This window comes from Bradyrhizobium sp. Kon56 (genome assembly GCF_055807635.1).
Genome location: NZ_JBVVOU010000009.1, coordinates 1 through 56372, shown reverse-complemented (window position 1 = coordinate 56372; position 56372 = coordinate 1). Strand labels below are relative to the sequence as shown.

At 63.2% G+C, this 56372-nt stretch carries 52 protein-coding genes (1 of these 52 running past the window's edge); 13 read left to right on the top strand and 39 right to left on the bottom strand.

The features are described from left to right. The 4 genes from AC0L3B_RS16585 to AC0L3B_RS16570 all read right to left on the bottom strand — a co-directional run. Positions 1-188, bottom strand: the 5' end (the start) of a protein-coding gene (locus AC0L3B_RS16585) for a VOC family protein (RefSeq protein WP_377791981.1). The gene continues 226 nt to the left of window position 1, outside the view; the window shows 188 of its 414 coding nt (coding positions 1-188); it begins with the start codon at positions 186-188; its stop codon lies beyond the left edge, outside the window. A 38-nt stretch (positions 189-226) separates the two neighbouring features. Then, a complete protein-coding gene (locus AC0L3B_RS16580) occupies positions 227-763 on the bottom strand; it encodes an SRPBCC family protein (protein WP_473380739.1) in 537 nt (178 codons plus the stop codon). Positions 764-862: 99 nt separating this feature from the next. Then, a complete protein-coding gene (locus AC0L3B_RS16575) occupies positions 863-2173 on the bottom strand; it encodes an RNA polymerase sigma factor (protein ID WP_473380738.1) in 1311 nt (436 codons plus the stop codon). Next, a complete protein-coding gene (locus AC0L3B_RS16570) occupies positions 2170-2538 on the bottom strand; it encodes a YciI family protein (protein WP_473380737.1) in 369 nt (122 codons plus the stop codon). The genes AC0L3B_RS16575 and AC0L3B_RS16570 overlap by 4 nt, the downstream gene beginning before the upstream one ends. Positions 2539-2682: 144 nt before the next feature. Here AC0L3B_RS16570 and AC0L3B_RS16565 point away from each other — a divergent pair, with 144 nt between their 5' ends. Further along, entirely contained in the window at positions 2683-3648 is a 966-nt protein-coding gene (locus AC0L3B_RS16565; protein WP_473380736.1) for a 2-hydroxyacid dehydrogenase, read from the top strand. 118 nt (positions 3649-3766) lie between these two features. Further along, on the top strand, positions 3767-5734 hold the full coding sequence (locus AC0L3B_RS16560) for a methyl-accepting chemotaxis protein (RefSeq protein ID WP_018453771.1): 1968 nt from the start codon (positions 3767-3769) through the stop codon (positions 5732-5734). Between the two features lie 121 nt (positions 5735-5855). On the opposite strand, the gene AC0L3B_RS16555 is transcribed toward AC0L3B_RS16560, so the two are convergent. Then, positions 5856-6500, bottom strand: a complete 645-nt coding sequence (locus tag AC0L3B_RS16555) for a TetR/AcrR family transcriptional regulator (RefSeq protein WP_473380735.1) — start codon at positions 6498-6500, stop codon at positions 5856-5858. A gap of 116 nt (positions 6501-6616) precedes the next feature. Between AC0L3B_RS16555 and AC0L3B_RS16550 the strand changes: the two genes are divergently transcribed. Continuing rightward, a complete protein-coding gene (locus AC0L3B_RS16550; protein ID WP_018453769.1) occupies positions 6617-7261 on the top strand; it encodes a glutathione binding-like protein in 645 nt (214 codons plus the stop codon). A 52-nt stretch (positions 7262-7313) separates the two neighbouring features. On the opposite strand, the gene AC0L3B_RS16545 is transcribed toward AC0L3B_RS16550, so the two are convergent. From AC0L3B_RS16545 to AC0L3B_RS16510, 8 genes are all read right to left on the bottom strand, one after another. Beyond that, positions 7314-8618, bottom strand: a complete 1305-nt coding sequence (locus AC0L3B_RS16545; RefSeq protein ID WP_018453768.1) for a TRAP transporter large permease — start codon at positions 8616-8618, stop codon at positions 7314-7316. Positions 8619-8652: 34 nt separating this feature from the next. Further along, positions 8653-9246, bottom strand: coding sequence for a TRAP transporter small permease subunit (locus AC0L3B_RS16540; RefSeq protein WP_018453767.1), 594 nt, complete (start codon positions 9244-9246; stop codon positions 8653-8655). Positions 9247-9255: 9 nt separating this feature from the next. Further along, the gene (locus AC0L3B_RS16535; protein WP_018453766.1) at positions 9256-10254 is read right to left on the bottom strand and encodes a TRAP transporter substrate-binding protein; all 999 of its coding nucleotides are present in this window, start codon (positions 10252-10254) and stop codon (positions 9256-9258) included. Between the two features lie 39 nt (positions 10255-10293). Next, positions 10294-11952: a hydantoinase B/oxoprolinase family protein gene (locus AC0L3B_RS16530; RefSeq protein WP_018453765.1), complete on the bottom strand. Its 1659-nt coding sequence runs from the start codon at positions 11950-11952 to the stop codon at positions 10294-10296. Between the two features lie 2 nt (positions 11953-11954). After that, a complete protein-coding gene (locus AC0L3B_RS16525) occupies positions 11955-14039 on the bottom strand; it encodes a hydantoinase/oxoprolinase family protein (RefSeq protein ID WP_018453764.1) in 2085 nt (694 codons plus the stop codon). Between the two features lie 141 nt (positions 14040-14180). Continuing rightward, positions 14181-14987, bottom strand: a complete 807-nt coding sequence (locus AC0L3B_RS16520; protein WP_085348919.1) for an NAD-dependent protein deacetylase — start codon at positions 14985-14987, stop codon at positions 14181-14183. A gap of 52 nt (positions 14988-15039) precedes the next feature. Continuing rightward, positions 15040-15876, bottom strand: coding sequence for an SDR family oxidoreductase (locus AC0L3B_RS16515; protein ID WP_085359482.1), 837 nt, complete (start codon positions 15874-15876; stop codon positions 15040-15042). A gap of 79 nt (positions 15877-15955) precedes the next feature. Continuing rightward, positions 15956-17269, bottom strand: a complete 1314-nt coding sequence (locus AC0L3B_RS16510; RefSeq protein WP_085359484.1) for a solute carrier family 23 protein — start codon at positions 17267-17269, stop codon at positions 15956-15958. A gap of 124 nt (positions 17270-17393) precedes the next feature. Here AC0L3B_RS16510 and AC0L3B_RS16505 point away from each other — a divergent pair, with 124 nt between their 5' ends. Continuing rightward, complete coding sequence (locus AC0L3B_RS16505; protein ID WP_085359486.1) at positions 17394-18728, top strand: dicarboxylate/amino acid:cation symporter; 1335 nt, start codon at positions 17394-17396, stop codon at positions 18726-18728. Positions 18729-18913: 185 nt separating this feature from the next. Here the strand turns inward: AC0L3B_RS16505 and AC0L3B_RS16500 are convergent, their stop codons facing one another. The 10 genes from AC0L3B_RS16500 to AC0L3B_RS16455 all read right to left on the bottom strand — a co-directional run bounded on the left by AC0L3B_RS16500 (position 18914) and on the right by AC0L3B_RS16455 (position 28822). Further along, positions 18914-20527 carry an ABC-F family ATP-binding cassette domain-containing protein gene (locus AC0L3B_RS16500; protein ID WP_377791974.1) on the bottom strand — a complete coding sequence of 538 codons (1614 nt, stop codon included), beginning with the start codon at positions 20525-20527 and terminating at the stop codon, positions 18914-18916. 171 nt (positions 20528-20698) lie between these two features. Beyond that, a complete protein-coding gene (locus AC0L3B_RS16495; RefSeq protein WP_085359489.1) occupies positions 20699-21046 on the bottom strand; it encodes a RidA family protein in 348 nt (115 codons plus the stop codon). A gap of 14 nt (positions 21047-21060) precedes the next feature. Then, positions 21061-22182, bottom strand: coding sequence for an NAD(P)/FAD-dependent oxidoreductase (locus tag AC0L3B_RS16490; protein ID WP_018453758.1), 1122 nt, complete (start codon positions 22180-22182; stop codon positions 21061-21063). Beyond that, positions 22179-23597, bottom strand: a complete 1419-nt coding sequence (locus tag AC0L3B_RS16485; RefSeq protein WP_085359491.1) for an FAD/NAD(P)-dependent oxidoreductase — start codon at positions 23595-23597, stop codon at positions 22179-22181. Before AC0L3B_RS16485 ends, AC0L3B_RS16490 begins: the two co-directional genes overlap by 4 nt. Further along, the gene (locus AC0L3B_RS16480) at positions 23594-23890 is read right to left on the bottom strand and encodes a (2Fe-2S)-binding protein (RefSeq protein WP_018453756.1); all 297 of its coding nucleotides are present in this window, start codon (positions 23888-23890) and stop codon (positions 23594-23596) included. The genes AC0L3B_RS16485 and AC0L3B_RS16480 overlap by 4 nt, the downstream gene beginning before the upstream one ends. A 19-nt stretch (positions 23891-23909) precedes the next feature. Next, positions 23910-25046 (bottom strand): NAD(P)/FAD-dependent oxidoreductase, encoded by a 1137-nt coding sequence (locus AC0L3B_RS16475; protein ID WP_085359493.1) that lies wholly within the window; start codon positions 25044-25046, stop codon positions 23910-23912. 8 nt (positions 25047-25054) lie between these two features. Next, a complete protein-coding gene (locus tag AC0L3B_RS16470) occupies positions 25055-25861 on the bottom strand; it encodes an ABC transporter permease (RefSeq protein ID WP_204512231.1) in 807 nt (268 codons plus the stop codon). Then, entirely contained in the window at positions 25858-26733 is an 876-nt protein-coding gene (locus tag AC0L3B_RS16465; protein ID WP_018453753.1) for an ABC transporter permease, read from the bottom strand. Before AC0L3B_RS16465 ends, AC0L3B_RS16470 begins: the two co-directional genes overlap by 4 nt. Then, entirely contained in the window at positions 26730-27764 is a 1035-nt protein-coding gene (locus tag AC0L3B_RS16460; protein WP_473380734.1) for an ABC transporter ATP-binding protein, read from the bottom strand. The genes AC0L3B_RS16465 and AC0L3B_RS16460 overlap by 4 nt, the downstream gene beginning before the upstream one ends. A gap of 23 nt (positions 27765-27787) precedes the next feature. Beyond that, a complete protein-coding gene (locus tag AC0L3B_RS16455) occupies positions 27788-28822 on the bottom strand; it encodes an ABC transporter substrate-binding protein (protein ID WP_085348930.1) in 1035 nt (344 codons plus the stop codon). 272 nt (positions 28823-29094) lie between these two features. Between AC0L3B_RS16455 and AC0L3B_RS16450 the strand changes: the two genes are divergently transcribed. Beyond that, on the top strand, positions 29095-30009 hold the full coding sequence (locus AC0L3B_RS16450; protein ID WP_085348931.1) for a LysR substrate-binding domain-containing protein: 915 nt from the start codon (positions 29095-29097) through the stop codon (positions 30007-30009). Here the strand turns inward: AC0L3B_RS16450 and AC0L3B_RS16445 are convergent. The 9 genes from AC0L3B_RS16445 to AC0L3B_RS16405 are packed head-to-tail and all read right to left on the bottom strand — an operon-like array spanning position 29999 to position 38766. Next, entirely contained in the window at positions 29999-31372 is a 1374-nt protein-coding gene (locus AC0L3B_RS16445; RefSeq protein ID WP_085348932.1) for an amidohydrolase family protein, read from the bottom strand. The two genes, AC0L3B_RS16450 and AC0L3B_RS16445, sit on opposite strands and share 11 nt — an antisense overlap. Beyond that, the gene (locus tag AC0L3B_RS16440) at positions 31369-32952 is read right to left on the bottom strand and encodes an ABC transporter substrate-binding protein (protein WP_377829334.1); all 1584 of its coding nucleotides are present in this window, start codon (positions 32950-32952) and stop codon (positions 31369-31371) included. Before AC0L3B_RS16440 ends, AC0L3B_RS16445 begins: the two co-directional genes overlap by 4 nt. 22 nt (positions 32953-32974) lie before the next feature. Next, positions 32975-33625 carry an aspartate/glutamate racemase family protein gene (locus tag AC0L3B_RS16435; protein WP_456653432.1) on the bottom strand — a complete coding sequence of 217 codons (651 nt, stop codon included), beginning with the start codon at positions 33623-33625 and terminating at the stop codon, positions 32975-32977. An 8-nt stretch (positions 33626-33633) separates the two neighbouring features. After that, complete coding sequence (locus tag AC0L3B_RS16430) at positions 33634-34518, bottom strand: polysaccharide deacetylase family protein (RefSeq protein ID WP_456653431.1); 885 nt, start codon at positions 34516-34518, stop codon at positions 33634-33636. Further along, entirely contained in the window at positions 34505-35320 is an 816-nt protein-coding gene (locus AC0L3B_RS16425; RefSeq protein ID WP_204512237.1) for an ABC transporter substrate-binding protein, read from the bottom strand. The genes AC0L3B_RS16430 and AC0L3B_RS16425 overlap by 14 nt, the downstream gene beginning before the upstream one ends. A gap of 14 nt (positions 35321-35334) precedes the next feature. Continuing rightward, a complete protein-coding gene (locus tag AC0L3B_RS16420) occupies positions 35335-36099 on the bottom strand; it encodes an amino acid ABC transporter ATP-binding protein (protein WP_473380733.1) in 765 nt (254 codons plus the stop codon). After that, on the bottom strand, positions 36096-36953 hold the full coding sequence (locus tag AC0L3B_RS16415; RefSeq protein WP_473380732.1) for an amino acid ABC transporter permease: 858 nt from the start codon (positions 36951-36953) through the stop codon (positions 36096-36098). Before AC0L3B_RS16415 ends, AC0L3B_RS16420 begins: the two co-directional genes overlap by 4 nt. Continuing rightward, positions 36950-37774 (bottom strand): ABC transporter substrate-binding protein, encoded by an 825-nt coding sequence (locus AC0L3B_RS16410; protein ID WP_456653429.1) that lies wholly within the window; start codon positions 37772-37774, stop codon positions 36950-36952. The genes AC0L3B_RS16415 and AC0L3B_RS16410 overlap by 4 nt, the downstream gene beginning before the upstream one ends. Positions 37775-37809: 35 nt before the next feature. Then, the gene (locus AC0L3B_RS16405) at positions 37810-38766 is read right to left on the bottom strand and encodes an N-carbamoyl-D-amino-acid hydrolase (protein ID WP_473380731.1); all 957 of its coding nucleotides are present in this window, start codon (positions 38764-38766) and stop codon (positions 37810-37812) included. 151 nt (positions 38767-38917) lie between these two features. Between AC0L3B_RS16405 and AC0L3B_RS16400 the strand changes: the two genes are divergently transcribed. Together AC0L3B_RS16400 and AC0L3B_RS16395 are read left to right on the top strand one after the other, a co-directional pair. Then, entirely contained in the window at positions 38918-39844 is a 927-nt protein-coding gene (locus tag AC0L3B_RS16400) for a LysR family transcriptional regulator (RefSeq protein ID WP_085394704.1), read from the top strand. Between the two features lie 23 nt (positions 39845-39867). Further along, positions 39868-40587, top strand: coding sequence for a type 1 glutamine amidotransferase (locus AC0L3B_RS16395; RefSeq protein WP_473380730.1), 720 nt, complete (start codon positions 39868-39870; stop codon positions 40585-40587). A 120-nt stretch (positions 40588-40707) separates the two neighbouring features. Here AC0L3B_RS16395 and AC0L3B_RS16390 read toward each other — a convergent pair whose 3' ends face one another. Continuing rightward, positions 40708-41175: a nuclear transport factor 2 family protein gene (locus tag AC0L3B_RS16390; RefSeq protein WP_085348942.1), complete on the bottom strand. Its 468-nt coding sequence runs from the start codon at positions 41173-41175 to the stop codon at positions 40708-40710. A 78-nt stretch (positions 41176-41253) separates the two neighbouring features. Continuing rightward, the gene (locus tag AC0L3B_RS16385) at positions 41254-41658 is read right to left on the bottom strand and encodes a YbgC/FadM family acyl-CoA thioesterase (RefSeq protein ID WP_210350912.1); all 405 of its coding nucleotides are present in this window, start codon (positions 41656-41658) and stop codon (positions 41254-41256) included. A 1190-nt stretch (positions 41659-42848) separates the two neighbouring features. Between AC0L3B_RS16385 and AC0L3B_RS16380 the strand changes: the two genes are divergently transcribed. Together AC0L3B_RS16380 and AC0L3B_RS16375 are read left to right on the top strand one after the other, a co-directional pair. Further along, positions 42849-43583, top strand: coding sequence for an outer membrane protein (locus AC0L3B_RS16380; protein ID WP_085348947.1), 735 nt, complete (start codon positions 42849-42851; stop codon positions 43581-43583). Positions 43584-43874: 291 nt separating this feature from the next. Continuing rightward, entirely contained in the window at positions 43875-43976 is a 102-nt protein-coding gene (locus tag AC0L3B_RS16375) for a hypothetical protein (protein WP_369126693.1), read from the top strand. A gap of 2162 nt (positions 43977-46138) precedes the next feature. Here AC0L3B_RS16375 and sbmA read toward each other — a convergent pair. The 3 genes from sbmA to AC0L3B_RS16360 all read right to left on the bottom strand — a co-directional run bounded on the left by sbmA (position 46139) and on the right by AC0L3B_RS16360 (position 49292). Next, the gene (sbmA, locus tag AC0L3B_RS16370) at positions 46139-47350 is read right to left on the bottom strand and encodes a peptide antibiotic transporter SbmA (RefSeq protein ID WP_473380729.1); all 1212 of its coding nucleotides are present in this window, start codon (positions 47348-47350) and stop codon (positions 46139-46141) included. A gap of 164 nt (positions 47351-47514) precedes the next feature. Beyond that, complete coding sequence (locus AC0L3B_RS16365; protein WP_204512246.1) at positions 47515-48258, bottom strand: outer membrane protein; 744 nt, start codon at positions 48256-48258, stop codon at positions 47515-47517. Positions 48259-48944: 686 nt separating this feature from the next. Beyond that, positions 48945-49292 carry a hypothetical protein gene (locus AC0L3B_RS16360; protein WP_204512248.1) on the bottom strand — a complete coding sequence of 116 codons (348 nt, stop codon included), beginning with the start codon at positions 49290-49292 and terminating at the stop codon, positions 48945-48947. On the opposite strand from AC0L3B_RS16360, the gene AC0L3B_RS16355 reads away from it, so the two are divergent. Next, on the top strand, positions 49273-49491 hold the full coding sequence (locus AC0L3B_RS16355) for a hypothetical protein (RefSeq protein WP_204512249.1): 219 nt from the start codon (positions 49273-49275) through the stop codon (positions 49489-49491). The two genes, AC0L3B_RS16360 and AC0L3B_RS16355, sit on opposite strands and share 20 nt — an antisense overlap. 241 nt (positions 49492-49732) lie before the next feature. Here AC0L3B_RS16355 and ybgC read toward each other — a convergent pair whose 3' ends face one another. Beyond that, a complete protein-coding gene (gene ybgC / locus AC0L3B_RS16350) occupies positions 49733-50176 on the bottom strand; it encodes a tol-pal system-associated acyl-CoA thioesterase (protein WP_007596415.1) in 444 nt (147 codons plus the stop codon). Positions 50177-50554: 378 nt separating this feature from the next. Between ybgC and AC0L3B_RS16345 the strand changes: the two genes are divergently transcribed. Beyond that, complete coding sequence (locus tag AC0L3B_RS16345) at positions 50555-51838, top strand: NAD(P)/FAD-dependent oxidoreductase (protein ID WP_204512250.1); 1284 nt, start codon at positions 50555-50557, stop codon at positions 51836-51838. 1143 nt (positions 51839-52981) lie between these two features. On the opposite strand, the gene AC0L3B_RS16340 is transcribed toward AC0L3B_RS16345, so the two are convergent. Further along, a complete protein-coding gene (locus AC0L3B_RS16340) occupies positions 52982-53167 on the bottom strand; it encodes a hypothetical protein (RefSeq protein WP_473380728.1) in 186 nt (61 codons plus the stop codon). Positions 53168-53375: 208 nt separating this feature from the next. On the opposite strand from AC0L3B_RS16340, the gene AC0L3B_RS16335 reads away from it, so the two are divergent. Together AC0L3B_RS16335 and AC0L3B_RS16330 are read left to right on the top strand one after the other, a co-directional pair. Next, positions 53376-53606 carry a hypothetical protein gene (locus AC0L3B_RS16335; protein ID WP_204512252.1) on the top strand — a complete coding sequence of 77 codons (231 nt, stop codon included), beginning with the start codon at positions 53376-53378 and terminating at the stop codon, positions 53604-53606. Positions 53607-54794: 1188 nt separating this feature from the next. Continuing rightward, a complete protein-coding gene (locus AC0L3B_RS16330; protein ID WP_007596419.1) occupies positions 54795-55481 on the top strand; it encodes an HAD family hydrolase in 687 nt (228 codons plus the stop codon). The last annotated feature ends 891 nt before the right edge of the window (positions 55482-56372 follow it).

The following is a 56372-nucleotide window of genomic DNA, read 5'->3' as shown; positions in this document are numbered from 1 at the left end:
AGCACGCTGCCGTCGGGCAGCGACATCCGTGCATGCATGATCGTCTTCTCGCGGCCGGGCGCCGCGGCCATGTCCGGCGGTGCGTCCGACGAACGCATCATGGCGTCGATCTTGCCGCCGAGAACCTTGGCGTAATAATTGAACGCCGCTTCGCAGGTGTCCTGATAGAACAGATAGGCATTGAGCATCGTTTCTCTCCTTTTTGCTTTCGTTCGGGGTGACGGCGCTACTTCTCGGTGAGCTTCTTCAGGCTGGCCAAGCCCGCCTCGAAATCCTTGCCGATCATGCTGTCCATGTTGATGAACACCTGCATGACCTTGGACAGGAACGGAGCCGGACCGGACATCGCCCACGTGACCAGTGTGGCATCGCCTTGCGGCACAAAGGTGAACTCGGCGGTGTTGTGGCCTTCGAAAGGCCGCTCGAAATCGAGCTTGATGCGGAGTTTTGACGACGCACTCGCCTCGAGGATCTCCATATGGCCGGCGCCGACATTGTTGTTTCCGTCCCAGGCATAGGTCGCACCCCTTCCTTCCGCAGTTCCGCCGAAGGTGCGCTTCATGGCGGGATCGCGGCCCTCGTAGGGGGACCAGGCTGTCCAGCGATGGAAATCGGCAACCAAGGGATAGACCGCATGGGCCGGCGCTTTCACAGCGAGGCTGCGCTCGACGCGGAATGTGTCGGGCTTCGTCAGCGCAAAGACGAGCACGCCCATGATTCCGACCGCGAACAGGATGGCGATGATGGCGACGGCTCTCAGCATGAATGGCTCCCTGGATACGGTCCTAGGACGAAGGGAGGGGGCCGGGTCCGACAAGGCGAAGCGGAAATTTTGCTCCGCCCGAAGCAGGCGCTCCCTACATCACCTTGGCGCCTTGACCTTGGCGTCTTGCCTGGCGCCGCCATCGGCGCCCTTGGGCTGGCTGTCCCGGATCAGGCGATCGAGATGCATGCGGATGTGAGCGGCTTCTGCGGACGTGTTGGCGAGGGCGATGGCGCGGTCGAAGGCGATGCGGGCTTCGTCGTTGCGGCCGAGCTGCATCAGGAAGGCGCCGCGCACGCCATAGAAATGGAAGTAGTTGGCAAGCTTTGGCGCCAGCGGCTCGATCAGGTCGAGCGCGGCTTGCGGTCCGCGCACCTTGGAAACCGCGACCGCGCGGTTGAGCGTCACCACCGGCGAGGGCTGCACCACCTCCAGCGCACCATAGAGCAGGTCGATCTGCGCCCAGTCGGTCTCCTCAGGCGTGGAGGCGCGGGCATGCAGCGCGGCAATCGCGGCCTGGATCTGGTAGGGCCCGCTGCGGCGATGGCGTATCGCCTTGTCGATCAGCGCGAGGCCTTCCGCGATCATCGTGCCGTTCCACAGCGAACGATCCTGGTCGTCCAGCAGGATCAGCGAGCCATCCGCGGCAAAGCGCGAGGCACTGCGCGCATGCTGCAACAAGATGAGCGCCGTGAGCCCCATGATCTCCGGCTCGCTCTGGAACAGCCGCAGCAGCAGCCGCGCCAGCCGGATCGCTTCCTCGCACAGCGGCTTTCTGATTTCGGCGGTGTCGCCGCTCGCCGAATAGCCCTCGTTGAAGATCAAATAGATCATCGCCGCGACAACGGCGAGCCGCTCCGAACGCTCGACCGCGCCCGGCGTTTCAAACGGCGTCCCGGCCTCCGCGACCTTGGCCTTGGCACGCGTGATGCGCTGCTCCATCGCCGCTTCCGACACCAGGAAGGCGCGCGCGATCTGCTTCACCGTCAGGCCGCAGACGATGCGGAGCGCCAGCGCGATCTGCTGCGTCGCCGGCAGCCCTGGATGGCAGCAGATGAACATCAGCCGCAAAATGTCGTCGCGATAGTGCGAGCCGTCGAGCCGCTCCGCGAGCGCGCCCTCGGCGTCGTCGAGATCGGAGATCGCCTGGTCGTCCTCCGGCAGCGGCTGCTGCTTGCGGGTGCGGCGCACCTCGTCGATCGCAACGTTGCGGCCGACCATGATCAGCCAGGCGGCGGGATCACGCGGCGGTCCGTTCTGCGGCCAGGTCTTCAGCGCGCGCAGGCAGGCGTTCTGAAAGGCTTCCTCGGCGGTGTCGAGATCGCGGAAATAGCGCAGCAGCGCGCCGACCGCCTGGGGGCGCGCCGAGGTCAGCGCGGTCTCGATCCAGGCGGTATCGGCTTCGCTCATTTCAGATTCCCTCCGGGACTGAACACGCCGACGGGGCGCACCTCGTAGGCGCCGCCGGGATTGGCGGCACCGAGGTCGCGGGCGACATCGAGTGCGTCATCGAGATTCTTGCAATCCACGATATAGAAGCCGAGCAACTGCTCCTTGGTCTCCGCGTAGGGACCGTCGAGCACCAACGGCGGGTCCTCCTTGCGCAGCGTCGCTGCCGCAGTGGTCGGCAGCAGCCGCGCCACCGGGCCGAGCCTGCCCTGCTTCGCGAGACCTTCCTGCACCACGGCGAGCTTCTTCATCACGGCCTCGTCCTGGTCCTTGCTCCATGAGCCGACGAAGTCCTCGTCGTGATAGCAAAGGATCGCATAAAGCATGGGCAGTACCTTCTCTGAGCGCTTGTTTTGAAGACGATCCAGTATGCCTTGCCCCGACATGGCTGCGGAAAAAAATTGCAAGAAAAATCCGGCAGATCGTGCCAAGGAGGGCCTTCAAAAGCGGAACTTAAAGAGGCACTTCGAATGACCGTTGGCACCCTGGCCGTCCTGATCAACAGCACGCAGCAGAACTGGCTGCCTGAGCGCTGGAAGGCCCGGTTCGACGCCGTCTGCGGCGGCCGCCGCGTGGTGCTGCTGCCCGATGCCGGGCTCGATCCGGCCGAGGTGCATTATGCCGCGGTGTGGAAGCCGGTGCCGGGCGACCTCGGCTCTTTCCCCAATCTGCGTGCGATCTTCAATCTGGGCGCCGGCGTCGACGCGCTGATGGCGGACAAGAGCCTTCCGAACGTGCCGCTGGTGCGCGTGGCCGTGCCTGATCTGACCGGCCGCATGACCGAATACGTCGTGCAGCACGTGCTGATGCACCACCGCCAGGAGCTTTATCTGCGCCAGTCGCAGCGCGAAAAGCGCTGGGAGCCGACCTATCAATGGCCAGCGAGCGCCGTCACGGTGGGTATCATGGGCCTGGGCACGCTCGGTACTGATGCGGCCGATGTGCTGCGGCGGCTTGGTTTCCGCGTCGCCGGCTGGAGCCGCAGCCCGCGTATCATCGCGGGTGTCGAATGCTTCCATGGCGCCGGGCAAATCGACGCGTTCCTGCGCACGACCGATATTCTCGTCAGCCTATTGCCGCTGACGCCTGATACACACGGCATCCTCAACCGCGACGTCTTCACCAAGCTCAACCGCAAGAGCCCGCTCGGTGCGCCCGTGCTGATCAACGCCGGCCGCGGCGGCCTCCAGAATGAAGCCGACATCCTGGCCTGCCTCGACGACGGCACGCTGGGCGCCGCCTCGCTCGACGTCTTCGTACAGGAGCCGCAGCCGGCGGACAGCCGGTTCTGGACCCATTCCAAGGTCTTGCTGACCCCGCATAACGCCGCCGACACCGACGCTGACGCGATCTCGGCCTATGCCGCGGAGCAGATCGCGCGGTTCGAGGCGTGTGGTGTGCTGGAGAACGTGGTCGACCGGACGCGGGGGTATTGAGACCTCACGTGCCACCCGAGCCCGTAAAATCACCGATCGTCGGCCGCTATCCCGTTCACCCTCTCTTAGCGAGAAGTTGATAGGCGTTGTTAATCAACGCTCAACGAACGAGTCGGACATGCGCTTCACGCTCGGCCTCAGGATGCGGATCACGGTTGCGCTGGCGGTGACGGCGGCGGCGACCGCCCTGTTCGCCGTGCTAGGCGCAATGTGGATCATTTCCGGCATCATCGACCGGGCCGACCAGCGCGAGCTTCGCAGTCATTACGACGCGCTCCAGTCGCGAATTGCCGAGGAATCCCAGCGCGCCGCCGCCATGAGCGCCGTCGTCGCCGCGATGCCGGCAACGCAGGACGCGATGGCCAAACAGGATCGCAATGCCCTGATCAGCCTGTTCGGGCCGGTGTTTGCTGCGACCAAATCGGAGTACGGCGTCGAACAGTTCCAGTTCCACGTGGCGCCCGCGACCTCGTTCCTGCGCGTGCACCAGCCTGCTAAATTTGGCGACGACCTCTCGGGCTTCCGCAAAACCGTGATCATGGCCAACCAGGAGCGCAAGGTCGTGGTCGGCCTCGAGGGCGGCTTGGCTGGGCTCGGCATCCGCGGCGTCGTGCCGATCGCGCAAGGCGGCAAGCATCTCGGCTCAGTGGAGTTTGGCCTGACCTTCGGCCAGTCCTTCCTCGACGATTTCAAGACCAACCGCCATGTCGACATCGCCTTCCATCTCGCGGACGGCGGCGGCTTCAAGCTGTTCGGCGGCACGCTGAAGGGGAAGAGCTTCTTCGATGCGGCCGATTACGGCCGCGCCGCCGGCGGCGACTTCACGGTACGGCAGGCCAAGCTCGACACGACGCCGGTAGCGGCGCTGCTCGGACCGATCAGGGATTTTTCCGGCAAGCCGCTCGGCGCCGTCGAACTGGTGATGGACAATGCCGACTATGTGGCCTCCGCCGACCGTGCCTGGCTGCTGGCATTCGGCATCGCCGCGCTCGGGCTCGTGCTCGCCGCCATCGTCGGCTATCTCATCGCCCGCAGCATCTCGCGCCCGATCATTTCCATCACCAGCGTGATGCGCGAGCTGGCCGACGGACACCTCGATGTCACCGTCCCCGTCAGCAAGGCGAATGACGAGGTCGGCGCGATGGTCAAGGCTGTCGCGGTGTTCCGCGACAACGCCGTCAACTTCAACCGGCTCCAGGCCGAACAGGCCGACACTAAGGCGCAATCCGAAGCGGAGAAGCGACGCGCGTTCGCCGCGCTCGCCGACAATTTCGAAGCCAGCATCCGCGAGGTCGTCACCACGGTCTCCTCGGCCGCGGTCGAGATGGAGAACACGGCGCGCTCGATGTCTGATATCGTCGAGCGGTCGCGGCAGCAGACCGGCACGGTGTCGTCGGCCTCGGCGCTCGCCTCGGAAAATGTGCAGACGGTCGCTGCCGCCGCGGAAGAGCTGTCGTCGTCCATGACCGAGATCAGCCGGCGCCTTGCGCACGCGACCGCGGTGGTCGGCAAAGCCGCGAGCGACGGACGACGGTCGAACGAGCGCGTGCAAAGTCTGGCCGACGCCGCGCAAAAAATCGGCGACGTCGTCTCCTTCATCAGCGGCATCGCCGAGCAGACCAATCTGCTGGCCCTCAACGCGACGATCGAGGCGGCGCGCGCGGGCGAAGCCGGCCGCGGCTTCGCGGTGGTTGCCTCCGAGGTGAAGGCGTTGGCAACCCAGACCGCCAAAGCGACCGAGGAGATCGGCGCCCAGGTCACGGCGGTACAAGGCGAGACCACCGGCGCAGTGGACGGCATCCAGTCGATCTGCGCAACGATCCAGGAGGTCGACGAGATCTCCGCCGCGATCGCCGCCGCCGTCGGCCAGCAGGGCACCGCAACGCAGGAGATCGCCCAGAACGTGCAGCAGGCAGCCGCCCGCACCGGCGAGGTCTCGCAAAACATCGCAGGCGTCACCGCCGGCATCGCCGCGACGGGAACAGCGGCGGAGGAAGTCCTGGGCTCGGCGATCGAGCTGTCAAAGCAATCGCAGCGGCTGCGCGACGAGGTGGATCGCTTCCTCGCGCATATTCGCGCGGCGTAGGCGGGCTACAGGGAGGAGCTGCGGCGCGACGGCGGCAACTCCGAATCTTCGCCAAACCAGATTCGGTGGCTAGGGGTCCTGGCTTTCGCCAGGACGACGTTAGCTCGCGCCACGCAACCGCCTAGCTCTTTCGTCCCACCATCAGATCGATCGCTCCCTTCACGATCGCCTCGAGCTCCTTCCGCGATACGCGGGCGCGCGACCGAATGGCAATTGAGTGCACCGTCGCAGATGCGAGCTGCGCCAGCACGGCGGGATCGGCGCTTTCGGGCAATTCGCCTTTCTCCTTGGCGCGGCGGAAGCAACTCGCAAACGCCTTGTCGAGTTCGTTAAGGCCATCGAGCACCATGGCGCGGATGTCGGGATCGCCGACCGCTTCGGAGGCCGCCGTGACCACGGTGAAGCAGCCGCGCGGGCCGGGCGCGCCGGACAGATAGATGTTCAGCGCGGAGGCGAAGATACGCTCCAGCCGCTGGCGCACGGGCATCTCCTGGCGAAAGATCTCCACCATGGATGCGCGCGCGTCCTCACGGTAGCGCTGATAGCTCTTGATGTAGAGCTCGCGCTTGTCGCCGAAGGCGCCATAGAGGCTCGGGCGATTCATGCCGGTGGCTTCGCTGAGATCGTCGAGCGAGGTCGCGGCGAAACCCTGCGTGCGGAACAGGTCGAGCGCCTTGCCGAGCGCGACCTCGGGTTCGTAGGCGCGCGGACGGCCGCGGCGCTTGGGCTCAGTGGCAGCAGCTGGAGGCTTCGATTTTTGTACCATTTCGCAATTTAATCCTTGACCAACTCCATAATATGCAAGACAGTACAAAAATCAATCTGGCCAGGTTGAGCGCCACTCCAAAAGTCACATCGAAGAATTGCCCAAGGAGGCTCAAGATGGATCTTTATTTCTCGCCGCTCGCCTGTTCGATGGCGAGCCGCGTCGCGCTGTATGAAGCCGGCGCCGAAGCCAATTATCTCGAAGTCGATCCGCCGACCAAGACGGTGCTGAGCGACGGCACCGACTTTCGAACCGTGAACCCGATCGGCCTGGTGCCGACACTGCGGACGGACGACGGCGTGGTGCTGACCGAGAACGCCGCGATCCTGCAATATATCGCCGACCGCTTCCCGCAATCGGGTCTCGGAGCCGCAGCGGGCATCGAGCGCACGCGACTGCATCAATGGCTCTGCTTCATCGGCACCGAGCTGCACAAGGGCCTGTTCATCCCGGTGCTCGACCGCAAGGCGCCGCAGGAGACGAAAGCCTACGCGCTGGAGAAGAACCTGTCGCGGCTGGACTATCTCGACAATTACCTGAAGGGGCGCGACTTCCTGCTCGACCAATTCAGCGTCGCCGACGCCTATCTCGTCACGGTCATCAACTGGACCATGGCGACGCCGCCGATCGAGCTCGCCAAATGGCCGAACGTGAAGGCCTATTACGAACGCCTGCGTCAACGGCCCTCGATCGCCAAGGCGATCGCGGAAGAGTTCGAGCTGTACAAGGCCGAGCAGGCGCGGAAGAAGGCCGCGGCGTAAGCTTTGACGATTGAGGCGCGCCGTCCCGGCTGAGCGGCCGGGACGGCGCAATCTATCCGTACAACACCCTCGGCAGGATCGTGACTATGCCGGGCCAGAGCGTCAGCAGCAGCACGAATCCGACCATGATGAGGAGATAGGGCATCGTGACGCGCGCGATGTAGCCGAGGCCGTCGTCGGTCAGGCCTTGGATCACGAACAGGTTGAAGCCGACCGGCGGCGTGATCTGGGCCATCTCGACCGCGAGCACGAGGAAGATGCCGAACCAGATCTCGTCGAAGCCCGCGCCCTTCACGATCGGCAGCACGATCGGCAGCGTCATCACGATCATCGAGAAGCCATCGAGGAAACAGCCGAGGATCAGATAAAAGATAATCAGCACCACGATCAGCATGAACGGCGATAGCCCCAAGCCCTTCACGAAGGCGGCGACTGCCTGCGGGATGCCGAGGAAGGCCGCGGCGTTGCCGAGGATCGAGGCGCCGAGCACGATCAGCGCGATCATCGAACAGGTCACGACCGAGCCGATCAGCACGTCACGCATCACCTGCTGCGACATCGAGCCCTGCGCCCAGGCGACCAGCGCCGCGCCGAACACGCCGACCGCGGCGGCCTCCGACGGCGTCGCCAGCCCGCCATACATCGAGCCGAGCACGCAGGCGATCAGGAACAGCGCCGGCGCGAGGTCCTTGAGCGCCGCAAACCGTTCGCGCCATGGCACTTGCGAGAGCTTGGCTTCCGCCTCCGGCACCATGCCGGGGTTAAGGGTCGTGTGCAGCATCACCCACCCCATGAAGGTGGCGGCCAGCAGCAGTCCGGGCAGCACCCCGGCCGTGAACAGTTTCAGGATCGAGACGTCGCCGAGCACGCCGTAGATGATCATGATGTTGGATGGCGGGATCAAAAAGCCGAGCGTGCCGGCGCCGGCGAGCGAGCCGATCGCGATGTCGCGGGAATAGCCGCGGCGCAGCAGTTCGTTCAGGGACATGCGGCCGATCACCTGCGTCGTCGCCGCCGACGAGCCGGAGATTGCGGCGAAGATGGTGCAGCCGATCACGTTCACATGCAGAAGACGACCCGGCAAAAGCCCCGCCCAGGGCGCGAGCCCCTGGAACAGAGAACGTGACAGACGGGTGCGAAACAGCAACTCGCCCATCAGGATGAACAGCGGCAGCGCCAGCAGTTCCTGCGTCGTCAAGATGTTCCAGGCGTATTGCGGCAGCAGCTTGTCGAGCGGGATTGAGCGGAACATCGCCAGCAGCAGCGTTGCGGTGAGCGCAAGCGTCAGGCCGATCCATACGCCGCATGCCAGAAGCGCAAACAGGATCCCGAAGAGAGCAATGACTTCGATGGTCATGGTATCCGGTGTCTGCTGGCTGGCGCGTGGGCGATCATTCGACGGGCGAGGCCTTCATGCGGTGGTCCTCCAGCGGCAGGCCGAGCACGGCCTGGATCACGCGCGCCAGGAACTGCAGCGTCAGCAGCAGCATGCCGAAGGTGACGACGGCCTGTGGAAACCACAGCGGGGTGTCGCTCGAGGTCGAGACCTGGCCGCGCACATAGGCGCCGAAGGCGAACTTCGCCATCGACGATGTCAGGAAGGCCATGAAGGCGAAGCCGGCGGCGGCCGACAGGATTTCGATCGCGCGCTGAAACGGAGCGGGGACGTTCTTCAGCAGCAGCACGACACGGATATGGCCGCCGACGCGCAGGGTCATGGCGGCGCCGAAGGTGAAGGACGCCGCCATCAGATAGGAGGAATACTCCCACGCGATCGAGATTGTGGGCGGAAAGAACGGCAGGAAGTTCGAGAGGAAGCGCGTTGCGACCTCGCACAGCATCAGCAGCGTCAGCATCAAGAGGCAGCCGCCACCGATCCAGCCGTCCAGCCGGCCAAGACGGTCGATGCCGTCGAGCAGGATGCGCAGCGGCTCCGGCGCCGCCGCGTTGAGACTATGGGACGACGCAGGCAAAACATCCGCCACTGCAAGTCCTCAGCGCTTCATTTCCGCGAGATAGGCCCGCACCGGCTTGTCGGCCGCCGGCACGCGCTTGACGAAAGCGTCGAGCTGCGGCGCGGTCTTGGCGCGAATGTCCGTGATCATGGCATCCGAGACCGGCACCACCTCCATGCCGCCTTCCTTGAGCCGGTTGAGGCTGTCGACGTCCGCCTTGAGCGAGTTCGCCCAGAAGCCCGGCTCCATCTTCGCGGCAATGCCGGCGACGAGCTGCTGCTGATCGGCACTCAGCGCCTTCCAGGAATCGAGGTTGACGGTGAGCATCTGCGACGACCAGACGTGGTTGGTCGGGTAGATGTATTTCAGGAATTCCCAGAATTTTCCGTCGACGCCCGACACCGACGAGGTGGATACGCCGGAGACCGCGCCCGACGCCAGCGCCGGGATGGTCTCGCCCCACGGAATCATCACCGGCGCCATGCCGACCACGGCCAGCATGTCGACGGCGTTCTTGTCGGGCACGCGGATCTTGATGTTCTTCAAGCCGTCGACATCGGCGACCTTGACCTTGAGATGCAGATATTGCGTCGGCCAGGGCACGATGTAGAGGATCTTCTGGTTGTTGCGCGCGGCGACCTTCTCGTATTCGGGCCGCACGTATTTGTGCAGCACCTTCAATTCGTCCATGGAGCCGCAGAGAAAGGGAATGCTTTCGACGCCCATGAAGGGTTCGTCGCCGACCTGCTGAATATTGAGGACGTCGGCGAGCGGCACCAGACCGTCGCGGACGGCGCGCAGATGCTCGGGGCCCTTGAAGCCGAGCTGTCCACCGGCCTTCACGGTGATCGCGACCGAGCCAGCCGTCTGCTTCTTCACCTCTTCCGCGAAGGCAAACGCGTTCTGGGTGTGGAAATTGCCGTCGGGCCATACCGTCGACATGTCCCAGCTTACCGTCGCCGCTCGCGCGCGGGTCGAGATGTGGCCGGCTGCGAGCAGCGTCGCTGCGCCCGCGGTAAAAGTCCGTCGCGTGATCATTGAGCCCCTCCGTTTGCTACGCGCACGACGCCTGAAGCGTCATCGCGTGTGCCCATAAATTTCAACCGCATTGTCGGCAGACACGAGGCCGCTTTCGATGTCGTCGTTGACGGCTGTCGGCGCGCGCTCCCGGGGATCGCCGATGCCGGCGCCGCCTGGTGTCAGCACCACCAGCCGGTCGTCCGGCGGCACCTGCTGAAAGCCTTTTCCACGCAGCTTCTTGCCGGACTTCAGGCCGACATAGCCGGCCTCGCCGTTCTTGCCGCCATCACGTCCGCGTGGCGGATGATCGATGCGATCGAATGCCGCCAGGATGTCGAACGGCCCATCGACACCGCTGCCGACCTCGATGATCTGGCCGAGGCCCCCGCGGGTTCGCCCTGCCCCGCCGGAATCCGGACGCAGTTCCTTGCGCCAGAAGATCAGCGGCGTCTGCGTCTCGGCGATCTCAACCGGCGTGCCGCGCACGCCGCTGGGATAGGCGGTCGCCGACAGCCCGTCCTTCGCGAAGCGCGCGCCGGTCCCGCCATTGGAGGTCACCGCCATCGAAAATCCGTAATTGCCGCCGGCGCCCGAGCGGGTCTGGCCGCGCACGTTGAGATTCCACAGGCACGAGGTGCCTTCCGCGGGCACGCGCTCGGGAATGATCTGGCGCAGGCAGCCGAACACGACATCGGGCAGCATCTGGCCGATGATGTGGCGCGAGGCGACCGGCGCCGGCTTTGGCGCATTGAGGATCGCGCCTTTGGGAGCCGACACCGTCAGTGGCGAGAGCGAACCGGCATTGTTCGGAATCTGGGAGGCGACGACGCAGCCGAGACCGAACACGGTGTAAGCGATGGTGTAGGACAGAGGCACGTTGATGCCGAACCTGGACGCGGCCGAGGTGCCGTCGAAGTCGACGTGGATGCCTTCGTCCGAGATCGTCAGCACGGCGGCCAGCGTGACCGGCTCATCATAGCCGTCGACCACCATGGTGTTGCGCCAGCTGCCTTTCGGCAGTTTGGCGATCTCGGCCAGCACGGCCTCGCGCGAGCGGTCGCAGATGTAGTCGCCGAGCGCATCGAGCGAGTCGATGCCGAACTCGGTCATCATCTCGACCAGGCGCTCGCAGCCGACGTCGTTGCAGCCGGCGAGCGAATAGGTATCGCCCTCGGTGTCGATCGGCAGCCGCGTGTTGGTGCGGATCATCGCCATCAGCGTCTCGTTGACGACGCCCTGGTCGATCAGCTTCAGCATGGGGATGTAGAGCCCCTCCATGAACACGTCGGTGGCGTCGGGTCCGAAGCCGATGCCGCCGATGTCCATGAGATGGCTGGTGCAGGAAAACAGCGCGACCGGCTTGCCGTCCTTGAAGCAGGGCGTGGTGACGACGAAATCGTTGAGATGGCCGGTGCCCATCCAGGGATCGTTGGTGATGTAGGCGTCGCCCTCCTTCATCGTCTCGATCGGAAAGTGGGCGATGAAGTGCTTGACCGATTCCGCCATCGAGTTGACGTGGCCGGGCGTGCCGGTCACCGCCTGCGCCAGCATCCGTCCCTTGAGGTCGAACACGCCGGCCGAGAGGTCGCCGCATTCGCGCACGATCGGGCTGAAGGCCGTGCGGAGCAGCACCTGCGCCTGCTCCTCGACCACGGCGATCAGCCGGTGCCACATGATCTGAAGGTCGATCAGGCTCGCGCCGCTTGCCTTGCTCATGATCAGGCCGCCTTCCGTTCCATGACGATGCTGCCGGCACCGTCGATATGGGCATCAAAACTGTTGGAGACGAACGTCGAGGTCTCGTCCTCCGCGATCACGGCGGGACCTGCAATCGTCGCGCCTGGCGCCATGTCCTCGCGGCGATAGAGCGGGATCTCGATCACCTCCCCGACCCGGCCATCGAAGAACTTGCGGCTGCCGGTCGCCTTCCCGGCGGGCTTGCGCGTAACGGCCGCGACAATAGGCGGATTGCGCGCCTCGGTCGTCGCAAGCACCGACCAGCTCAAGACCTCGATCGCCGCACCCGGGATCGGCCGCTCGAACATCACCGCATAATCCGCCTCGAACTTCTGACGCAGGCCGGCCAGATCGGCCGTCGCCAGCCGCCGGTTCGGCAGTTCGATCGAGATCTCATGGCCTTGACCGACATAGCGCATGAAGGCCGCGCGGCGCTCGCGGACCGGCGCGCCTGCCGCACCCGTCTCGACCAGCGCACGCGCTTCGGTCACCATCTCCTGGAGCAGATCGGAGACCCCTTCGGTGTCGAAATCGTCGAGCCGCACATGACGGCTGCGCACCAGCTCGTAGGCGATCGGAGCCGCGAGGAAGCCAACGGCCGAGCCGACGCCGGCATTGGAAGGAACGATCACGCGGGAGACACCGATCTTCTCGGCGACGCGCGCCGCATGCAGAGGCGCCGCGCCGCCGAAGGCGATCAGCGTGTGCTGACCGACAATCTCACCGCGCTCGACCGCATGCACGCGCGCCGCGCTCGCCATGTTCTCGCAGACGACCTCGTGCACGGCATAGGCCGCAGTCTCTGCCGACAGACCCAGCGGCTCGCCGACGCTGCGCAGCAGCGCCTGCTTCGAGAGTTCAGGGTCGAGCTTGATCGTGCCACCCGCGAAGTCGTCCGGATCGATCATGCCGAGCGCGACGTCGGCATCCGTCACGGCCGGGCGCAGGCCGCCGCGGCCGTAGCAGGCGGGCCCGGGCTCCGACGAGGCACTCTCAGGACCGACCGTGACGCGCTTCATCGCATCGACATGGGCGATCGAGCCGCCGCCGGCGCCGATCTCGACCATCTCGATCACGGGAATCCGCACCGGCAGACCCGAACCTTTCAGGAAGCGCGCTGCGCGATCGACCTCGAACACGCGCGAGGTCTCGGGCTGGTATTTTTCGATCAGACAGATCTTTGCCGTGGTACCGCCCATATCGAAGGACAGCACCTTGCTCTCGCCGAGACGCGCCGCGATCTGCGCCGCGAAAATGGCGCCGCCGGCAGGACCGGATTCGACGAGGCGCACCGGAAAGCGCCGCGCCGTCTCGATCGAGGTGACACCGCCGCCGGAGGTGACGAGATAGATCGCGCCGCGGTACTGCTCGACCTGCAAGGCGTCGGACATGCGAGCGAGATAACCATCGATTAGCGGCTGCACATAGGCGTTGGCCACTGCAGTCGATGTGCGCTCATATTCGCGGATCTCCGGGCACACCGCGGACGATACGGTCACGGAAATGCCGGGCATCTCCTCACTGATGATCGCGGCCGTGCGGCGCTCGTGCTCGGGATTGGCGTAGGAGTGCAGGAACGCGATTGCGACGCTCTCGACGTTCAGCGCGCGCAATCTTGGCGCGAGCGCGCGCACCGCCGCTTCGTCCAACGGGAGGCGGACGGCGCCATGCGCGTCGATGCGCTCGGGCACGGTGAAGCGCAAAGATCGCGGCGCCAGCGGCTTCGGCTTGTCGATGGAGAGGTCATACTGGTCGTAGCGGCTCTCGGTGCCGATATCGAGCACGTCGCGAAAGCCCTCGGTCGCGATCAACGCCGTCTTGGCGCCGCGACGCTCGATGATGGCGTTGGTCGCGAGCGTCGTGCCGTGAATGAAGACGTCGATGTCGCTGATATAGGCGCGCGCATCAGCGAGAATGAGCCGCATGCCGTCCAGCACCGCCTCTTCCGGCCGCTGCGGCGTCGTCAGCAATTTGCGCGTCTTGCGCACCTCGCCCACATCCAGCACGATGTCGGTGAACGTGCCACCGATATCGACGGCAAGCCGCACCTCGGCTCCCTCAAGCATTCCAAACTCTCCGTGCTGATCGTCAAGACCGAGGACAAAAGCGGAGCAATTTCCATGCCATGGATGACAGGAACATGCTGCCGTCCAGCTATTCTGCTTGGCACCCATGCAATAGGCAAGGCGTGTTCGCAGGCCGCGCGATCAGAGCAGGAATGCAAGCGCCGCTTCGCAGCGCTCCTCGACCTTCAGCGTGAGGAGATCATCGGCGCGGGTGCGTCCGAGATTGACCGCAGCGATCGGGATTTGCCGTTGCGCGGCCGCCTGCACGAAGCGGAAACCGGAATAGACCATCAGTGACGAGCCGACGATGAGCATGGCGTCCGCCTGCGCCAGATGATCCTGCGCGGTCACGACCACGTCGCGCGGGACGGTCTCGCCGAAGAACACGACGTCGGGCTTGAGGATGCCGCCGCAGGATTCGCAGGCCGGCACCTTGAACGACGAAAAATCCGCATGCTCCAGGTCCGCATCGCCGTCGGGCGCATCGGCCGCGTCGAGCGTCAACCATTCCGCATTGGCGTGGCCGAGCGTCTCCTGGAATTCGCTCCGCGGGGTCTTTTGACCGCAGCCCATGCAGCGGACCAGATCGAGCCGGCCGTGCAGGTCGATCACCTGGCGGTGGCCGGCGGATTGATGCAGCCGGTCGACGTTCTGGGTCAGCAGCATTCCGCAACGCCCGCTCGCCTCGAGCCGGGCGAGCGCGTGATGCGCATCGTTCGGCCTCGCCTGGCCGAACCGCCGCCAGCCGATCAGGCTGCGCGCCCAATAGCGCCGACGCGTATGCTCTTCCGACATGAAAGCCTGGAAGTTCACCGGCTGGGTCCGCTTCCAGTTGCCGTGACTGTCGCGATAATCGGGGATGCCCGAATTGGTGCTGCAGCCAGCGCCGGTCAGCACGAACAGATTTTCGTGCCGTCCGACGAAATCGCGGAGCGGATGATTTGCCATGACGCAGATGTAGTCTGCGCAGGCCGGTTTTGCCAGATGGCGAGGAAGCCCGCTAGCTTGCCCAGTTCTCGCGGAATTCGGGAAACAGCGTCAGACCTCCGCACGCATAGATGGTCTGCCCCGTGATGTAGCTGGCCTCATCCGAGGCGAGGAAGGCGAACACGCCGGCGATCTCCTCCGGCGTGCCGACACGGCCGAGCGGAATGTGGCTGGTGACCACACCGCGCTTTTCCGGATCGCCGGTCCAGGCCGCGTTGATTGGGGTGTCGATCGCGCCTGGACCGACCGCATTGACGCGAATGCCGCGGCCGGCGAATTCGAGTGCCAGCGTGCGTGTCAGATTGGCCATGCCGCCCTTGCTGATGGAATAGGCGAGGTAGCCGGGTTTCGGGATGATCTGGTGGACGCTGGAGCAATTGATGATGCTGCCGCCTGCGCCGCGCGCAACGAAATGCGCGAGCGCCTTCTGGGCGCAGAGCACGGCGCCGTTGAGATTGACGTCGATGATGCGGCGATAGGTGTCGATGTCGAGCGCCTCGCTCGGCGATTCCCGCTGGAAGCCCGCATTGTTGACCAGGCAGTCGAGACGCTTCCAGCGCGCCAGGATCGTCTCGAACATCGCGGCTACGTCCTGCTCGTTGCTGACGTCGGCCCTGACGACGACATGGTCGAGCTTGCCGTGGCCGCGATCGCTCGATGCCGTACGCGCGTACGCGAGCACCTCCTCTGCCTTTTCCGGATGATCGACATAGTTGATGGCAACGGTCGCGCCTTCCTGGGCAAGCCGAATGGCGACGGCGCGGCCGATGCCTTGCGAGGCGCCCGTCACCAGCGCGTATTGGCCGACGAGGCGCGAAGAAAAGGTGGTCGAGCGGTCGGTATGTGGCATCGTTCTTCTCCGGGGACACATCAACATGGAGGGAACCGGCGTTTTGTTCCATCCGTCGGCGCACCGCTGGGATTCACTCCTAGCGGCGAGCCAGTCGCGAAGTCAGGATCTGGTACAGGATGATGGCGCCAAAGGTTGCGGTGCCGATCCCGCCGATCGTGAAGGCGCCGAATTTGAGCGTGAGGTCGCCGGCGCCTGCGGTGAGCGCGACCGCGACGGTGATCAGGTTTGCCGGACTTGAGAAGTCGACCTTGTTCTCGACCCAGATCCGGCCGGCCATTGCGGCGATCAACCCGAACAGCACGATCGAGAGCCCACCGATGACGGGACCCGGGATCGACAGGACCAGCGCGCCGAATTTCGGCGAGAAGCCGAGCACGATCGACACCATCGCCGCGAAGGCAAACAGCAAGGTCGAATAGACCTTCGTCGCCGCCATGACGCCGATGTTTTCGGCATAGGTGGTGACGCCGGTGCCGCCGCCGCAGGCGGCCACCATGGTCGCGAGGCTGTCGGCAAGCAAGGCGCGGCCGAGATAGTCATCGAGGCTCCGGCCCGTCATGGCGCCGACGGCCTTGATGTGACCGAGGTTCTCGGCGACGAGAATGATCGCGACCGGCGCGATCAGGACGATTGCATCGGCCTGGAAGGTCGGCGTGGTAAAACTCGGCAGGCCGATCCGCGACGCAGCCGAAACTTGCGTGAAGTCGATCGGCCTGCCGAAGCCGAGGCCGTTCGCGAACAGCAGGTACAAAAGATATCCGCCGATCGCGCCGAGAATGATCGGCAGGCGGCGCCACAGGCCAGGCGCGCCAACGGCAACCACGCCGATGATCAGAACGGTCGCGAGCCCGATTCCTGTGTCGAACGCATTGGCGCTCACTGCCTTGACCGCCACCGGCGCGAGGTTGAGGCCGATCGCGGCGACCACAGCGCCGGTGACGACCGGCGGCAACAGCTTCTCGATCCAGCCAACCCCCGACCACATCACGACCAGCGCGATCAGGCCATAGAGGACGCCGGCTCCTACGATGCCGCCAAGCGCAACCGACAGGTTCGGGTTCGGCCCGTGCCCGGCATAGCCTGTGGCGGCGATCACGACCGCGATGAACGCGAAGCTCGAGCCGAGATAGCTCGGCACGCGCCCCGCGACGATGACGAAGAAGATCAGCGTGCCGATGCCGGAAAACAGCACCGCAACATTGGGATCGAACCCCATCAGCAGCGGCGCGATGATCGTCGAGCCCGACATTGCGACGCAATGCTGGAGACCGGAGACGACGGTCTGGCCAAGCGGCAGCCGCTGCTCGGGCATGATCACGCCGGAGGACTTCAGAATCCAACGCGGAAAATAGCCTTGCGCTCGCTCATCGGAGCCCGTTGCAATCGGCATGTTCCCCCCAGTTGCGGTGCAGCGACCGATCTTCGTGCGAACAGACAAAAATGTGATTGTCGCTTCTGCAGCGGCCATCACATGATGCAAATCAAACAAGATCAATACGTCCGGGGCCTATTCTATGACACAGATTGCGATCCAGCCAGCCGTCCACCGCCGGCACCAGCCCTGGTACAAGATCCTCTACATTCAGGTGCTGATCGCGATCGCACTCGGGGTGCTCGTCGGCTATTTCTATCCCGATCTCGGCAAGGCCCTGAAGCCGCTCGGTGACGGTTTCATCGCGCTGATCAAGATGATGATCGCGCCGGTGATCTTCTGCACCGTGGTGCACGGCATCTCCTCGATGGGCGACCTCAAGCGCGTCGGTCGGGTCGGGCTGAAGTCGCTGATCTATTTCGAGACGGTCTCGACCGTGGCGCTCGCGGTCGGCCTGCTGGTCGGCGAGGTGCTCCAGCCCGGGCACGGCTTCAACATCGATCCCGCCACGATTGACCCGAAATCGGTGGCGACCTACGTCACCAAGGCCAAGGAAGAAGGCATCGTCGCCCATCTGATGGCGATCATCCCCGACAGCTATCTGGGCGCCATCGCACGCGGCGATCTGTTGCAGGTGCTACTGATCTCGATCCTGTCGGGCTTCGCCATCGCGTTCCTCGGCAAGGCCGGCGAGCCCATTGCGGAGGCGATCGACAAGGCCGCAAAGATGTTCTTCGGCATCATCCGCATCATCGTGCGCGTCGCCCCGATCGGAGCGTTCGGCGCGATGGCGTTCACCGTCGGTGCCTACGGCCTCGGTTCGCTGCTCAACCTCGCGGCCCTGATCGGCACGTTCTATCTCACCAGCATCCTGTTCGTTGTGGTCGTGCTCGGCGCAATCGCGCGGCTCGCCGGCTTCTCGATCTTGCGTTTCATCGCCTACATCAAGGACGAGCTGCTGATCGTGCTCGGCACCTCGTCATCAGAAACGGTGCTGCCGCAGATGATCCAGAAGATGGAGCATCTCGGCGCCTCGCGTTCGGTGGTCGGCCTCGTCATTCCGACCGGTTACAGCTTCAACCTCGACGGCACCAACATCTACATGACGCTGGCAACGCTGTTCCTGGCGCAGGCGACCAATACCCATCTGACCATCTGGCAGGAGCTCGGCATTCTCGGCATCGCCATGATCACCTCGAAGGGCGCCTCTGGCGTGACGGGAGCGGGCTTCATCACGCTGGCGGCGACGCTCTCGATCGTGCCCGACATCCCGATCCAGTCGATTGCGATCCTTGTCGGCATCGACAAGTTCATGAGCGAGTGCCGCGCGCTGACCAATCTGATCGGCAACGGCGTCGCCTGTGTCGTCATCAGCATCTCCGAAGGCGAGCTCGACCGCGATGCGCTGCACGAGACCATGGCCCATCCGCTGGAGATGGGTGAGGCGCTCGAACCGGGCGGCAGCGCCGCCTCCTAGGCCGCGCGCAGGTTGGGCGGCGTCCGGTTCCAACGGTAGTTTCCCGGAGTGGTAAATTGGAGCGACGCGAGTCACAACTGCTGCGTTGGGATCACGGATTGATACTCATCTTTTTCCACCCGACGCGCTGGGGGCAGGGCGTCGGGTTTTTGAAAATTGTCGTCGTGCCGAACCGCAAAGCGGGATCAAATGATCCTGCAACCGGCGCGCTGCCTCGGGGCAGCAAGATCGAGCCGTCGGGTAATCCCGATCGCCTGCAAAAACGCCTCATCATGACTGACGACGAGCAGCGCGCCGTCATAGGCCCTCAAGCCCGCTTCGACGGCTTCGATGGATTCGATGTCCAGATGATTGGTCGGCTCGTCGAGGATCAGCAGCGACGGCGGCATCGCTCCGCCCAGCACGCAGGCAAGGCCTGCACGAAACATCTGCCCGCCGCTCAAATGTCCCGCAATCTGCAAGGCGGCATCGGCTCGAAACATGAACCGGGCCAGCGCCGCATGGCATTCATTTGCACCCGCCTTCGGATGGAAGCGCCTGAAGTTATCCAGGATGGAGACCGCGGGATCGAGCAGGCTGGCCTTCTGATCGAACAGCGCAAGATCCGGCCTGACCCGCATGGTGCCGGAGAGCGGACGTAGTTCGCCGGCGACGAGTTTCAGCAGCGTCGTCTTGCCGGAACCGTTGGGTCCGACAATTGCCAGGCGCTCCGGACCAACGATCGCGAGCGATAGATCGCGCAAGACTTCCCGGTCCGGCCGATAGCCGGCGCTGACGCAATCGAGCCAAACCACCTCCCTGCCCGCTGGCAGCCGGGTCGAGGGCAGCTTCACCGACAGCGGCTGAAGAATCTCGATGCGCCGGCGCGCCGTATCAAGGGCCTCAAGCGCATCCGCACGCCGCCGCTCGGCGATCTGCGCGGTCTTGCCGCCGGTGTCTTCGCTACGGTCCTTGCGTGCGCCGGCCAGGATGCGCGGCATGTCGCCCTTGGCGCGCTTCTTCTTGCCCCCGCCGTCCTTGCGCGCTTTCCTCTCCGCGGCCTCCTGCGCTTTCCCGTCGATCTCGGACAGGCGCCTCTGGGCATGCGCGAGGTCGTGCCTGACAGCCGCGAGCGCAACGGCTTTCTGCTCGCAATAACTGCTCCAATTGCCGCCGTATCGCGTAGCTCCGAGCGACGTCAGCTCGACGATCGCATCCATGGTTTCGAGCAGGCTCCGATCGTGGCTGACGACGATCGCCCCACCGCGCCAAGACGCAAGGAAATCGATCACCGCCTTGCGCCCCTCCCGATCGAGATTGTTGGTGGGCTCGTCGAGCAGCAGGAAGTCTGGCTCCGCAAAGATCAGCGCGGCCAGACGAACCCGCGTGACCTGCCCGCCCGACAGGCGGTCGAGCTCGATCTCCGGAGCGACGTCGAACCCGACACGCGCAAGGGCGGACGTAAGCCGTGTTTCGAGGGTCCAATCGACCTCGGAAACCTCCTCGGCCAAGGCATCCCCGCGCTCGGCACGGCGAAGCAGATCGAGCGCGGCTCGCGCACCGAACAGGTCGATCACCTTCGCGCCCGCAAGGGGCTGGACGTCCTGGCGCAACAGACCAACGGTTCCGTTGATAGCAACGCGCCCCGATTGAGGAATGTGCTCTCGCGAAATCGACGCAAGCAGCGTCGTCTTCCCGACGCCGTTGCGGCCGACGAGGCCGGTCCGCTCGGCGCCGAACGTCAGATCGATATTGGAAAAAAGAGAGCGGCCGTCAGGCGAGGACAGCGACAGGTTGGACAGGATGATGGAAGCAGGCATGGAATTCCCCGTGAGCAAGGCAGGTCGGCTTTGCGGTCGGGGTCAAATCCATGGATCTCGAATATCCTGTTTGAGGGCTCTCTAACTAATCCCATCGAAGGGCGAGATCAAGGCGAGGCTCTGAGGAGCGACGGCGCGCGGAGCGCCGACGTCCGCCGCAGGCCCGCGCGATCAACCCTTGAGCGCGGTGACCACGACCTCGATCAGCGCGCTGCCGCCGAGATCGGCGACGCCGACGGTGGCGCGGGTCGGCAGATTGTCGCCGAAGAACTCGGTCCAGACCGCGTCCATCTCCTTCTTCTTGGAAAGGTCCGTGACGAAGATCGAGGTGCTCACGACGCGCGACTTGTCGGTGCCCGCTTCCTTCAGATAGCCGGCGATCTTGCCGAGGATGTTGCGGGTCTGCTCGCCCATCGACACAGAGGTGTCGTCGGCGATGGTGCCGCCAATGAAGACGAAGCCGTTGGCTTCGACGGCGCGGTGCATGATGGACGTGCGGATGCTGCGGGTAATGCTCATGATGTCCTCTTTTGCTAGAGCGTGGAGGGGTGGAAACGGTCGATGCCGAGATCGCCGATGCGGGTCTGGGTGCCGCCGTTGACGATCAGCTCCGCCATGACGGCGCCCGCGCCGGGGCCGAGCTGGAAACCGTGCAGCGAAAAACCGAATTGGTGATAGAGGCCCTTGTGCCGGCTGCTCGGTCCAAACACGGGCAGATCGTCCTTGGTCTTGGCCTCGATGCCGGCCCAGGCCCGCATGATCGTCGCGTCGCGCATGACCGGGAACAGCTCGAACACGGTGCGGGCGCTGGTCGCGAGGCTTTTCCAGTCCAACACCGTCTCGTTGCGATCCTGATGGGGCGTAGCCAAATGGCCGCCGCCGATCAGCACCGTGCCGTTCTTGAATTGCTTGAAGGACAGCTTGCGGCCGCGCAGGATCACGACCGGATCGATGAAATGCGGCACGCGCGAGGTGATCATCAACATCGGCGCCACCGTCTCGACCGGAACGGGCTCACCGAGCGCGGCTGCGATGGTCCCGGCCCAGGCGCCGGCGGCATTGACGAGCACCGGCGCGGCAAAGCTCTCGGCGCCGACATCGACATGCCAGAGACCATCGGTGTGCCGGATATTCGTGGCGGCAATGCCCTCGCGCACGGTCGCACCTAGTTGCTCCGCCTTGCGACGGAACGCCGTCGTCGCCTGCGCGGGATTGGCCGCACCGTCGCGGCGCGAGACCACGCCGCCGGGACAGGTCTCGGCCACCGCCGGCACGAGGCGCCGCAGCTCTGCGGCATCGATCAGCTCTTCGTGGGTGAAGCCGAGCGCGTTGAGCTCGGCCACACGTGCGCGGCAGACCGCGAGTTCCTCTTCGTTCTCGGCGACGAGGACCTGGCCATAGCTCTCAAAGCTGCAATCGTCGTCGAGGAGATCGGTGATCTTCTCCCAGATACCCATCGAGCGGATCGAAAGCGGGATTTCGGGGATGTGCCGCGCAAGCTGGCGCACGCCGCCGGCGTTGACACCGGAAGCGTGCCGGCCGGCATAGTCCTTCTCGATCAGCACCGGCTTGAGGCCGGCGAGACACAGATATAGCGCGGTCGAGCACCCGTGGATGCCGCCGCCGACGACGATCGCATCCACGTTTTTCGTCATCCGCGCACCACCGCCTTGATGTCGTCTGCGCTCTTCGGAACGGCGGCGAGCTCGGCGAGCGTGATCGGCTTGACCGGCGCGCGCAGCCGGTAATAGCCAATCTCCTGCGGGCTCTTGCCCCGCGCCTGCGCCATCAGCTCGGTGACGGTGAGGCCGCAGAGCCGGCCCTGGCACGGCCCCATGCCGGTGCGGCGGTAGGCCTTGAGCTGGTTCGGCCCGGTCGCGCCGATCGCGACGGCGTCGAGAATATCCTTTGCGGTGACCTCCTCACAGCGACAGACGATGGTGTCGCCTGCGGGAATGCGAAACTGCGGCGCCGGCCGGAACAGCGTGTCGAGAAAAACGCGACCACGTTCGGCCTTGGCGAGATCGGCGCGGAGGCTCGCCATCGGCGCAAATTTTTTTGCAGCCGCAGGCGCCAACGCCTCCACTGCCGCGCGTGCCGCGATGCGGCCGCGCACTACGGCTGCGTTCGCCCCGCCGATGCCGGCGCCGTCGCCAGCAATCGCAATGCCGGCGACCGACGAATTGCCGCTGGCATCCAGCACCGGAGACCAGCACAATTGCAAATCATCCCAGCGATGCTCGATTCCGGCCGCCATCGCCAGATTGACGTTGGGCACGACGCCCTGGTGCAGCAGCAAGAGATCCGCAAGGACGGTCTCGCGTTTGCCGCCGGCGACATAGCTGACGTTCGCGAGTTGGCCGTCACCAGAGGCAGCAAGCTCGCTGACACCTGAGACGACCTGCACCTTCGCCTTCACCTCGCGCATCATCGACAAGCCCTTGGCGAAATACGGCGAGGTCAGGAAAGCGAAAGCGTGGGGGAGTGCGGCGAAATAGTTTCCGCGCTCGGTGGTGTCGAGAATGCGATCGATGCGACCGCCGAGACGCAAGATCTGCGCGGCGAGCAGCCAGAGCAGCGGCCCCTGCCCCGCGATCACCGTGCGGCCATCCGGCACCAGGGCCGATGATTTCAACATGGTCTGCGCGGCGCCCGCGGTCATCACGCCCGGAAGCGTCCACCCGGGAATCGGAAACGGCCGCTCCAGCGCGCCGGTCGCGAGGATCACGCGCCTGGCCTTGACGAAGGCGGACGCGCCGCCGACCGAGACGGCGATATCGAGATTGCGATCGAGGCTCCAGACCGTTGCGCGCTGAATGACCTCCGCGTTGCCTGCGCGTAGCGCCTGCACGAGATCGGTACCGACCCAATAGTCCTCACCGAGCTGGCTGCGGTCGGTCACCGGCGTCGAGGCGATGGCACGAAACACCTGGCCTCCGGGGCCGATATTCTCGTCGAGCAGCAGCGTGGACAGGCCGGCTTCGGCGGCCGTCGCGGCGGCGGCAAGGCCGGCAGGCCCGGCCCCGATCACCACGACGTCATATTCTTCGCGCTTGGGAGCCACAGTCATTTCCCGATCTCCCGCTTGCCCTTCTGAATCTCGATCTGCATGCCGTCGGTGACCGGCACCAGGCAGCCCTGTCGGTTGCCGACGCCATCGATGGTGACGAGGCAATCGAAGCACACGCCCATCATGCAATAGGGCAAACGCAGCGCCCCGCTGACTGCGGTCGAACGGCGTGCATCGCAGCTCGAGGCCAGCAGCGCGGCGGAGACGGTGTCGCCCTGCCGCGCCGCGACGGCAACGCCATCGACGAAGATTTGCACCGCTGGCCGCTTGTCCTGCTCGGATCGTTTGAACATCCTGGCTCCTTCAATGTCCCTAGTAGCCGCTGTTGTTCGCGGCACCGGCGGCGCCAAAACGGCTGGCCGAGAACGCGCCGACCAGCTCGGGCTCGAGCGCGCCTTGCGCAACCATCCGCGCGATCTCGAAGGCGTGGTTGGAGGCGAGTGTCACCCCGGAGTGGCAGCAGGCGACGAAGGCACCGGGATGCGTCTCCGACTGGTCGTAGATCGGAAAGCCGTCCTGCGGCATGACGCGGATGCCGGCCCAGCTCCGGACCACGTTGAGCCGCGCGAGATGCGGAAACATGCGCTGGGCGCGATCCGTCATCACGGCGCTGATCGAGTGCTTCAGCGCGCGATCGTCGAGCTCGTCTTCCTTGCTGTCGCCGATCATCACCGTGCCCTCGTCGGTCTGGCGGATCGTGGTCAGCGGATGCGGCAGAAAGGGCATGGTGCGCTCGGTCACCACGATCTGGCCGCGGGTCGGGCCCATCGGGGCGTGGAGACCGACCATCGGCGCCAGGGTCTGGTTAGCATTGCCGGCGGCGAGCACGATCTTGGCGGCACGGAGCTCGCCCTGCGGCGTCGTCAGGCAGAATTCGCCGCTGCTCCTGCTGATCGCCGAGACCGGGCGCTCCGGAAGATAGTCGATGCCGAATGCCTTGAAGCCGGTGTGGAACGCACGAAACGTGCGCAGCGAATTGACGTGACCGTCGAGTGGACAATAACTGCCGCCGGAGACCTCGGGCCCGATCAGCGGCAGCGCCTTCTTCACCTCGGATGCCGGCAGCATCTCCATCTTGTAATCGGCGGCACCCGTCTGGTTGTGCATGCGCTTGACCAGCTCGGCGCGCTGACCGAACTCGTCCTCGCCAAGCGTCAGATGAAAACCGCCGTTCTGCTGAAGCGAGACATCGAGGCCGGTCTGCTGCTTCAGCTCCGAGGCGAGCCTGCTCCACGCCTGTGACGCCTGCACCGTCCAGACGGTATAGGCCGGCATGCCGAGCCCCTTGCTCTGCACCCAGACCAGCGCAAAGTTGGCACGCGAGGCACGCTTGGTGATGTCGCCTTCATCGAGCACGGCGACGCTCTTGCCGAGTCGGCCGAGGCCCCAGGCAATGGCGGAGCCGAGCAATCCGCCACCGACGACGGCGACGTCGTAATCTGTTCGCATGGACTCTCCTATCGCCCTGTATCGCCCTTGCCGGCGAGCACGCGGTCGAGCCCGTAGAAGCGGTCGAGCAGAATGAGGGCGGTCATGGTGATCGCGATCACGCAGGCCGAGACTGACGTCACCAGCGGATCGATGTTGTCCTGGATGTACAGAAACATGCGCACCGGCAATGTTTCGGTGCCGGGTGCCGCGAGGAAGACGGTCATGGTGAGATCGTCGAAGGACTGGATGAAGGCGAGCGCCCAGCCGCTGATGACGCCGGGCAGGATCAACGGCAGCGTCACGCGGCGGAATAGCGTCCAGCCGCCGGCACCGAGCGAGACCGCCGCCATCTCGACCGAAAGGTCCATGCCGGTCGCCGCCGCCAGGGTCAGCCGTAGCGCGAACGGAAACACGATGATGACATGCGCGATGATCAGCGCGGCGAAGCTGCCGCCCATCCCGGCCGAGGTGAAGAAGCGCAGGAACGCGATGCCGAGCACGACATGCGGGATCATCAGCGGCGAGAGAAAGAGGGCCGCGAGCGCATCACGGCCGCGGAAGCGATAGCGCGCGATCGCGAGCGCCGCCGGTACCGCGAATAATAGCGCGACGAACGACGATAGTGCGCCCAGGCCAAGGCTGACCCAGAAAGCATGGACGAATTCGGGATAGTTGGCAATCGCCCTGAACCAGCGCAACGAAAAACCGTTTGTCGGCAACGACAGGAAGCCTTCAGGCGTGAACGCAACGAGGCAGACGACGAGGATCGGCGCCACCATGACGATGACAAAGATGGTGTGGAAGATCAGCGCGAGCGGGCCATTCCGGCTCATCGGAACACCTCCGCGTAACGGCGCTCGATCAGTGCGTTGCTGCCGACGACGATCAAGACCAGCGCGGCCAGCAGCAGCGTGGCGACCGCCGCCCCCAGCGGCCAGTTCAGCGTGTTGAGGAACTCGTCATAGGCCAGCGTCGCCGCGACCTTGAGTCGACGGCCGCCGATGATGGCGGGCGTCGCAAACGCGCTGGCCGAGAGCGAGAACACGATGATCGCCCCAGACAGCACGCCCGGCATGATCTGCGGCATGATGATGCGGTGGATGATGGTCGCAGGGCCGGCGCCGAGCGACATCGCGGCATTCTCGATCTGCGGATCGAGCCGCTGCAGCGCCGCCCACACCGACAGCACCATGAACGGCATCATCACGTGCGCGAGTGCGACCACCATGCCGGTTTCGGTGAACATGAAGGGGATAGGCGCGCGGATCAGCCCGGCCGACATCAGCAGCTTATTGACGAGGCCGTTGTTGCCGCCGAACAGCAGCGCCCAGCCGAGCGTCCGCGCCACCACGGAAATCAGCAACGGCCCTAGGATGACCAGGAGAAAAACGCTCTTCCAGCGTCCGCTCATGCGGTTGAGGATGTAGGCTTCGGGTGCACCGAGCACGGCGGTGAGCAGCGTAGTCAGGATCGCGATGCGAAACGTCCGCCCGAACATCTCGGCGTAATAGGGATCGGTTACGATCTCATGCCAGTTCTTGAGGATGAAGACCGGCTCGATGCCCTTGTACTGGCCCCAATCATGGAACGACAGCATCACGGTCATTGCCAGCGGAATCAGGAGCACGCCGACGAACAGCATCAAAGCGGGCGCCGTCAGCGCCCAGGGCGTGCGTGCGTTTCGTTCCTCGGCGGAAGCGCTCATGCGACGCCCCTCACGCTCATGTCCTCGGGCCGCCAGGTGAGGTGAACGGCCTCGCCTTCGACCGGCTGCGACCGGCCGTCATTCTGGCGGATCACGGTCGCCGGGCCGCATTCGCTCTCGCACTGGAACAGCCAGTGATTGCCCTGGAAGATGCGTGTGACGATCTTTGCGCTGAGGCCCGCGTCGCCAAAGTCGATCCGCTCGGGGCGAATGCTAATGGTGACGGGACCGCTGCGCCCGACAGGCGCAGGCGCGCTCCACGAGCCGACAATCAATAGCCCAGGCGCACTGGTCCGATCGATCGTCGCGGCAAAGTCGTTGGTCTTTCCCAAAAACTGCGAGACGAAGGCCGAGGCCGGCTTCTCATAAGTCTCTTGCGGCGTGCCGATCTGCTCGATCCGGCCCTGGCTCATCACCACGATGCGGTCGGACAACGACATCGCCTCGTTCTGGTCGTGGGTGACGAGGATCGTGGTGGTGCCGATGGTACGCTGGATCTGGCGCAGCTCGATCTGCATCTCCTCGCGCAGCTTGGCGTCGAGATTCGATAGCGGCTCGTCGAGCAACAGCACGCTCGGCTTGATCACCAGCGCGCGCGCCAGCGCCACGCGCTGCTGCTGGCCGCCGGACATGCGACGCGGATGGCGATCCTCGTAGCCGGCAAGCCCGACCATCGCGAGCGCTGCGCGAACGCGCTCGGTCCGTTCGCCGCGCGGCACATTGCGCATCTCGAGCCCGAAGGCGACATTCTCGGCCGCGGTCATGTGCGGAAACAGCGCGTAGCTCTGGAACACGATCCCGAGCCCGCGTTTGGCCGGATGGATCGCGGTCAGATCCTTGCCTTGCAGCCGGATCGCGCCGCGGGTGGGATCGAGGAAGCCCGCGATCATCTGCAGGGTCGTGGTCTTGCCGCAGCCGGAGGGGCCGAGAAAGGAGACGAACTCCCCCTTCCCGACCGCGAGACTGAAGTCGTCGACGACAGTCTGCGCTCCGAATTGCTTGGCGACCCCTTCGAGCTCGAGATAGGCCATCGCACTGTCTCCGGGATGACCGATCAGCGCTCGACCTCGCGATTCCAGCGCTTGGTCCATTCCTCGCGCTTCTCGTTGATGACGGTCCAGTCCGGATTATAGAGCTTTGCCGCGCGCTCGCCGATCGGCGCCATCTTGCCGAGCTCGGGCGGGATCACCAGCGATTTCAGCACCGGGCCGTAGCCGTAGTCCTTCAGCATCACGAGCTGGATCTTGGGTTCGAGCAGCATCTTGACGAAGCTGGACGCAAGCGGCGAGGCGTTCGGCTTGGTGATCGGACAGGCGGTCGTCAGCAACGTCGCGGCGCCCTCCTTCGGATAGACGAAATCGACGGGGAAGCCGGTATTGGCAAAGCTCTGCACGCGGCCCGTGCCCCACACCGCGATCACGGCCTGGCCGGACTGAAACAGCTCGGTCATCTTCCCCGGCGACGGCTCATAGGCGAGCACGTTCGGATTGATCTGCTCCTTGAAGATCTTGAAGCCGGAATCGACATTGGCCTCGCCGCCGCCATTCATCTTCGACAACATCACCAGCGCTTCGAGCCCATAGGTGTTGTTGATCGGCGGGATCACGAGCTGCTTGGCGTATTTCGTGTCCTTCAAATCGTTCCAGGAGGTCGGCGGCGCCCAGCCCTTCTCCGCAAACACCTTGGTGTTGTACATCAACCCGGTGGCGACGATGCCGATGGCGACCGCGCGATCGTCCTTAAAGCGCGCAGTGTCGTAGAGATCGGCAGGCAGTCCCTCGAGCTTGCCGCAGAAGCCGAGCTGGATCGCCTGGTACATCGGGCCGTCGTCGACGATGGCGACGTCGATCTGCTGGTTGCCCTTCTGCGCCTGGAGCTTGGCCAGCGTGTCGGTGGAGTTGCCGGCGACGTACTCGACCTTGACGCCGTTCTCCTTCTCGAAAGTCGGGATCACCTCGTCGCGGATGGTCTTCTCGAACGAGCCGCCATAGCCGGCGACATAGAGCGTCTTTTGCTGAGCCGTGGCAACCGACGGGGCGGCGATGAGGGCCGCGATGCTGACCGCTGTCAGAAGGCGAAAAGTCTTCATGTGGTCCGATCTCCATACCGGGATGAGGTGACGTGCCGACGAGTCTCGTTGGCTGAACCTTCCGCATTTCCTTCCGCGCAGATCCCTCTCCGACTAGGGCTCCAGCCCTTGCGCGGCGAATTTTGGCGCGATCCGGAGGTTTAAACCCCTCCAATCTGCCGAAAAAGCGGGCCGTCTCCAGCACTGATGAAAAAGATCGCAAACTCCGGCTTCCATCGTCCAATGAATAATGGCAGCCTCTGCATGCCTAAATGTTATGAATGGAAATGGGGATGGCCCGGATCAATTCGCGGCAGGTGGAGGCTTTCCGGGCGACGATGCTGACCGGCAGCGTGACGGAGGCGGCGGCGCTGATGACCGTGACGCAGCCGGCGGTCTCCCGGTTGCTGCGCGACCTCCAGGCGCTGTTGAAGATGGAGCTGTTCGAACGGCGCGGCACCGGCCTCGTGCCGACCGCTGCGGCCATGGCACTCTACACCGAAGTCGAGCGCTCCTTCGTCGGCCTCGAACGCATCACCGCGGCAGCCGAGGAAATCCGCGGCCGCCGCACCGGCTCACTGCGGATCGCGGCACTTCCAGCATTGTCGAATGGCTATTTGCCGCGGCTCACCGGGCACTTCCTGAAGGAGCGGCCGAACCTCAACCTCGCTTTCTTCGGCGTGATCTCGCCGATCGTGGTCGACTGGGTACTGAACAATCAGTGCGACGTCGGCTTTGCCGAGGTGCCCATCGCGCATTCGGGCTTGCCGAGCCAGAAGCTGCCGGCGCCCGCGCGTGTGGCTGTACTGCCCACCGGTCACCGCCTCGCGGAAAAGGAAGTGCTGGAGCCCCGCGACTTCGAGGGCGAGACTTTCATCTCGCTGTCGGCGGGCTCGTCGAGCCGCCACCTCGTCGACCAGGTCTTCCATCGCCACGATGTCCGCCGCGTGCTCAGGGTCGAGACCACGCTGTCGGAGATCATGTGCGGCATGGTGTCGTCAGGACTTGGCGTCGCCATCTGCGATCCCTTCACCGCCCAGGAATTTTCCACCCGCGGCGTCGTCGTGCGCCGCTTCCTGCCGCGCATCGACTTCGAATTCTCGGCGGTCTTTCCGGCACAGCGCAGCCCCTCGCCGGTAGCGCTCGATCTGGTCGAGACCATACGCAAGGCGCTCGCCGAATTCGACGAGCCACCCCTCAGCCGTTGAACGCCGCCTGTGCCTCCGGCAGGTCCCAGATCTTGCCAATCGCAGCGGTGCCGGCAGCCGTGATCGCCGCCTCGTCGGCGCCGAGATAGCGGCCGGCATCGACCAGCATGCGGCCGTCGACCATGACCTGATCGATATTGGCGCGATTGGCGAGCGCGATCAGCGCGCGGCGCGGGTCGAACAGCGGCTGAAGATGCGGATGGGTGAGATCGACGATCGTGAGGTCGGCGGTCGCGCCCGGCTCGATACGGCCGAGATCGGGCCGCTTGATGACATCGGCCGCGATTGCCGTGTTCGCCTCGATCAACTCGGGCGCGTTCGCGACATCGGCACGCGCCGAGGTGATCTTGGAGATCAGCGACGCCGCATTGAGCTCGCCGAGCAGGTCCATGTTGTAGCCGTCGGTGCCGACCACCGTGCGCACGCCGTGCTCCGCGAACTGGCTGAAGGCCGCGGTGACGCCGGCGCGCGCGAACACGCGCGGGCAGTTGAGAACCGTCATACCGCGCGCGGCCATCAGCTTGAGATCGTCATCGGTGCTGAACATGCAGTGCGCCGCCATCAGGTCGGGCGCCAGCAGGCCGAGCCAGTCGAGATATTGCGCCGGCGTGCGGCCGCCATAGCGCTTGCCGATGGTTTCGACCTCGGCGCGGCTCTGCGCCATATGCGTCGTGACGGGCACGCCGAGCTCGCGTGCCCGCGCGGCACAGGCCCTCAACAGATCAGGCCCGCAGGTGTCGGTGGCATGCGGACTCATCGCAAGGCCGATGCGGCCGTCGCCGCGATTATTCCAGCGCTGGTAGAGTGCATCCCAGGTCGCCATGTCGGCTGTGCCGTCATCGCCGGAATAGTGCACCACGCCGTCGGGGCCGGCCTTGGCGTCCGACGTCGAGAACAGATAGGGCGCGCCGTAGAAGCGGATGCCCATCTCCTCGGCGGCATCGAACATCTCCGGGATCGAGTTGCGGAACGGCTCCATCACCGTGGTGGCGCCGCCCTTCAGGAGTTGGAGGATGCCGAGCCGCGCGACCGCCATGCGCTCTTCCGCCGACAAGATATCTGCACCGCGCTTGGTCAGCGGCAAAAGCACCGTGTAAACGATGCTCTGGTTGTTGCGGCGGCCGTTGCCGTCCTCGGTGTGGCTGCGCGCCACCGCTTCGGAGAAGCAGTGATTGTGCAGGTTCAACAGGCCCGGCAGAACGAAGCGGCCGGGACGGTCATGCACCTCGTCCGCCCGCGGCTTGTCGCGCGTGACCGCGGCAATCTTCTTGCCTTCGACCAGAACCCAATGGTCGCGCAACACGTCCTGCGCGCCGTCCTTGCGTGACAGCACATAGCTGCCGAAGATTGCGATCGTGCTCATGCGGGGCGTACGTTCCAGAAAACGGCGGTGCCGTCGAGAATGCCGGTGATGGCTTTGCGATAGGCAGTCGGCTGCTTGTACAGGCCAATCGGAATATAGGGGATTTCCTGGAAAGCCACCGCCTGGATCTCACGGCAGATGCGCTGCTGCTCCGCGAGCTCGGAGGCCGCGAGCCACTGGCTGCGCAAGGCTCCCATCTTCTCGCTCGCATACCAGCCGGCGACCTTGCCCTCGCCGCGTATGTTGGTGTTGCCGGCCGGATTGAGCCAGTCGATGCCCTGCCAGTTGCCGACTGCCGCGCTCCAGCCGCCCTGCCCGATCGGGTCCTTCTTGAGTTGGCGTTGCAGCACCACGGCGAAATCGAGCCCGGCATATTCGACGTTCATGCCGGCCTTGCGCAAGGAGTCGACGGCGATCTCGCCAAGCGGCTTCTGCGCCAGTGAGTTGGTGGGCACGAGCACCACGACCTTCTCGCCATTATACCCCGCGGCCTTGAGATCGGCCTTCACCTTGGCGTAGTCACGCGGGCCGCGGAAGACATCGAGGCCGACATCGCTGGCCATCGGCGTATTCGGCGCGAAATAGCCGATCGGTGAGACCTGGAAGTTCGGATCGGTACCGGCCACCGCGGTCATGAAGGCGGATTGATCGATGGCCCCCAGGAGCGCGCGGCGAACGGCAGGATTGTCGAACGGTGGCTGAAGATGATTGAGGCGCAGCATGCAGGCGTAACCGCGGGGATCGAGGATCCGCGTCTCGATGTCGCCGGCCGCCTTGATGATCGGCAGCAGGTCGTGTGGCGTGGTCTCTTGCCAGTCCTGCTCCCCGGTCTGCAGCGCGGCGACGCCGGTGCCGGCATCGGGCGTGGTGGTCCAGACCACCCGATCGTAGTGCACGATCTTCGGGCCCGCTGTCCAATCCGGCTTGCCGTCCGTGCGCGGCTGATAGCGCTCGAACCTGGCATACGCGTTGCGCGCACCCTGCACGCGCTCGTCGGCGAGATAGCGGAACGGGCCGCTGCCGATCACTTCGGTGAGCGGCTTGAACGGATCCTGGCCCGCCAGCCGCTCCGGCATCATGAAGCACGCGTTGATCGCGGCCTTGCCCAGCGCTTGCGGCAACAGCGGGAATGGACGTTTGAGGCGGAAGCGGATGGTGCGGTCGTCAGTGGCCGACAGCTCGTCAGTCGCCTCCATCAGCTCGCCGCCAAAGCCGTCGCGCGCGGCCCAGCGGCGGATGCTCGCGACGCAGTCGCGGGCGAGCACGCGCTCGCCATCGTGCCAGAACAGACCGTCGCGCAAGCTGAGGTCCCATTGCAGCCGGTCGCCGGAGACGACATGGCCCGACAGCATCTGGGGCGAGACCTGGAGCGAAGAGCTCATGCCGTAGAGCGTGTCGTAGACCATGAAGCCGTGGTTTCGCGACACTTGTGCCGTCGAATAGATGGGATCGACGAAGGCGAGGTCGATCACCGGAATGAAGCGTAGCGTGGTCTGGGATTCGGCGCGCAGGATGCCCGGAAATGACAGCGCCGGCACCGCGGCTGCGGCCTTGAGGAGCGAACGGCGGGAGACGGGCATTGCAAGAGGCTCCTGAAGGATCTTACGTGTTCAACAAGACCGCGCCGATCGCAGCGGCCACCGCCTGCTGCGCCGGCTCGACCACGGGCACACCGATGGCATCCGCAATCGCCGCGCGGTGCGAGGCCATGCCGGCGCAGCCCATCACCACGACATCGGCACGGCATTGCGAGACCAGCGCGCGGCCGGCTTCAATCAACCGTCCCCGGATGTCCGCGCCTGCCGTCTCCGCCGCGCTCGCGCCGACCGACCAGCTTCCGGCATAGCGGCTGTCGATGCCCATCAGCCGCACCATCCGCTGCTGGCGGCGAATGCTCGACGGCGACAGCGCGATGACGCCAAACCGCTCGCCCAGCATCATTGCGCGAAAGATGCCGCACTCGGCGATGCCCATCACCGGGCGCCCGCCGACCGCCTCGCGCACCGCATGCAGGCCGGGATCACTGAAGCAGGCGAGCACGAAGGCATCCGCATCGGCGCGCGACACACGGTTGACCAGCGGCATCACCATGCTGTCGGCGTCGCGTTGCGAGCTGATGCCCGGCGGCCCCTCGGCAAGGCCGACGACCTCGATTTCGGGTCCGCCGGCGATGCGCAGCGGCGCGACCGCGTCATCGATCGCCGCCGTCACCGATGCGGAGGAGTTGGGGTTGATGACGAGGATGCGGGTCATGGCGTGGCTCAACGGTTGGCGGCCTCGTGGCGCAGGAAGTTTTCCGCGATCTTCTCGCCGGTCGTGATCCAGACGTCCGGGCACGACTTTGCGTAGGTCAGGAACTCTCGCAGCAGGCGCAGCCGCATCGGACGGCCGCTGCATTGCGGATGCAGCACGGTCGTCACCATCGCGCCCCAGTCTCTGGTTTCGTCGAGCTCGTCCTTCCAGATCGAGAGCACATGCTCCTTGGGGAAGATCGAGCGGGGGCTGAAGCGCGCGGACAGGCCGTGCATCCAGTCGTCATAGCTGGCGGTCACCGGCAGCTCGATCGTGCCCGGCTTGCCGTCGGCGAGACGATGGCGATAGGGCCGCACGTCGTCGCGGAACGAGGAGGTGTAGACGATGCCGTGGCGCACTAACGCCACCCGCAGTTCCTCGGTGAATTCGCCGTAGGGCGCGCGGTAGCCGGTCGGCCTGACGCCGAGCCGGCGCTTGAGCGCCTCGAAGCCGCGCTCGAGTTCCTCCTCGATCCAGGGATCGCCGGGATCGGGAAGGAGATGGTGATAGCCGTGGTGGCCGATCTCGTGACCGGCCTTGAGAATGGACTCGGCCATCGCCGGATGCGCTTCGACCGACCATCCCGTGACGAAGAAGGTCGCCTTGAGATCGAACTGGTCGAGCAGCTCCAGGAGCTTCGGCGTGCCGACGCGCGCCTCATAGCCGCCATAGCTCATGGTGATGAGCCGCTGCGCGTGCACCGCGTCCTTGCTGGTCCAGGCGCTCTCCGCGTCCACGTCGAACGACAGGAACATCGCCGAATTGTACGGCTTCGGCCAGGGGTATTCCGGCGCAGGATCCGCGGTGTTGGCTGGGGTGAGCGGGATGCTCTGGAGTGCGTTACTGTCCAGCATTGATGGTCGCCTTTTCGAGTGCGTTGTCGCTCAGTTTCCACTTGGCAAGCAGCGTGCGATACGTGCCGTCCGCGATCAGCGCGTCGACCGCCTCCAGCATGGCTTGCTGCAGCGCCTTTTCCTTGACCGGCAGAGCGATGCCGGTGAATTGCTGCGCGATGGGCTCGCCCACGGTCGCATAGGTGCCGGGCTCGAGGTCCATGATGTAGGGCAGCGTCTCGTTGCCCTGGGCGGCGGCATCGATGCGGCCCTGCCTGAGCTGGGTGCGGGCGTCGGCCGAGCCGTCGGTGCCGACGAACTGGATCGGATTGGTGCCGCAATTCTTCTCGCTCCAGGCCGCGATCTGCGCCGGGAACATGGTGCGGCGGCTGGCGCCGACCTTCTTGCCACAGAGCGCGGCTGCGTCCTTGAACTCCGCCTTGCGCGACTGCTGCACGAAGAACTGCGGGCCACTGCGCAAATAATCGACGAAGGACGCGATCTCGTGCCGGCTGGCATAGTCCGTGAAGCCGGACAGGATGGCGTCCACCCGCCCGGTCGAGATCGACGGCATGAACTCGGCAAAGCTGGTCTCCTGCCACTCGATCTTGACGCCGAGCTTGCGGCCGATGGCCTCGCCGAGATCGATGTCGAAGCCGGACAACGCGTTGGTGGCGGGATCGCGGAACTCCATCGGCGGATAGTTCGGCACCAGCGCGACCTTGATGCTGCCGCGCTTGGCGATCTCCGCCGGCAGCTCGACTGCCATGACCGGAGCGCTCATGGCGCCAACGAGTGCCGCCGTAACCAGAAGTCTCTTCATCGATACGCCCCCATTCAGATCACTGCCGAAAGAAATGCCTTGGTACGCTCCTCGCGCGGCGCGCCCAAGACATCGGATGCGCGCCCGTGCTCGATGATCGCGCCCTGGTCCATGTAGACGACGCGGTCGGCGACCTCGCGCGCGAAGCCGAGTTCGTGTGTCACGACCATCATGGTCATGCCGCTCCGCGCCAGCTCCTTCATGACCGCCAAGACCTCGCCGACGAGCTCGGGATCGAGCGCGCTGGTCGGCTCGTCGAACAGCATCAGCATCGGCTTCATGGCAAGCGCGCGGGCAATCGCGACGCGCTGCTGCTGGCCGCCGGAGAGCTGGGCGGGATACGAGTCCGCTTTGGCCGACAATCCGACGCGCCGCAGCAGCTCGATCGCTTCCGCACGCACCTCGTCGGATTTTCGTCCCTGAACCTGGAGCGGACCTTCGATGATGTTTTCGAGCGCGGTCTTGTGCGGAAACAAGTTGAAGCGCTGGAACACCATGCCGGTCTTCAACCGCTGCCGCCCGATTTCGCGCTCGCTGAGCCGATGCAGCCGGCCGCCCTGCTCGCGCACGCCCAAGAGCTCGCCGTCGAGCCAGATGCCGCCGCTGTCGATCGCGGCGAGCTGGTTGATGCAGCGGAGCAGCGTGGTCTTGCCGGAGCCGGAGGCGCCGATCAGGCACATCACCTCGCCAGGCCGGATGTCGAGCGAGACATTTCTGAGAGCCTGAAACTCGCCAAAACTCTTGCTGACGGAGCGGATCGCGACGAGGGGCTTTGTCATCGCGCGAGCCGCAATGTGCCGCGCGCAAAACGGCGTTCGAGCAGCATCTGGAGCGGCGTCAGGACCGAGACGACGAGCAGGTACCAGAGACCGGCGACGATCAGGAGCTCGATCACGCGTGAATTGGCGTAGTAGATGTTTTCGGCGTTGTGCAGCAACTCCGGATACTGGATGACGCTGGCGAGCGAGGTCGCCTTCACCATGCCGATGAACTCGTTGCCGAGCGGCGGGATCACCACCCGCATCGCCTGCGGCAGGACGATCCGGCGCAGCGCACGCAAGCGTCCCATGCCGATCGCCTGCGCCGCCTCATATTGCCCGATATCGACCGACAGCATGCCGGCGCGCATCACTTCCGACGTATAGGCGCCCTGGTTGATGCCGAGCCCGAGCAGCGCGGCAAGGAACGGCGTCATGACGTCGACGGCACGCGCGCTCCACAGGCCGGCAATGCCGATGGTCGGAAACACCAGCGCGAGATTGAACCACAGCAGCAGTTGCAGGATCAACGGCGTGCCGCGGAACAACCAGGTGTAGCCGGCGGCGACGGTCTTCAGCACCGGGTTGGGCGACAGCCGCATGATCGCGATGACGACGCCGAGGAAGATGCCGAGCGCCATCGCCAGCACCGCCATCACCATGGTGTTGACGATGCCTTCGAGGATCACCTTCGCGGTCAGGAAGCGGCTGACATAGGACCATTCGATCTGGCCGCCCGCAAACGCGCGCACGATCAGTGCAAGCACAAGGACGATCAGCGCTGCGCTGAGCCAGCGAAACCAGTGCGGCTCGCGCGCGATCCGCATCCCCGACAGGTCGGGAAAACCCTCCGCGAGCGCCGGTGCCGTCTTCATTGTGACGCCGCGTTCAGCATGGGCTGGGCAACCGCATTGGCGCCGAGACCCCATTTGTCGAGGACGGCTTTGTAGGAGCCGTCGGCGATCATCGCGGTGAGTTTCTCGGTCACCACTTCACGAAGCGCCGCATCGTCCTTGCGGAACATGATGCCCTGATAGCCTTTGGCAAAGGGCTCGCCGATCACGCGGTATTTGCCGGGTTCCTGCGTCTGCGCATAAGGCAGCGTCTCGCTGCCCTGTACGGCGGCGTCGATACGGCCCTGCTTGAGCTGGTTGCGAACGTCGATCGAGTTCTCGCCCGGCACGTACTGGATCGCCGGCTTGCCGGCCGGCTCGCAATTCTGCTTGCTCCACTTCTCGATCTCGACCGGGAAGCTGGTGCTGCGGGTGGTCCCGACCTTCTTGCCGCAGAGATCGGTCGCAGCCTTGGCTTCGTTCTCCGCCATCACGAAGAACTGCGGGCCGGTCCCAAGATAATCGACGAAATCGGCGGTCTCGCGCCGCGAGGCGCGATCGGAGATGCCGGAGATGATGAAATCGGCGCGTTTGGTCTGGAGCGAGGGGATCAATTCGGCGAACGGCGTCTCGCTCCACACGATCGTCAGGCCGAGCCGCTTGGCGAGCTCGTTCGCCAGATCGACGTCGAGCCCGACGAGCTCATTCGTTGCGGGATCGCGATATTCCATCGGCGCGTATGTCGAGTTGACCGTGAGCTTCAACGCGCCCGCCTGCTTGATCTCCGCCGGAAGCTCCGCCGCCTGCGCGGACGTCACGGCCGCCAACGCTGCGATGCCGAAGAAATACGAGAGGCGCGTCATATCGGCTCCTTTGCCAGTGTTGCTGGAACGTCCTGTCAGTCTGCGTCGAGAACCGCGGGTTCGATCACGCCGGCGCGTTCGGTGATCACCCGGTATTGCTCCGGCCGCCGGTGTGCGGCGAAGTTGAACATCTTGTCCTTGCCCTGGCGGCAGAGGTCGAGATCGATGTCGGCGACCATCACCTCGTCAGTCAGCGTTGCGGCCTGCGCAACGATGCGGCCATTGGGATCGACGATGCAGGAGCCGCCGATCAGCCCGGAGCCGTCCTCCTCGCCTGCCTTCGCCACCGAGATCGCCCAGGTCGCGTTCATGTAGGCGTTGGCCTGCGTCACCAGCGTGGAATGGAAGGTGCGCAAGGAGGCATCTTCCGTGCTGCCGCCATTGGGATCATAGGCCGCCGAATTGTAGCCGATGCAGACGAGCTCGACGCCCTGCAGGCCAAGCACGCGCCAGGATTCCGGCCAACGGCGATCGTTGCAGATCATCATGCCCATGATCGCGTGGGCCCAGGCCGAGCCGGCGCGGAAGGCGGGAAAGCCGAGGTCGCCATAGTCGAAATAGCGCTTCTCGAGCTGCTGGTGGCGCGCACCCTGTCGCGGCTCGACCGAGCCCGGCAGGTGCACCTTGCGATAGCGGCCGAGCAGCTCGCCTTCACGATCGACCAGGATGGCGCAATTGTAGCGGCGTCCATCCGGCGTCAGCTCGGCATAGCCGACATAGAAGCCGACGCGCAGCGCACGCGCACGGTCGAACAAGGCGGCGACGTTCGGGTTCGGCATGCCGCGTTCGAAATAATGGTCGAGCGCCTCGCCTTCGAGCAGCCAGCGCGGGAAGAAGGTGGTGAAGGCAAGCTCGGGAAACACTACGAGGCTGGCGCCGCGGCCGGCCGCCTCCTCCAGCAGCGCAAGCATCCGCGACAGCGTATGCTCGCGCGTATCGGCTTTTTGCGTCGGCCCCATCTGTGCGGCGGCGGCGCGAAGGACACGAACCAAGATTGCCTCCAATCTGTGCGCAGTGGCGCCTCAATGGGCGGATGAACCCTTTGATGCGACGTGCAAATCCGCGGCCATTACGCGGAAGCGGGGCTGCAAAATCAATTCGTTCTGCTATGATGTTTTGGCCAAGAGTATAATCGGCAGTGATATGAACCTGCGCCAGCTCGAGATTCTCCGCGCCGTCATCCGCCACCGCACCACGGTTGCGGCCGCCGACGAACTAGCGCTGTCGCAGCCTGCAGTCAGCAATGCGCTGAAGACGATGGAGGCGCAGGCGGGTTTTGCGCTGTTCGAGCGCGTCAACAACCGGCTGTTTCCGACCACGGAAGCGATGGCGCTCTACAAGGAGAGCGAGGCGATCTTCGCGCTGCACGCAAAGCTCGAGAACCGCGTGCGCGATCTGCGCGAGAACCGCTCCGGGCATCTCGCGCTGGTCGCGACGCCGCCGCTCGCCTACAGCATCATCCCCGCGGCGCTGTCAGGCTTCCTGCGCCGCCGCCCGGAGACGCGGGTGTTCTTCGACGTGCGGCGCTATGAGGGCATCATCGAAGGCGTGCTCAACCGCGTCGCCGAGCTCGGCTTCGCGCTCGGGCTGACACATCATCCGGGCATCGCCCATGAGGTGGTGCACACCGGCGAGATGGTCTGCGTGCTGCCGCCGCAGCACCCGCTCGTCGACCGGCCGGTGATCTCGGCAGCCGACCTGTCCGGCCTGCCCTTCATCGGGCTCGAGCGCGGCACGCGGCTTGGCGAGGCCGTGCGCGACAGTTTCGCACGCGCCGGCGCGCCGTTCCAGCCGACCGTCGAGGTGCGCTACTGCAACACGGCCTGCGTGCTCGCCGCCGCTGGCGTCGGCGCCGCGGTGGTCGATCCCTTCTCGCCACGGCAGAACGGCGGGACCGGCCTCGTCGTACGGCCGTTCGCGCCGACGACGCACGCCGTGGCCTATATGCTATGGTCGGAAGCCGAGCCGCTGTCGCGCCTGGCCAAGGCGTTTCTCAACGAGGTCCGGAAAGAGAGTGCGCTGCTGGAGCGCACAGCGCCACACCAGCAACATGGGACAGGAAGCGACTGAGCTTGACCTTTACCGGAGGGCACATGGCACGCATCACCATCATCGAGACCGGACAGGTCCCACAAAAATATCGCGAGCGCCACGGTTCGTTCCCCGACATGTTCGAGCGCATGGTCCGCGCCGAGGACCCGACAGCTACGGTCGACATCGTCAGCATCCCGAACGGCGATGCGCTTCCCGACCCGCGCAATTTGGAGGCGGTGCTGATCACCGGCGCCGCCGCCGGCGTCTATGACGGGCTCGACTGGATCGCGCCGCTGGAAGATTTCGTGCGCACCGCCTACGCCAACAGGACACCAATGGTCGGCGTCTGCTTCGGCCATCAGCTGATCGCGCAGGCGCTCGGCGGCACTGTGCGCAAGTCGGAGAAGGGCTGGGGCATCGGCCGGCACGTCTATCAGGTGCTGCCGGACAACGGCGTCATCGACGACGAAGCGGTCGCCATCGCCTGCTCGCATCAGGACCAGGTGATTGAGCCGCCCAACGATGCGTTGACGATCCTCTCCTCCGATTTCACCCCGCATGCCGGCCTGCTCTACGCCAACGGCGCGACGCTCACCCTGCAGCCGCATCCGGAGTTCGACGTGGAGTTTGCGCAGGTGTGCTGCGAGCTGCGCATCGGCAAGGCGCCGGAGGATGTCGTTGCCACCGCGAGGGAATCACTGGCGCAGCCGATGGATCACGCCAAGCTTGGTGGCGCGATTACGAGATTTCTAGCGCGCAGGTCCACCTCCTCATCCTGACGAGCGCGCTCCCGCGCGCGTCTCGAAGGATAGAGGCCCAAATGCAGCAACCGGGCCTGCATGGTTCGAGACGCCGCTTCGCGGCTCCTCACCATGAGGGGAGAGAGTTGTTTGCAAGCCTCAGAACGGATCCGTCCCCAGCCCCACCACATCCGCAGGCCTCGGCCCCGGTGCCGGCCAGTGAAACCGCCGGTCCTTCTCCGCAATCGCGATGTCGTTGATCGAGGCTTCGCGGCGCCGCATCAGGCCGTGCTCGTCGAACTCCCACTGCTCGTTGCCGTAGGAGCGATACCACTGGCCGCTCGCATCGTGCCATTCGTATTGGAAGCGAACCGCGATGCGGTTTTCGTCGAACGCCCAGAGGTCCTTGATCAGGCGGTAGTCGTGCTCCTTCTCCCATTTGCGGGTGAGGAACGTGACGATGGCCTCGCGCCCCTGAAAAACCTCGGAGCGATTGCGCCAGCGGCTGTCCTCGGTATAGGCGAGCGAGACGCGCACCGGGTCGCGCGAATTCCAGGCATCCTCGGCCATGCGGGCCTTTTGCGCTGCGGTCTCACGGGTAAAGGGCGGGAGCGGCGGGCGCGACATGAGGGCCTCATCGGTTGGCGGGAGTGCAATCTATCGCCGCGCGCGGGGGAGTCGAGAGGGCCGTCCGCTATCGCCCGATCACGAAATCGGATCAGCCTTCATCAAGGCGCGGATCGATTTCGGGATCGGCTGGGCACGTCCGCCGCTGATGAAGGCGACCCGCACCTCGGCTTTGACCAGCACGACTTCGCCGCGCCGCACCTCCTGCGCCAGCATGATGGAGGCGCCCTTCACGGCGACCGGCCAGGTCACGACATCGAGCACGTCATCCATCCGGGCAGGCTTGAGGAAATCGAGATGCATCGAGCGCACCACGAAGGCGAAGCTTGCGTCTTCCGCCTCGGCCTGCTCGAACAATGCCTGCTGCTCGGCGCCCATCAGCCGCAGATGATTGGTCCGCCCGCGCTCCATGAAGCGCAGATAGTTGGCGTGATAGACGATGCCGGAAAACTCGGATTTGACGATATCGCAACAGAATACCAACTGCTTGATTTCGTTGGGGCGCTGGAGGGCGGTAGCGTGAACAAGCGCAGATTTTTCTACGTCCCTTTCATGGCGAGCCGCAGCGCCTTCGGGATCAGCTTCAGTGTTCACAGCCCGGCCGCGAGCATAGCGGCCCGAAGGGGCATGCGGGACGAGTGCAGCGACAACACCGGTGTTTGAGCGGCACGCGGGAACGGGGCCGTAATAACGCTCGCCACAGGCGAGCCCGTTTTCCGAGTGCCCCCGGCGAGGAGCACTTTATGGCTTGCGCGAGGCATCGTGATCCGAAAGGCCGAGACAGCATGGCTCGGCAAGCTGGCTCATAGAGCCCCGTCCGCGGAGCGGACGCGCCCACAACCTAATCGGACCCGTACTTGTGGCATGGGCGAAAACCGCGGCACTTATGAGCCTGATTTCGGGAGATCCTATCGCGGACCTCACACCACTGACCCACATTAAGAACGTGTGCGGTTATTTGCGTGAGAGTTTCCGGGTTCGTTGCTCCGTCGGCGCCGCCCCTGACCGAAAGCCCAACCGATCGCTCCTGCATTGACGGTTTCATCCGCGGAGCCGGAGCAGGACTGGCGTGTATCGTACTCCGTCAACCCAGCTCCATGGTCTGGCCGGAATAGTCGACGAACAGCTTCTCGCCGGCGACATGGACCTGGGGACAGGATGGGCTTGAGGGGGCCGGCCCATTGCTTGTAGCGTTCGCATAGCTGAAGCAGTCGGAGTTAGGCAAAAGACCAAGGTAGCCGGGTTGCAGACTGTCAGCGGTGCGCGCCTCCTGGTTACCCCGATCGCAATCGCTGAAATAGCGATCACGATCGGCTGGAAACGGTGATCACGATGCTCTGGAATGGGCGATCACGATGGCTTGGACTCCGTGATCACGAACGGCTGGAACACGCACTTACCGGGCGCCCCGTCGACCTACCACGCTACTACGTCGCGAGGTGGAGCATGCCGTCAAGCTGTCGGGTGCGCGAGAGGCAGGACACCGCGCTGATCTACGCTCGCAAGCGAAGGGGCATGTCAAGGAGTTGGAGATATCTGCAACGCCGCAACCTGACGCGGCGTTTGTTTCACGCATTTCTTCCAGCGCCAATGTTGCGATGCAGTTACAGCAATTTGCGTGCACGTTGTTAAGACGCAGCAGGCTCGGGGGCACTCAAGACATGGGAATAGAAATGAAGAACTTGTTGCTTATGACAGTCAGTACGGTGGCGCTTGCTGCGGTGGCCCCCGCATTCAGTGCTGATCTGCCTGCGCAACCCATCAGGCCTCTCTACACCACCGCTCCGGGACCTGTCGCGGCTGCAATCTACGATTGGAGTGCTTACTATTTCGGCGTGAACGGTGGTCTGAGCTCAGGCGAGAGTTGTTGGGAGTACCTTGGCAGCAAGCCCGAGGGCTGTCATCATCCGACAGGCGGTAGCGTGGGCCTCCAGATCGGCTATCGATGGCAGATGGGCCAGATCGTGCTGGGTGTTGAGGGCCAGGGCAACTGGGCTGATTTGACCGGGTCCAATCACAGCATCCCGTTTTCCGATACTACCAACCAGACTAAGATTGACGCGTTCGGTCTCATGACGGGGCAGATTGGTTATGCCTTTGGGAATAACGTACTTTACGGCAAAGGCGGCGCCGCAGTCACGAGCAACATCCATCAGATCAGCTCGACCGTGGCAGGAGCCGCTAGGAAAAGTGACGTTCTTTGGGGCGGTGTGTTGGGGGTCGGATTCGAGCACGGCATCGCACCGAACTGGACGGTGGGCTTCGAGTACGACCACCTGTTCTTCCAGCCCCGCACGGTGAAATTCAGCGGGAACATTGGTGGGGCCGATCGCATCCGCGAGGATCTCGATCTTATCACGGTACGGGTCAACTATAAGTTTGGCGGTCCGATTCTCCTGAAATATTGATCCCTAGTTGCGTCGATGGCCCCGGCCTAGCCGGGGCCATTTGAAGGGAAGCATGGCCCGCTCAGAGCCCGGCCATTCAGGCAATTCCGACGTGAGATTCAAGCGCCGCCTGCGCGATCCCGGCCCCTTTCGCTGGCCTGCGACCCCTCCTTCTCCGGACGGCAAGCTCAGCACTTCGCGGGGAACCGCCGGCTCAGCGCTGAGCACACTCGACACCGAAAGTCAGCCGTAATCGTGGAGAGGGGTAGTCGCAAGGGCGACGAGCTCGGAACCTGCGTCGATGCCGCGGGAATGATACTGCTTGGCTTGCGGCTGCCGCCTTGCCAGGGTAAGCGGCGCATCGCCGTCGCAATCGAGGCAGACGAGATCGTCGAACACAGCTGCCTCCGCTGAGGCGGCCACGGCAAGAGTCCGCCTGCAAGCGTTGAGGACATAATAGATCGGCTCATCCGCGTCTGTCGCGAACCCGGACGATAGGCAGCTCGGCTTTCCAACATCTCACCGGCCCGTCCGATCTTTCGGATCACTCGGCCTCGCCCGCTTCGGCTACTAGCGGCAACCGGGCAGGCGAGCACCCTGCCCTCCGACATCGCCGATATCGCGCGCCAAGCGCCGATGCGGACAGAGGAGAAATCCATATGTGCCGCGGGCGGGGCGCAATGACGTCAGTGAAAGCCGCGGACACGGGCGACCTCATGATGGAGCAAGGCGGCATCCACAGCAGGACTGACCCGAGTTTCTCCGGGCAGGACGCCATAACCCTCGCGCTCAGATGGCATCGCTGCCGGGCGCAAGCTCCATGGCCGGGCAGACCTCTAATCTCCTGCCGCCTTGCAACCCGCCGAAACCCAGGCGGTCAGCTACGCCGGAGCGCGGGGAATAGGTTTGGAGTTCATTCTCGGTCCTTCACACCTCGAAGGGGGTTCTGCAGTTCGCACCCGTAGCAACCACAACAGGATTCCTGCAGACTCCGTAGCGCGAGACGCGTCAAGACAGTTGGATCCAAGTGACCTTTTGCGGCCAGAGCTAATACCTTTTCGGCGAGGCACGCCTTCAACGAAGACGTCCGGTTTGCTTCGGGCACCATCCCGATCGCATCGTCCAGAACACCTCGCAACAAAGCGCATAGTTTGGTTTTCGGTGTCATGGCGCTAATCCAAAAACAACGGAGATCTGGCCGACCTCGGCTCCGGCCCGCCTGGCCGGTGGCCCCCGGAAAGCCGTGCGGAATAAACCTTCTTCGCTCCAGGGAGCGGGAGGAGTAAGGGAGACGGCCGAGCCTACAAGTACTAGAGCTAGGTTTCGGTAATGTGACAGTTCGTGCTCCGCTCATTCTGGATGCATGACGGCTTAAGAAAGCATCCTGCGGATAGGTCCTTTGGTTTTCAAGTCGACGCTTGCTGACGCTATCAACAAAAGTTCGTAAAGCATTTGGTGAGGATCGCCGAGCCGTGAATTGGGCAGCCTTAGTGGATTGCTTGTTCCGATCGCGCCAATTCCAGCTTAGGAGCTCGTCGCGCCTTTTGAGCCGGATGTGCGGCGCGGTTGCTATAGTCGGCGAGCCACGCTTGTGAATCCACGCTGCTCAATCTGGCGGTCATGTTCACGGCCAGAGCTCCGGCTCGGCGGAAACGGATTGGTCCGCAGGCTCAGAGTTGTCAAATCCCGGTTCTGGTAGTTGAAACACGACGCAACATCATCTTGAACTCTTCTGGCACGGTTCACAGTTGAGCTTACGGTGATAAGAATTTCTCTTCGAGATAATTTCGGCGTGCTCCGGCCAGCCCAGCTTGTCGCCGTCCAGGATCGCTGGTTCGAGTGGCTCGATATTCGCACCGAAACTTTCGCCCAGCTGCGCGATCCAGTGACGCTAGAACGAGCTTGGGTGCCACTGGGCTCGATTACCGTTCCGCCAGAACCAGAATGGACACCAACACATCCGGCGGTCACAAGGGCTCGCCGCCCCACGTAATGCCTACCCCTGTTTAGCACCGTATTCCATGGAGGCGGATCAAGTTTGAAACATCCCGCATGGTCGTTCTGGCTAGTCAGTCAGTGTCCGGTGCCATGTGTGACACAAATGTGATTGCTCGCTGGACAACACCGTTGAGGCGTGTCTGACTCACACTGTCGAACTTACGACACGCTGGTACTTATTTGTAGAGCTAGGCGGTGTGGACTCTGAGAACCCATTTCCAGGAGCAAATCAGATTCATGGCTGTTTTCTCGGAGCAAGTCTTCGGTGTCATGAACCCGCTGGCTCGACTGCAGGTCGAACGCGACGCGGCTGCTTTGTAGCTTACCCGCCGCGGCTGTAATGGCCCCTACAGCCATCCGCCGCCCCTTTGCCTCAGTCCGCGCGCTGCAACAGCGCGCTAGCCGTCATCCACAACAACACGTCACGGGGGTTCCGATATGCAGTTGCTAAGTTTCTCCACGCCGAGCGCCATTCTCTCGAGTGCCCCTTCTCACAACTTAAGCAATTCAGCAGCGTTGCGACCGATTGACGCGGAACGGAAGGTCAGGTGTCCGTCAACTCCCTATAGCTATAGGAATCATGTGGCTGGCTTCCTTATCTCGATCGACGGCAGTGGCCCACCGTGGATCTTTGCCTCAAAGCTCCGCAGCCGCTGATAGATCGAGATCAGTTCGACGATCGTGCTCCAGGAGTGGACGAGATACTGAAACGAGGTTCGTACTTGCGTGAACGCGTTGAGGATCTGGTTCATCGCGCCGAGGGTGATCCTGCCCGCGATGATTGTGGGCGCAAGCAGCAGATAAGGAAAGATGACGTCAGTCTGCAGATAGACGATCCGGCCGATATTGAAGTACATGAAGTTCAGATAGAGCCGGAAGTAATTCCTGCGAATGTCGCTAAACAGCACGCTCAATGTCGGCGCATTGGCACGCGCCGTATCATCCTCGCCGAGCACGAGCTCCTTGCGATAGGCCGCTTCGACCCGCTGGTTGAAAAATTCAATTCCGGGCAGGCGGATGCCGATAAGCGCGAGAACGCCGGTGCCCAGGATCGACCAGATCACCGCGGCGAACACCAGCGGATAGGCAATCGAGCCGAACAGAGGCAGCTCCGTGACGTTGCTGGACAGCCTCACCAGAACCGGCAGGAACGCCAACAGTGTCAGCACCGCGCTGATGAGATTGACGCCTAGACCTTCCATGGTGCTGGCGAAGCGCATGGTGTCTTCCTGGATCCGCTGGGAGGCGCCTTCGATCGTGCGCAGCCGTGGCCAGTTGGCGACATAAAAATCGTTCATCGCCGTGCGCCAGCGGAAGATGTAGTGGCTAACGAAGAATCGCGTCATCACGCCGACCACGACGGCCACGAGCGCTATGCCGGCAAAGGTCGACAACTCGCTGTAGAACTGCTCGACCGTGACCGGCGCCGACTTCGAAAGCGCAGCCTGGATCATGTCATAGAACGGTCCATACCAGCTGTTGATCGCGACCGAGACCTGGACCTGAAAGTAAGAGGTGAACAGGATCAGCGCCGAACCAAGAATGGACCACGTCGCCCAGGGATGCGGGGCAAATAACATCCATGCCGCCGCGAACACCGTAACGGCCAGCGCAAAATAGAGATCAAACCACAGCGCCGAGGCCGACCAGAACGTCGCAAGCCCGACCGGCTTCTCCGGGGCTGGAAAGAGATTGCCGGCAAATACATACCAAAACGCCATCGCCAACGCCGTCCAAAGAATTGACGACGCAAAGAACAACTTTGGTCGAGGGAAGAATGAAACGAACATGCTCGCTGTCCTTTATCGATTTAGAACTTCAGCTCAGAAGATGAACTCGCCGCGGTTTCGGTAACTGTTCCTGACTTCCGGTCACCCGCCAGTCGCGTCGCACGCGCGATGCCTGAAAGGCCCCGGTCTAGCCGGGGCCTTCGATTCACCAGTCCGACTTCAGATCAATATTTGAGCAGAATCGGGCCGCCGAACTTATAGTTGAGCCGCGCAGTCACAAGATCGAAATCCTGGCGGATGCGGTCGCCGCCCAGCGAACCAGCAGCCACGACAAAGTTCACGTCGGCATCCCGCATGAACAAGTGGTCGTACTCGACGCTTACCGACCAGTTCGGCGCGAAACCGACTTCGATCCCGGCGCCCACAGTAGCACCCCAAGGGCTGCTATCAGCGCCCGCGAACTGCGCGCCCGTGACTGCGGAGTTGACTCGATACGTGTTGCTCGCCACTGCGACGCCGCCCTTGGCGTAAAACAGTACGGTGTCGAGCGCATAACCGATCTGCCCAGTCATCGTACCGAACCCACCAATCTTGCTCTGGTCGACATCGCCGAACGCAATGCTGACGTTGGATCCGCTCAGATCAGCCCAGTTCCCCTGACCTTCAACGCCCAGCACGATCTGGCCGATCTGCCATCGATAGCCGATCTGCCCGCCGACGGTAATGCCGGTCGCATCATGACAGCCCTCAGGGGTGCGACCATTGTAGTCCCAGCAATTCGAGCTTGAGCCCAAGCCGCCGTTCACACCGACGTAGAGGCCGCTCCAGTCGTAAATTGCAGCCGCGACAGGCGGCGGAGCTTTGGAGTAGAGAGGTTGGACGGGCCGCGCAGCCAGGTCTGCACCGGATGCGGACGCAATTGCGCCAAGCGCCACAATGCTCACAGTCGTAAGCAAGAAGTTCTTCATTTCTACTCTCATGTCTTGAGTGCCCCGAGCCTCATGCGTCTTAACAACGTGCGCGCGAATTGCTGTAGCTGCGTCACAACATTCGTGCCGAAAGAAATGCGTGAACCGGACGCTGCGTTAGGTTCTGCGTTGCAGATCATTCCCAAGTGTCCCCTTACGGAGGCCACCATGGGCGGAGCGCCACATCGGCATGCGTTTCTTGGAATCCCGGGCCCACCTTGATATCCCGCATTCCAAGTTCGGCGGAGACAATCGAGCAGTTTGCTGACGGAATTTGTCGGATTCCATTCGCTTCTCGTCAGTCCGGTACCAATCGAGCAGAAATTCAATCTTCAGATATTTGATGCCATTGTCTTGAAGAATGCGTCTCATTTCCGCAAAACCAATCGTGCTTTGCGCGACCATCGTGTCTTCGTAGTGAAGACCGAACCCGTTGAACCCCGCGCGCGCTGCCCCTTCGACCCTGCCTTTGAATTGGAATGGAGTGACCTCAGCAGGCCCCCAGCGGGTAAACGTGCCCCGAAAGCGCGAAATACGAGATCAGAAGCTCTACGTCATTAGCCACGGCACTATCCTCGCGCGTTCAAGCGGTGAAGTAAGGTATGGCAGCCCACAGGCCACCGGTTGCCATTCTGATATCATGGCACTCGCTGACATAAAGTGGGCGCCCCGCGAAACAGTTTTGCCTATTGGAGGCCCGGACCAACTTCGAAATGGCCGCGCGGCCCTTCATTCGATTGGCGGCGCATCCGGCGCAATGTTGTTGTCGGCACGGCACGCGGCATGAAGAGCGCTAGCCGATGCGCGGTCTCGAACGTAAGCGGCATTTCCGCGACGATATCCATCCTCTTTGAGCGACGGTGAATGACGATCGCTCGATCGTGCTGATCCGCATTCCAGAAAACAACATAAAGATTGTACCTTCTAATGAATCCGACAAACGTGCCTTTGATGTTTTCAGACCCAAGGACGAGGCCGCCGGCCGCCTTCGATTGGGCCGGCTCCTGGACCGTCTTGATCATCTCGTCGAACATGATCGCGCTCGGATCCGCCCTCTTCCATGATTTTTATCCGGAGTGGCAAGAGCACCGAGCGTTGGCGCGCAGCCCGGAAACCATCCGCCTCGCTGCCGTCAGCCAGATGGAGCATGGGGCAATGGAGACGGTGCCGCCATTTGAGAAGAGCCGCGAAATGCGATCGCGCAAGTTCGCCACGGCAGCGCCGCCGGGATAGCCGCGCCAGTCGCCAATCGGCCCGTCATCCTTGACGTAGGTTTCGCTGTGGTCGCTGTGACCAAAGCGGCCGACGAAGTCCGATTAATTTTCGTTCTTCGCCGGCTTCTGATTCATTCGGCTGGACTGTGTAATTGAGCCGCCCCGGGTTTGCCGCAGCCCATTTGCTTTAAATTACGCCGCCATGATGACTTGATTTCGTTGGAGCGCTGCAAGGCAAACGCGTGAATGAGGCGGCAGATTTATCTATGCCCTTCCATAGCGAGCCGCAGCGACTTCGGGATGCGCTGCGCCTTTCCAGCTGAGATAAACGCTACCCGTACACGTGCTGTGACCAGGAGATCGTCGCCACGCCTGCATTCCTGCAGCAAGGCAATCGACGCGCCCCTCACCTCTTGCGGGACTGTGACGACGTCAAGAATGTCATCCAAGACCGCCGGTTTTAGAAAATCGATCGTCATCGAGCGCACAACGAAGGCAACACCGGGCGCATCGTTCTTGGCTTCTTTGAGTAATGCTTGCTGATTCGTTCCGAGCAGGCGCAAGTAGTTCGTTCTGCCGCGTTCCATGAAGCGCAAGAAATTCGCGTGATAAACAATCTGGCCGGAGTCGGTATCTTCGAAATAGACCCGGATCTGCATATGATGGCGGCCGTCGCGAATTTCGCCATCAAGAGAGGCTCTCACGGTATGGTCCCCTTGCTGCCCTTTTGGGACCCATTGTCTCGCACAAAGGCGCGTTCCAGAGCAAGCGCCGATGGGCTTTGGCTTTGTTCGCGCAGTCGGAGCTCCGGCGCACCGCCGCGTGGGCGCTGCGCGTGCCCTCAACAGATCAACAACTTAGAAGCTCGGCCTGATCTTCGGGGTGATGACGAACTGCCCTTTTGGCCTGCGATTTGCCTGCCGGTGCGGCGCTGGCACGTCAGTGTTGGATACTAGGGAGGTCCGCTTGGATACTAGGGAGGTCCGCTTGGATACTAGAGAGGTCCGCCAGAACTTAGCGGTATTCACGATGGCTGCTGGAGCTCGGGTCGATCAAGAAGCTACTTGTAAGAGGATTGGCGGATGCGAAACAATCGACGATCACACGGACTGTGGGTGCTGACTGCGCCACCAGCGCCACAAACTGCTCCACTTACCGATGAAATTGCAGCGGATATCGTCGTGATTGGCGGTGGATATACCGGGCTGTCGGCGGCCCTTCATCTAGCTGAAGGTGGAGCGCGTGTTGCGCTTTTGGAGGCGTCTGAAATAGGATTCGGCGGGTCCGGGCGGAACGTCGGACTCGTGAATGCGGGCATGTGGCTAATGCCTGAGTCGCTTCCCGCCGCGCTCCGCGCGCCTTTTGGAGAACGGTTACTTGAACAGCTCGGCCGCGGACCGCAGACGGTATTCGAGCTCATCGAAAAGCACCACATCGAATGTGAAGTCGAACGTGCCGGCACCTTGCATTGTGCGGTCGGACGTAAGGGCTTGGAGGAGGTTGAGGCCCGTGCCGAACAGTGGCAGAAGCGTGGAGCGCCCGTCCTGGTGCTAAATGCGGAGGCAACACGCAGCAAAGTAGGCGGTGGCGACTACACCGGCGCGCTGCTCGATAAGCGCGCCGGCACCATACAGCCATTGGCTTATGTGCGAGGGTTAGCGCGGGCCGCGCTTGCGATGGGAGCCAGGATATTTACGCATAGTGAGGCCGTCATGGCGCAACAGAATGGTTTCCGCTGGAGAGTCGGCACCGAAAGCGGATCTGTAGAGGCCGACTGGGTGGTCGTCGCGACGGACGCTTATAGCAAAGGACTTTGGTCTGAGGTACGGCAAGAACAGATTCAACTGCCCTATTTCAACTTTGGCACGCCATGTCTGCCCGAGGATCTGAGAAAGTCGATCCTGCCTGAGCGGCACGGTGTGTGGGACACTCGAGAGGTCCTCTCTTCGTTTCGCCTCGATCGCTCCGGGCGACTCGTGTTTGGCAGTGTTGGTGCACTTGAGGGGATTGGGCGATCTATTCACCGCGCTTGGGCCCAAAGATCGTTGCACAAGCTTTTTCCAGGACTTCGGGGCGTCCAGTTTGAAACCGGCTGGTTTGGCATGATTGGAATGACCTCCGACAACTTGCCCCGGCTTCACAAGCTGGACCGCAAAGTCATCGGTTTCAGTGGCTATAACGGCCGCGGAATCGCACCAGGCACTGTGTTTGGCAGGGTTTTGGCTTCGTATGTATTGGGGCAGATCGCGGAGAACGACCTGCCGTTGCCGGTCACCGCCGTTGAAGCCCAGCGCTTTCGTGCAGCGCAGGAGGCGTTTTATACGGCGGGCTCCCAGCTTGTTCACCTGATGGATTCCTGGTTCTGATCACCCCAGCAACCTGGTTGGCTTCACAAGCTGCCCTCGCTCGAGGCATGCCGGTCCTCGTGATGTTGTTATGATGTGTTCAAGGGCGCCGTTATGGAACTTAGGATACCTCGGGTCAGACAATCGGATGGTGAAAACGACGAGCTTGCGACGGGTGACGTTCATGACTCGAGCTGTCGGTTCTCCGCCGAATGCCAGTCCGCACCGTGGAGGCGGATCATCTCCCCGACGGGACCGCTCGATGAAGACGCGCTCAACGCAAAAGCCGGCAGTGACCGAAGCCGCACTTTAAAAGGGTTTCTCGATATCGCGAGACACCGGCGCGAAGGCCCACCCCAAACTGGAAGCGCTCATGAGTTGCCGTCACGGCGGTCGAAAGGGAAGCGCCAGCCTGTGAGGCGAGTTCTGCGTCGTTTCGTTTCGCTGAACCCGTCTGGAAACTCCCTTATGATGGACAGGGCAACTTCGCCTCCCTGCTTTATCCCGGCATCGTAGTGCTAGATGCCAGCGCGGCTTTCTGTTTGGGTGTCATAATTAATCCATGCGCCGAGCGCGTGCGCGTGCGCGGCGAAATCTCTTCCGAATAATGAGGTTGTCCACAGGAAGGCCCTGTGAATAGCCGGCGTAAGATTCCGCTATTTGCGGTTGCACGCCGGGAAACGTGTTCCACTGGTTGAAACGAATCGGGGAGAACCGCCAGCTTGCGACTGGCGGCCCCGATTGCCCGCGCAACGCTTGCGGACTGCGGGCCAAACGCTGATGTTAGCAGCAACAGCATTACATTCGGTAAGTCCCGAGAGGTAAAGTCCGGCTTTACTCTGTGACAGAAGTCGAATGGCTACCTATAAGAACGCCAACAACCTACAGCAATCTAACAGCGACTGTTTCGATCAGGATCAGGATCAGGGGCCGGGAGTCGCGGCTCCCTTTGCCGCTCTCTACCGATGCACGGGCTGTCATCGCGAAATCGGAATTGCAGCAGGCCACACATTGCCTCCGCAAAGCAATCATGCGCATACGTCAGCACAAGCACCATTCGATGGCGTCTGATCGTATGGGCAGATCACAATCCGAAGGGAGCGACCGACAACAGCGGAAGTCCGGTTCAGCCGGGCTTCTACACTCTTGTTTGGAGATGCCCATTCAGGCGAGAGTAATTGAGAATGAGCTAGAAGTATTTCGTGGCCGGTCTTCAGCATCTTCCACTTCCGGCATCATTACTTTCGATGCATCGAACAGCGAGCCGCCAATGAAATTCAGCATCATTCTGAGAAGATTCAGAGCTTTCGCCAATGTCTTCGCCTCCGATTTGCCGCGCAACCAGCCCACTTGCCATTGCCACTAGCGTCCGGTGGCTCCGGGTTGAACCATCGAAGGTCATCAGACAGCGTTCACCGCGCCTCGCGCTCGTGCGGTTTGCCTAAGCATTTCGGCGGTTCGCCTAACGGACCCAAGCCGTTTGGCTCTTTGCGGCCCGAAAATCGTTTTGGATTCTTGCGAGTGCGGCCGGTCGCCCGGGCTTTGCTGAGAGGAACGCATGCGCGTGCCATTGAAATTCATTCCTTTATATAAATTGGGTATGGGGGCTCCATTTGCAGCTGTGCGCGTGAACGACCCGGTCGGTGTTTGGGTTGGCCGTTCTGTGCCTTTCGAGATGCCCCCTACCCATGTGGAGCCACGCGACCGCGACAAAGATTGCAATCAGGTGCATGCTCCGAACAAACATCTTCTCGGAAGCAACGGCAATACGGGCAACGGCGATGAATGAAGTTACGATGCTCAACGCGGAGTTAGATCGCTGCAAGGCTGAGCTGAGGGACCTTAACGCGAAGATGAGCTCAATTTCCTGCACGCAGCCGGTGGACATGACCGCAGTCGAGGACGTGGCGAGGCGAATTCGCCGAATTGCCGAACGGGTCGAAGTCTTGACGCGCGCCATCCTCCACGGTCCACAAGCCGGAACACAATAAGGCTGCCAGGAGCGCTGCCGGGCGGCCAGTTACAAAGTTAACCCGGCAGGGACATGCCCAGGTTAGATCATATTTCTAAGCCTTGCGTGTTCTTGCAGCAGCTCAACTTCTTCTGTCTGAGCCCCTGTTGCTTTCGTCAACTGTCGGCCACCTAATCTTGCGAAGCGATTCGCGGTCACCGTAGGTCGCAGGAACGTGCGCTTTTAGATGACGTAACGTCCGCGACACGCGATGCAGCTTCTGCGCTGCTACGGTCGAAAATGTCTTAAGCGGGCAGATATTCTGGCGGGAATTGTGCGAGGGCTTTAGCCTCTTCGCCCTGCCCGTGCGTTGGATGTAACCGTTGACATAAGTGCGATGGCAAGGGCCTCGTCCCCAAGCCGGATGATGAGCGGACCTGAGGCGCATTCAGCGAAGCTCGAGTCTGCCAAGGACCGAGAGTGCTCGCCACGAAAGTCGCTTCGCGGTCCTCAAATCGCGTGTTGCTCAGGCAGTCGCCTGCTGAAGCCCGACTTCCCCATCCCAACCGGAGCGTCTTCAGCGCAAAGGCCCCGTCTCCATGGAGCGCCGCCCGCGAACACTTGCGAATGGCGCCTCCATCATATTCAACATTTCGCGTTGTCGTGTTCAGCCGTATCCGGCTGAAGACGTTAATGTCGGAGACCAGACACTGACGCGCGAGTATTCCGTCGCCTGAGCCGAAGAACATGGTTTTGCCCTCTTCAAGCGAGGCTCGCAAATGGCTTTGCTGGCACGTGGATTGCTGGGACACCGAAAAGAGCCCGTACGATCATGACGGCCTCGCAGTCGCCGGCCCAGGAGTCCAAATGAAACTTGCTCGATTGATCGCGGACGTCAATCGTCTCCATTCTCGCCAGCATTTCAACTCATCTAGTGTGTCGATGCCCATGCCGTAGTAGTTCGGTGCTACTATACGTGGCGAACGACGGTGGCACCTGCACGGAATCTATGCTTAAGGTCAGATCATGAAACCGGTTCTCGTCTTCGATTGGAATGGAACGTTGCTCGATGATGCATACGCACTGCTCGAAACCACCAATGCAATTCTAGATCGCTTTGGTCGTACAACGATCGACATGAAGACGCTTCGGGAACATTGCGACGTTCCGCTGTCTCTTCTTTATCGCAGCCTCGGACTATCGCGAGACGAGCTTGCGACGGTGGATCGCGATGGGAGTGCAATGTTTCACGACGCCTATGAGGCTCTTGCGGGCAGAGCCGATCTACGCGAGGGCGCGCGCAGAGTCTTGGAGTTGGCGCGCCGAGAAGGGGCTTCGTCCATCATCGTGAGCAACCATATAGTCGACCCTCTGCGCTACCAATTGAGAAGACTTGGAATCAATGACTGCATCGACGATGTGCTCGCGTTCGAAAGCCGCGACACGCAATACAAATCGACAAGCAAAGGAGAGCGACTTCGTCTATACATGCAGAAGAACAACTTGAAACCAGCGTCAACTTTCATCATCGGCGATATGCCGATCGAAACGGATATTGCACGGAATCTCGGACTGATAAGTATAGCCATTACCGGGGGATTTGTTTCCGAGGCGCGCCTGCAAGCGGCGCATCCAGACTACACGATTAACAACCTTCATGAGCTGTTGCCAATCTTACGAAGCTACGGTTTTTTTGGAATGCACAAATCATGATCGGCGAAGAATCACCGCACAGCGTCTGTAAAACCTTGATCATGTCGTCCATGTTGAACGAGTTTATCTCGGCGATTCGAACTCCGCCTTCGACATCGCACGCGTCGCATGGCTCAACTCAGTCGCGAGTCCAGCATCTGCAATACCGAACCCGTAATCCGGTACCTGCCGCACTCGCGGCATTCCAGGCGCCTGTAGTCGTCACCGGTGCACTGCTCGAGGCTTGACGATGCCAGATCGAACAATAACCCATCTCTCACCCACACATTGCCGCTCTTACGACCTCAGCGATCCCAGATAGTCGAGCGTGTTGGCAAGCGTCACATTGTAGAATCGGAGAGCAACTTCACCCCGTGCGTCGAACGCTGACCCCAGCTATTCCATCGCAAGTCAGTACTGGTCTGGACGAAATCAGCAGTAGGCAGGGGTCATGGTTGGACGCTGACGGGGCCAGTTGGGCATCCGGAACTCCGCAACCGTAACAGCACCAGCGCTCGTGCCGCACGGTACGCCAAAGGCACCGGTTCGGTTTGACGCGCAGGTCGCGCTGCCGGATGGAGATGCGCTTCGCCGCTGCTGGCGGACATAGTGTCAATCGGCCCTTTAATTGCGGTTTGTTGTCAAGCTACCATTCTTCCTCTCTCCAGTGACACGCCGGTAGCGCTCCGTCGGAGCTGGTCAGGTTGCGGAGACGGAGCGATCGCGGATGGCGAGACGATTGCCTAGCGGGCTTGGCAATCGACGTCGTTGGCGGCTTCGTCGGGTTGGGTTGATGTCGTAGCTGGGGTCATGGTCCTTTCCGAGGTCGCGAGCGCCTCATGATGATGTCCGGATCGGGCGCCTCAACGTTTGCAGCGGAGTGCGGGCGAACCGCCACCAGCCGATTGACCG

Excerpts from the sequence above, each read along its gene's own strand:
- AC0L3B_RS16580 (WP_473380739.1), bottom strand. The coding sequence starts at position 763 with ATGCTGAGAGCCGTCGCCATCATCGCCATCCTGTTCGCGGTCGGAATC.
- AC0L3B_RS16575 (WP_473380738.1), bottom strand. The coding sequence starts at position 2,173 with ATGAGCGAAGCCGATACCGCCTGGATCGAGACCGCGCTGACCTCGGCG.
- AC0L3B_RS16570 (WP_473380737.1), bottom strand. The coding sequence starts at position 2,538 with ATGCTTTATGCGATCCTTTGCTATCACGACGAGGACTTCGTCGGCTCA.
- AC0L3B_RS16565 (WP_473380736.1), top strand. The coding sequence starts at position 2,683 with ATGACCGTTGGCACCCTGGCCGTCCTGATCAACAGCACGCAGCAGAAC.
- AC0L3B_RS16560 (WP_018453771.1), top strand. The coding sequence starts at position 3,767 with ATGCGCTTCACGCTCGGCCTCAGGATGCGGATCACGGTTGCGCTGGCG.
- AC0L3B_RS16555 (WP_473380735.1), bottom strand. The coding sequence starts at position 6,500 with ATGGTACAAAAATCGAAGCCTCCAGCTGCTGCCACTGAGCCCAAGCGC.
- AC0L3B_RS16550 (WP_018453769.1), top strand. The coding sequence starts at position 6,617 with ATGGATCTTTATTTCTCGCCGCTCGCCTGTTCGATGGCGAGCCGCGTC.
- AC0L3B_RS16545 (WP_018453768.1), bottom strand. The coding sequence starts at position 8,618 with ATGACCATCGAAGTCATTGCTCTCTTCGGGATCCTGTTTGCGCTTCTG.
- AC0L3B_RS16535 (WP_018453766.1), bottom strand. The coding sequence starts at position 10,254 with ATGATCACGCGACGGACTTTTACCGCGGGCGCAGCGACGCTGCTCGCA.
- AC0L3B_RS16530 (WP_018453765.1), bottom strand. The coding sequence starts at position 11,952 with ATGAGCAAGGCAAGCGGCGCGAGCCTGATCGACCTTCAGATCATGTGG.
- AC0L3B_RS16525 (WP_018453764.1), bottom strand. The coding sequence starts at position 14,039 with ATGCTTGAGGGAGCCGAGGTGCGGCTTGCCGTCGATATCGGTGGCACG.
- AC0L3B_RS16520 (WP_085348919.1), bottom strand. The coding sequence starts at position 14,987 with ATGGCAAATCATCCGCTCCGCGATTTCGTCGGACGGCACGAAAATCTG.
- AC0L3B_RS16515 (WP_085359482.1), bottom strand. The coding sequence starts at position 15,876 with ATGCCACATACCGACCGCTCGACCACCTTTTCTTCGCGCCTCGTCGGC.
- AC0L3B_RS16510 (WP_085359484.1), bottom strand. The coding sequence starts at position 17,269 with ATGCCGATTGCAACGGGCTCCGATGAGCGAGCGCAAGGCTATTTTCCG.
- AC0L3B_RS16505 (WP_085359486.1), top strand. The coding sequence starts at position 17,394 with ATGACACAGATTGCGATCCAGCCAGCCGTCCACCGCCGGCACCAGCCC.
- AC0L3B_RS16500 (WP_377791974.1), bottom strand. The coding sequence starts at position 20,527 with ATGCCTGCTTCCATCATCCTGTCCAACCTGTCGCTGTCCTCGCCTGAC.
- AC0L3B_RS16495 (WP_085359489.1), bottom strand. The coding sequence starts at position 21,046 with ATGAGCATTACCCGCAGCATCCGCACGTCCATCATGCACCGCGCCGTC.
- AC0L3B_RS16490 (WP_018453758.1), bottom strand. The coding sequence starts at position 22,182 with ATGACGAAAAACGTGGATGCGATCGTCGTCGGCGGCGGCATCCACGGG.
- AC0L3B_RS16485 (WP_085359491.1), bottom strand. The coding sequence starts at position 23,597 with ATGACTGTGGCTCCCAAGCGCGAAGAATATGACGTCGTGGTGATCGGG.
- AC0L3B_RS16480 (WP_018453756.1), bottom strand. The coding sequence starts at position 23,890 with ATGTTCAAACGATCCGAGCAGGACAAGCGGCCAGCGGTGCAAATCTTC.
- AC0L3B_RS16475 (WP_085359493.1), bottom strand. The coding sequence starts at position 25,046 with ATGCGAACAGATTACGACGTCGCCGTCGTCGGTGGCGGATTGCTCGGC.
- AC0L3B_RS16470 (WP_204512231.1), bottom strand. The coding sequence starts at position 25,861 with ATGAGCCGGAATGGCCCGCTCGCGCTGATCTTCCACACCATCTTTGTC.
- AC0L3B_RS16465 (WP_018453753.1), bottom strand. The coding sequence starts at position 26,733 with ATGAGCGCTTCCGCCGAGGAACGAAACGCACGCACGCCCTGGGCGCTG.
- AC0L3B_RS16460 (WP_473380734.1), bottom strand. The coding sequence starts at position 27,764 with ATGGCCTATCTCGAGCTCGAAGGGGTCGCCAAGCAATTCGGAGCGCAG.
- AC0L3B_RS16455 (WP_085348930.1), bottom strand. The coding sequence starts at position 28,822 with ATGAAGACTTTTCGCCTTCTGACAGCGGTCAGCATCGCGGCCCTCATC.
- AC0L3B_RS16450 (WP_085348931.1), top strand. The coding sequence starts at position 29,095 with ATGGCCCGGATCAATTCGCGGCAGGTGGAGGCTTTCCGGGCGACGATG.
- AC0L3B_RS16445 (WP_085348932.1), bottom strand. The coding sequence starts at position 31,372 with ATGAGCACGATCGCAATCTTCGGCAGCTATGTGCTGTCACGCAAGGAC.
- AC0L3B_RS16440 (WP_377829334.1), bottom strand. The coding sequence starts at position 32,952 with ATGCCCGTCTCCCGCCGTTCGCTCCTCAAGGCCGCAGCCGCGGTGCCG.
- AC0L3B_RS16435 (WP_456653432.1), bottom strand. The coding sequence starts at position 33,625 with ATGACCCGCATCCTCGTCATCAACCCCAACTCCTCCGCATCGGTGACG.
- AC0L3B_RS16430 (WP_456653431.1), bottom strand. The coding sequence starts at position 34,518 with ATGCTGGACAGTAACGCACTCCAGAGCATCCCGCTCACCCCAGCCAAC.
- AC0L3B_RS16425 (WP_204512237.1), bottom strand. The coding sequence starts at position 35,320 with ATGAAGAGACTTCTGGTTACGGCGGCACTCGTTGGCGCCATGAGCGCT.
- AC0L3B_RS16420 (WP_473380733.1), bottom strand. The coding sequence starts at position 36,099 with ATGACAAAGCCCCTCGTCGCGATCCGCTCCGTCAGCAAGAGTTTTGGC.
- AC0L3B_RS16415 (WP_473380732.1), bottom strand. The coding sequence starts at position 36,953 with ATGAAGACGGCACCGGCGCTCGCGGAGGGTTTTCCCGACCTGTCGGGG.
- AC0L3B_RS16410 (WP_456653429.1), bottom strand. The coding sequence starts at position 37,774 with ATGACGCGCCTCTCGTATTTCTTCGGCATCGCAGCGTTGGCGGCCGTG.
- AC0L3B_RS16400 (WP_085394704.1), top strand. The coding sequence starts at position 38,918 with ATGAACCTGCGCCAGCTCGAGATTCTCCGCGCCGTCATCCGCCACCGC.
- AC0L3B_RS16395 (WP_473380730.1), top strand. The coding sequence starts at position 39,868 with ATGGCACGCATCACCATCATCGAGACCGGACAGGTCCCACAAAAATAT.
- AC0L3B_RS16390 (WP_085348942.1), bottom strand. The coding sequence starts at position 41,175 with ATGTCGCGCCCGCCGCTCCCGCCCTTTACCCGTGAGACCGCAGCGCAA.
- AC0L3B_RS16380 (WP_085348947.1), top strand. The coding sequence starts at position 42,849 with ATGAAGAACTTGTTGCTTATGACAGTCAGTACGGTGGCGCTTGCTGCG.
- AC0L3B_RS16375 (WP_369126693.1), top strand. The coding sequence starts at position 43,875 with ATGATACTGCTTGGCTTGCGGCTGCCGCCTTGCCAGGGTAAGCGGCGC.
- sbmA (WP_473380729.1), bottom strand. The coding sequence starts at position 47,350 with ATGTTCGTTTCATTCTTCCCTCGACCAAAGTTGTTCTTTGCGTCGTCA.
- AC0L3B_RS16365 (WP_204512246.1), bottom strand. The coding sequence starts at position 48,258 with ATGAAGAACTTCTTGCTTACGACTGTGAGCATTGTGGCGCTTGGCGCA.
- AC0L3B_RS16360 (WP_204512248.1), bottom strand. The coding sequence starts at position 49,292 with ATGTTCGACGAGATGATCAAGACGGTCCAGGAGCCGGCCCAATCGAAG.
- AC0L3B_RS16345 (WP_204512250.1), top strand. The coding sequence starts at position 50,555 with ATGCGAAACAATCGACGATCACACGGACTGTGGGTGCTGACTGCGCCA.
- AC0L3B_RS16335 (WP_204512252.1), top strand. The coding sequence starts at position 53,376 with ATGCGCGTGCCATTGAAATTCATTCCTTTATATAAATTGGGTATGGGG.
- AC0L3B_RS16330 (WP_007596419.1), top strand. The coding sequence starts at position 54,795 with ATGAAACCGGTTCTCGTCTTCGATTGGAATGGAACGTTGCTCGATGAT.